Consider the following 50,775-nt stretch of genomic DNA (forward strand, 5'->3'; position numbering starts at 1 on the left):
TCTGTGACAGGCCGACCAACTTTCGGGTGGCTTTCCAGAGTTTTAATATGACTCCGAATTGTGCGAATCACCATGATGGCTACTTCGGGGCTTTTTTGATGCATGAAGTCTCGAGCTTCCTTCAATGTCTTTAAAGCCGTTGGTGTCCAGATCAGACGTGGCATGCAGGTGGCTCCACATCCCTGCCTTGTTCCAGCTGCTCCAGCCAGTCATCTGCTTCTTCAGAAGTAAGGTGGATACCCGTTAGTTCATAGTCCTCCCAGGCTGCAACAGCTTCAGCAAGAAATGCCTGGCGCTGCTCTTCACGCTCAACAAACTCGGTAACAGCCTGAATAATCAATTTGTGCGCAGAGCGATCTTTGACGCTGGAGAGACGACTGAGGCGCTCTTTAAGCTCAGTATCAAGCTTGATTGTGGTCGGTTTCAGTGCCTGGACGCCCATCGTTGACCTCACGAGTAAATGAAAGGTAGTGAAAAGTAGTATAGCAACAAGCTGCCGTGCAGAAAAATCCATGAAAAATGGATATCCATGGCACGGCACACTGGAACCCTGATATCCATACAGCTACAATGAGCTGTATAAAATCACAAGGGTTTGCATATGACCATTGATCAAACATTCAAAGCTCAGCAACGGCAACCCAGGGGTTATGAAGAAAGCCCGGTAGCCAGCGGCTTTCCCAGCCCTGCAGCAGGTTACGAGGGGGCTGTTTTATCCCTCGATCAGCATCTGGTGCCTCGCCCGTCTGCAACCTATTTTTGCAGGGTTGCCGGTGATGCCATGACTGCAGCCGGTATTCATGACGGTGATTTGCTGGTGGTGGATGCCTCGTTGACACCAACTCATGATCAGGTGGTGGTGGCGATACTCTTTGGTGAGTTTGTGGTGCGTCGCCTGCAAGTGCAAGGCCATAAACGCTGGCTGGTGGCTGAGTCTGTACAACAATCCCCGCCACCGATGGATGTCAGTCGCCATGAAACCGACAGCCTGTTCTGGGGTGTGGTGACCTGGGTCTTGCATCGCCCCTGAGACTGACCTAGAATGCCCTTCGTTCGGGGGAGTAGTTGCTTTGTAAATCCCTGATTCCGCAAAGATTGGTGTCAACATATTTGATCCTCAATGATCATGGCACCAATAGCCTTTCTCAAGGCCTGACGAGACCTGAACACAAGACACCAGCCGGGGCTGGCGGTGCTTTGTGTTCAGTTTTTGATCTTGTCGGCCAGCCCCGTTTCAGGGGATTTCATGGAATTTCTTCAGAACCTCATTGTTGCCGCCGAAGCCACAGGTGCCGGTGCGTTCCTCATCTCCACACTGATTGTGACCCTGGCAGAAATCGGGGATAAAACCCAGTTGCTGGCGTTGGTGTTGATTGCCCGCTATCGCCAACCCTGGCCGATCATCTGGGGCATCCTGCTGGCCACCCTGCTCAACCATGCCCTGGCTGCCTGGCTGGGCGCTCTGGCGGCACAATGGCTGGCCAGTGACTGGCTACCCTGGATACTGGGCATTTCATTCATTCTGATGGGTATCTGGGTGTTGATTCCAGATAAGCTGGATGACGAAGATACTGACCCACGCTGGATGAAAAAAGGGGCATTCATTGCCACGCTGGTGCTGTTCTTCATGGCTGAAATGGGTGACAAGACTCAGGTGGCAACCGTGGCGCTGGGCGCCCATTTTGACAGCCTGGTTGGCGTCATTCTGGGCACCACGCTGGGTATGCTGCTGGCCAATGTACCGGTGATTCTGGCCGGTCATCTGGTGATGGATCGCCTGCCGATCAAGGCCATTCACGGCGTCACGGCACTGCTGTTCATCCTGCTGGGGGTATGGACCCTCTGGTATTAAAAAACTGCTGCGCAGTTCGACCGCTGTAGGAAGCCCGCGCTCTGGCAAAACGCCGGGCTTCCTGCAACAAGGCTTCCCAGTCACCGGTGTAACCCTCAAAATAACTGCGCACCAGCTCCAGATAATCATCCAGATTGCCCTGATAAAACGACAGGCTCAGGCCAAAACGATCTGCCAGCGAAATCCGCTCTTCCACACTGTCACTCAGGTGCAGTTCTCCCCGCTCCCCCACCGTTGACTGCTGATTGTCACTCATGTACTCCGGCACCAGATGGCGGCGGTTACTGGTGGCATACACACAGATGTTTTCCGGCGGTGTTTCCAGTGAACCTTCCATGATGCTTTTTAAACCCTTGTAACCACTTTCACCGGCTTCAAAGCTCAGATCATCACAGAAAATGATGAACCGAAAGGGCTGCAGGCGTAGCTCATCCGACACTTCCGGCAGCCAGCTCAGGCTTTCGCGAGGAAACTCAACCACCCGCAATCCCGCTTTATAATAACGGTATAACAAAGCTCGGATCAGGCTGCTTTTACCAGTACCACGACTGCCCCACAACAACACATGGTTGGAAGGCTCTCCTTTCAGAAAGCGTTCGGTATTCTCAACCAGCGCCGCTTTCTGTCGATCCATGCCCAGCAGGCGTTCCAGAGGCAGGGCTGAAAACTCGATCACGGGTTTCAGGCACTGGGCATGGGTACGCCAGACAGCACCTTTTGCTTCGTGCCAATCAATACCAGATGCATACATGACCTGCCTCACTCTTCCAGATGTTGTCGAATCAGCTCATGCTGGGTGTGCAGGGTATAAATACCATCCAGATGCCCCCATGAGCCTTTGATTTCAGCATAATGACTGGATTTACCCAGCGACTGCAAGGTGTCATGCACCCGCCGCGCCAGTCCGGGACGCAGCAGCAGATCACCACTGGCCGGAAGAAACAGGCAGCGTGCCTGCACCCGTTGCAGTCCCTCTTCCAGTGAACCCCCATGCCCAGCCAGAAATAACTGATTGGCGCGAATCAGGTACAGCAGATGGTTGGCATCGGCCTGGCGTGCCCGGGCCAGGGTATCCTGGTGAAAGCGTCGCACCATCCGGTAATCTTCGCGGATATCCTGCAAAGGCCCCTGCTCCAGTGGATGGTGCATGTGAAAGGTGCGATTGATGATCTCCGGTGACATGGCCGTCTGGCCAATCTGCAGCAGGGTATGCAACACACCATCGAGGGGCGGTTCACTCAGGTAATAATCGCCGTCCCGCCAGCGCGGGTCATGACGTATCGGCCAGGCCCACTGTTGCAAGCCCAGGCAGGTCCAGGCATCACTTTCACCCATGCCAATCACTGAGATCATCCGTTCCACCTGCTCCGGCCAGGCGACCGCCCATTCCAGTGCCTGCAACGACCCCATGGATGGTCCCACCACAGCATGCAGGTGATGAATACCCAGCGATGCCAGCAATGCTTTTTGCACATTCACAAAGTCACGAATGGTCACCACCGGAAAATCCAGCCCCCAGTGCCGACCTGTTTCCGGATTGATGCTGGCCGGGCCAGTGGTCACCACCTGCGGATTAAAGGGCTCCTGGTTCACCAGAGTGTCACTGCTGATGACAAACCAGCGATTGGTGTCCAGTGGTTTGCCCGGTCCGATCAGGTCATCCCAGTAACCGGGCAGCGCATCATCCGGGTGATAACGCCCGGCAGCATGGCTGTTGCCGGAAAAATAATGGGTGACAAGAATGGCATTGTCTGCCCGTTCATTCAGTGTGCCCCAGCTTTCCCAGCCGACTTGCAACAGCGGTATCTCTTGCCCATTAAAAGTCCTAAACCCTTGCAATTCAAAGTGTTTTTTCTTGGTGATCATGCTGCTTCCCTGATGAAGGTTTTTTGCCTGCAAGCGCAAACAGGACTAATATGGTGCTGCAAACTCGTTGAGGAGAAACCAAGGTGACAAACGGCGTTAAGCATATTATTGCAGTTTCATCGGGTAAAGGTGGTGTCGGAAAATCCACGGTGACTGCCAATCTGGCACTGGCCATGGCTGCCCTCGGTCAGCGGGTAGGTGTGCTGGATGCTGATATTTATGGGCCCAGTCAGGCACAGATGTTCGCCGTTCCGGAAACCAGCAAACCCCGTTCAGACGATGGTCAGACTTTTGATCCCTTGCAAGCACACGGCATTCAGCTGATGTCGATGGCTTTTCTGGTCGACCAGAAAACACCGATGATCTGGCGGGGTCCGATGGCATCCGGTGCCTTTCAGCAATTACTGAACCAGACCCGCTGGGACAATCTGGATTACCTGTTCATTGATATGCCGCCGGGCACCGGTGACATCCAGCTGACCATGGCACAGAAGGTCAAGGTCAGTGGCGCAGTGATTGTCACCACCCCGCAGGACATTGCCCTGCTGGATGCCAAACGCGGCATTGAAATGTTCCGTCAGGTGAAAATTCCGGTGCTGGGCGTGGTTGAGAACATGAGTCTGCACACCTGTTCCCAGTGTGGCCACAGTGAACCGATTTTCGGCGAAGGCGGTGGTGAGCGCATTGCGCAGGAATACCAGACCGAACTGCTGGGTCAGCTGCCCTTGTCACTGCACATCCGTCAGCAGATGGATCAGGGGCATCCGGTAGTGCTCAGTGAACCGCAAGGCCAGGTGGCTGCTGTATTCGCTGCCATTGCACAGCAGGTGCGCGACAAGGTGGAAAACGCACCCGAAGAAGAGACGGTGCAGATTTCCTTTGGTGATTAAGGCAATAAACTGCAGAAACGAAAAAACCGGCACAAGGCCGGTTTTTTCTTGAATAAGTGGTGGAGATAAGCGGGATCGAACCGCTGACCTCTTGCATGCCATGCAAGCGCTCTCCCAGCTGAGCTATACCCCCACGAACTGGACAGGGCGCATTATAGGGATTCCATTTTCAGCGTCAAGCCCTTTTGCGAAAATCACCGATATTTCCATACGCCATAAGCACCTACGGCCAGTGCAATGCCGCCGGTGACATAATACTGCCAAACCTGTTCCGGGGTTTCGCCGGTAATCTGACGAATCAGCTGCATGTCCAGTTGCTGCTGCAGGTCATAACCCCAATAAAGCAACAACACCCCCATCAGGATTAATATCAGGCTGATGGCTCGCTTCATGATGTACGCTCCAGATCTTTTTTATCCGTATCCAGGTAATGGCTGACCGGTTTATCAAACAGACTACGTTCTTGCTGCTCCAGCGCCTGATGGCAGGCGCTGAGGTGTTGCAGCTGCTGCAGATTTTCAGGCCAACTGGCTACCGGGGGCAGTTTCCACGGCAAGGACTGCAACCAGTCAGCAAAGCGAATGCGGCTGTAATCCCGGCCGGGCAACCAGACCTGTCGATCCGCGTCAAAGGCAATCCACTGATGACTTTGCAGCCACTCCATGCGCTGCTGCCACAGTACCGGGTTCTGACTGCAGGACAGGCTCCGCAAGCGGTTTTCTTCCACCCCTTCACCCCGAGCAAAGGCTTGCCACAGCTCCACCAGTACCACCAGCATTTGTACGGCTGGCTCCAGATTCTCCTCGCCCACCTGCTCTTCCGGTAAACCGCGTACTGCCACCCACTCAGCACATAGCAGGATCAGCAGCCAGGAAACATAAATCCATAACAGAAACAGCGGGAAGGCAGCAAAAGCACCATACACCAGTTCATAACTGGGAAAACTGCTGACAAACCAGGTGAATCCCTTTTTGGCGGTCTCAAACAGCAGTGCCATGGCGGTGCCACCCATCGCAGCATCGCGCAGCCGGACCTTGCAGTGAGGCACTGCCCAGTAAAGCAGCGTGAACGCCAGAATACTCAGCACAAAAGGCATGTAACCCAGCAGGGTAGCCGTACCACCGGCAAAACCGGTGATCTGCTCCAGCAACGGCAAGGATGCCAGATAAGAGCTGAGCACCATGCCTGCTCCCAGCAGCAATGGCCCCAGGGTCAATACCGTCCAATAAATTAAAAAGGCCTGCAGGCCACGGCGAGGTTTTTCCACCCGCCAGATGGCATTAAAGGCTTTTTCGATGTTCACAATCATCATGCCGGCAGTGATGATCAGAAAAGCCACACCCACCAGGGTCAACTGGCGGGCCTGCTGGGCAAAGCTGCCCATATAATCCTGAATCACCACACCAGTGGCTGGCACCATGTGATCAAAAACCATACCCTGCAACTGCTCACCGACATCCCGGAAAGCAGGCAGTGCCGCCAGCATGGAGTAGGTGACGGTGAGTAGCGGCACTACGGCAAACAGTGAGGTGTAGGTCAGTGCAGCGGCATTGCGCGGGCTCTCATCACTGATGAAGCGACGAATCACCCGCAGTGCAAAGGCGATGCCACGAAGCTTTGCCAAGCTGCGGAGCTGCTGAAGTGGTTGTTGCATGTTCAAGGTTCCTTCCACTGGCCAGGCTGGTAGAATGTTCCATGATTCTAACACTGATCTGTTGCACAGAAGAGGTTTGCCAATGGCTTTTACCCTGTACCACAACCCGCGCTGTTCAAAATCCCGCCAGGCTCTGGAACTGCTGGAAACGCGCGATGTGTCCATCACGGTGAGGCGTTATCTGGACGAACCACTGGATCACCAGGAACTGACAGCCTTGCTGGCTGCGCTGGGCATGACACCCAGACAGTTGCTGCGTACCGGTGAGGATGCCTACAAGGAGCTTGAGCTGGCCAACCCTGCGCTGGATGATGCCACCCTGATTCAGGCCATGCTGGATCATCCGCGCCTGATGGAGCGCCCGATTCTTTCTGATGGCTCAAAAGCTGTGGTGGGTCGCCCACCCGAGCGGGTACTGGAACTGCTGTAAACCCCTTTGCAGACTCACAAGGAAACATCATGTCCCTGCCCTATGTACTCATTCTTTACTATTCGCGTCATGGCAGCATTGCCGGAATGGCGCGTGAACTGGCCCGCGGTGTTGAGCAGGTCGCCGGTATTGAAGCCCGGTTGCGCACCGTACCGCCTGTTTCCACCGTTTGTGAAACCACCGCGCCTGCCGTGCCGGAAACCGGTGCGGTTTACTGCACCGAAGAGGATCTGCGCGCTTGTGCCGGCCTGTTGCTGGGCAGCCCCACCCGTTTTGGCAACATGGCAGCCCCGATGAAGTATTTTCTGGATTCCACCAGCAGCCTGTGGCTATCCGGTGCCCTGATTGACAAACCTGCGGGCACCTTCACCTCCACCTCCAGCCAGCATGGCGGTCAGGAAACCACTTTAATGACCATGGCACTGCCACTCCTGCACCACGGCATGATCTGGGCCGGTATTCCTTATTCCAATGCAGCACTCAACACCACACGTGAAGGTGGCACCCCTTATGGTGCAACACACGTGGCGGGCATGCGTGGAAATTCGGATTTAACGCCTGATGAAATAACCCTTTGCCGTGCTCAGGGTGCTCGCATTGCACAACTGGCACTGAAACTGCTCTGACATCCCTTTAATCAACCGAGAAACGACCTTGAAAGCTGCCGCTCCCCTTCCCCTGAAGGAACTCAATCAAAAACTGCTGATCAGCCGCTGGTTAACGCTGGGCAGTTATTTTGCACTGCTGGCCATTCTGCTGGCCGGTATTGTGATTTATCCGCTGCCGGAAGGTGCCCGTTTATGGATCATCCTGCCCGTGCTGTGGTTACCCTTGCTGGTCTTTTTACCGGGAATCCTGAAACGCAACCCACGCACCCACGCCTGGCTGTGTTTTGTGTGCCTGGTGTATTTCATGCAGGGAGTCACAACGTTTATTGTGCCTGGCAAGGCGGGGATTGGTGCATTGCAGGCACTGATCACCGTGGTGCTGTTCAGCGCTGCAATGATGTATGGTCGCTGGCGGGGGATGGAGTTGCGTGGTGCCTGGACCAACTGATTTTAGAAACTCCTAACCGGACAGGGTCATATCCAGCAATAAACGCACCACCTCCAGCCAGGCGTCCTGCTCACTGCGCCCTGAGCGGGTCGCCGCAGTGAACGCACCGATCTGCAGATGGGCACTGGTGCCACGATTCAGAATCTTGGCACAGGTGTCCAGCTCCATCTCACAGCCCAGGGCTTCCGCATCTTCTGCCAGCATGGCAAGCATTTCCGGCAATAACTGCTTGTAGGGGCGTATCTCACCGGTTCCCAGATCCACCAGCCCGGCATCAGTACCGTAACACTGGGCCCGCCAGCGGTTTTCGTTGATCAGCATGCGGGCATAACTGCGCCAACGCTGATTTTTCTGCCGCAAGCGATAGAGGTAGCGCAGCAGGCAACGATACAGCGCCGCAATCGCAATGGAGTCCTCAATGCGCGTACAGGCATCCGCCACACGCATTTCCAGCGCATCATCACGGCTGGAAGGTCTTAAATCCCACCACAGGCTGGAAATATCCTCAATCAACCCGGCCTGAATCAGAACCGCAGTATGCGCTTCAAAATCAGCCCAGGAATCAAAAAGATCGGGTAATCCGGTACGCGGCAACTCTGAAAAAGCACTGATGCGATAACTTTTCAGGCCGGTATTGGCCGATAACCAGAAGGGTGAGCTGGTGGACAGTGCCAGAATGTGAGGCACAAAGTAGGACACCTGGTTCATCAGGTCGATGCGAAGGTCCGGTTCTTCCACCATCACCTTGACCTGCATGCCACAGGTCAGCAGACGGCGAGAAAGGTCGCGCAGCTCCAGTGCCATGGCATGCTGTCGCCCGTCACGGGTCTGGCGCTGGCGATGCCAGTCAGCAAAGGGGTGGGTTCCTGCTGCCATGGGGGCCAGATCAAAACGCCCGGCAATGCGAGCCAGGTGATGACGCAGCTCGGCGGTTTCTTCCCTCAGGCTTGCCATATCGTCGTGAAACGCTGTGGCAGTGCGAATCTGCGCTCCTAAAAACTCCGGGCGGATTTTTTCACCCAGCTCACGGCGCAACTGGGAAATCAACTCCGCAGGCTGCTCAACAATAACATCCAGGGACTGCAGATCCACCAGCAGAAATTCTTCCTGAACGGCTGTGGCGAGACTGGGGGGTGTCCGTTGGCGGACGACCTGACTGTGAAACATGGCAACTCCCTGAGTAATCTTCAGTTCATTCTAAAGACTCCGCAGCGGAATCCAAGACGGGAGTGAGCTCAGCAAGGAAAAACAGGATGGGCATTTTGTCGCAGTGCAGCAAAAAACAAAAACGCCGCAGAGCGCGGCGCTTGGATCAATCAGGGTAGCTGCAAACTCACCAGGCCCAGACGGTGTACCTCATGTGCCACATCAGCAGATTTCAGGTCACGCATACGGCTGATGACCTTTTCCAGCAGCAGCTCAGGCTCACCGGGTTCCGGCAGCTCTGCCACACCAATGCAGGAATGAATCCGCAGGGTCGGGAATTCGGCATACTTCACCTTGCCCAGTGCACGGCTGATTTTTTCAGCCAGCTGCAGACCATCATGCTGGCCTTTGCCAGGCATCAGAATGCAGAGTTTACGACCACTGAAACGAGCACAGATATCATCACGCCCAACACAGTGATTCAACAGGCTACCCATGTTGCGCAGCACCCGATCCCCCACACTCTGACCAAACTGGTCATTGATTTCATGCAGGTTTTTCATGTCGATGGCCACCAGACCAAGGCGCAAACCGTTCGGCCCGACCTGTTCCAGCAGTTCACGGAACACCTGTAAAAAGGCATCACGCTGGTAAAGCTGGGTGGTTTTGTCCTGGCGGGATTCAATCTGTGCATCAGCCAGAAGGTTATGCACCTGGTCCGTTACAGCAACCCGCTCGGCAATATCACGGCCACTGGCCAGAATAAAATGACGACCGTTAACATCAATCAGCTGCAGACGAAACTCAAAATCGTGGTCAATGCCCAGATGACGATGCACTGGTGTGACCAGCACACTGCCGTCACCTTCATCAAGGAATCGCAGATTTTCGATGATCACCTCAAGCTCAGCTTGAGTCAGTTCAGGCATGAATTGCAGCGGCGACTTACCGATCAGATCATCGGGTGAAAAGCCCAACCAATTGGCACCATGCTCGTTGACAAACAGCAGGGTCAGATCATCCGGGTCCAGAACCAGTACCAAGTCCAGTGACTGCTGGAGGATGTGTGCAATTTCCTGTTCAGAAATTTTCGCCAAGACTTTTTCCTTTAAACGCTGGGGGTGCGAACACCTAAAGTCGCCCTATTACTCATGCTTTATAGATTAACTCCATCCAACCTGCAAGCGGAAGCACAAACAACAAATATATGTAACATCGGGCAAAAATTACCAGCCCAAAGCCTTGCGAACAAACGGAATGGTCAGTTTTCGCTGGGCTGTCAGGCTGGCCTCATCCAGTCGCTCCAGAGTGGCAAACAGCTCACTCAAACGTCTGGGGCAGCGGTGCAGGATATAACGCGCCACTTCGTCCGGCATGTCCAGGCCACGCTGGCGGGCACGCATTTTCAGTGCTGCCAGCTTTTCATCATCCTGGAGGCGGTGCAGCTGATAGGTTAAGCCCCAGGACAGCCTTGAGCGCAAGTCTGCCAGTTGAATGGCCAAATGCATTGGTGGTGCATCCCCGGCCATCACCAACAAACCCTGCTGATCCCGCACCCGGTTAAACAGATGAAACAGTGCCTCTTCCCAATCCGGCTGACCGGCCACACTCTGGATGTTATCAATGCAGATTTTGGCGGCATTTTCAGCAGCCAGGGCTGCAAGCGAAACATCAACTGCGGCCAGATCATAAAAAGCCGTTTCCGGGCCGGGATGATGTTTGCAAGCCTGCAATAAATGGCTCTTGCCGGTGTCTTCCCCACCCCAGAGATAAACAAAACGAAAACCTGTGGCCTGCAACTGCTCCAATAGCAGCTGCACCACTGCAGCATTGGGCCCGGACAAAAAGTTTTCAAAGCGTAATGCCTCTTCCAACCCGACACCCAGAGTCAACTGCATGTGCTGTTGTTCCTTTTGTCCTGCCATGCAGGTTACTCCTGACGTGTCTGCCAGCGCAGATAAGCATCAACCTGACCGGTTGCACGCTCTTGCTGCTGGTTTTCACGGCCAGGATCAAAACTGCTGCTTAACTGCTGCAAACCCAGAAAAGATGCTTCTGTCAGTCGGCCATCCAGCGCTAAATTGGCACGCAGCTGATCCAGGCCGCCGCGCAAGGTCACTTCCAGCAACAGCTGCTGCCCATTCGCCTGAACCACCCGCACCTGACTGGTTAACGACAGTGCATTCAGGTAACGCATCAGCTCGGCATAATCACGTGCCTGTTTGACATCGGATACCAGAATACGATAACGACCCGCACCCTGCCCCGGTTGACTGGCGTAACGCCGTGACAATTCTTCGGCAGCAAAATCAACCCCGTCATTTAATACAGCACCCAGGGTTGCAGCACTGGAGCGATGCCAGACACTATCCATGCCGGTGAACAACTGCCATTGCACGGACCAGTTATTTCCTGCCGGTTGAATGCGAGCCACCACAACTGCATCGGGACGATAAGGCGCGGAGGATTCCAGAATCTGTTGCCCAAAACCGCCCCAGACATCAGACAGCAGGGTTGGTGGAAAAGGGTGCTGCTCCGAGTCGGGCAACACCATCGGAATACCACGACGAACTGCATGAGCCTTCAAGGCATCAGACAGGGGTTCGTTTGACTGGGGGCTGACCAGATAACGCCCCTGACGTCCTTCCAGCGCGATCCAGAACAGCGTGCGTGGCCGGTTGATGTCCCAGACGGGGGCTTCCATTCGGCGTAACAGCTGGTTCACACCAGCAGCATCAAACTCCAGCTCCAGTTGCTGGGCACGCACCTGATTGCCATTCTCCAGCATGATCAATTCATTGCTGCTGGAATAACTGAACTGGTTCACCAGTGTCTGTGCGTTGCTTAAAGCCTGCCATAACGCCCGCTGCGGATGATCACGAAAAGCACCGGGTTCAACCAGAAAATCTTCCGGTGGCATTTTCTCCAGCACTTTACGGGTGCCGGAAACACGCACCAGCAGTTCCTGCAGCATTTGATTGGCTGCTTTCGCTCGAGTGGCATCACTGGAGTCTGGCACCAGTCCACGCAGGGTGTAGAGTCCCTCTACCCGCTCGGCCAGTGCCGGTTGCAGGAGCAGCAGGGTCAACAGCAGGGTCTTGCCTGCCAGCAACAAGATTTGAGTCAGTTTCACCCGTTTCATCCATCTAATTCGAGTTGATCTGGGGGCGTTTGCAAAAATAAATTTGCGCCGGACTTCATGTGGAATGGAGCCAGCCTGTTCGGGGTGCTAGAATACGCAAGTTTTTTCATCTTGCCCAATATTACCCTTTTATTTTCAGACGCAGGACACCTCATGAGCCGTAGCCAAACCCCCATCACCTATAAAGACGCTGGTGTAGACATCGATGCAGGCAATGCCCTGGTAGAACGAATCAAGGGTGTTGCCCGCCGTACCAGTCGCCCCGAGGTCATGGGTGGCCTGGGTGGTTTTGGTGCCCTGTGCCAGATTCCGGCCGGTTACCGTGAGCCGGTACTGGTCTCCGGTACCGACGGTGTGGGCACCAAGCTGCGTCTGGCCATGAACCTCCAGCGCCACGATACCATTGGCATCGACCTGGTCGCCATGTGTGTCAACGACCTGCTGGTCTGTGGTGCCGAACCACTGTTCTTCCTTGATTATTACGCAACCGGCCACCTGAATGTCGATGTCGCTGCTCAGGTGGTCACCGGTATCGGTGAAGGTTGTGAGCAGGCTGGTTGTGCACTGGTCGGTGGTGAAACCGCCGAAATGCCCGGCATGTACGAAGGTGATGATTACGATCTGGCCGGTTTCTGTGTTGGCATCGTGGAAAAATCCGAAGTACTGGATGGCTCCAAGGTCAAAGCCGGTGACCTGCTGCTGGGCCTGGCCTCTTCCGGCCCGCACTCCAACGGTTATTCACTGATTCGCAAGCTGCTGGAAGTCTCCGGTGATTCACTGGACATGCAACTGCCTGATGGCAAAACCCTGGCGGATGCCCTGATGGCACCCACCCGCATTTACATCAAATCCCTGCTGCCGCTGATCCGTGCCAATGCCGGTATTCATGCCCTGTCCCACATCACCGGTGGTGGCCTGTATGAAAACATCCCGCGTGTACTGCCGGAAGACTGCAAAGCAGAACTGGATCTGACCCACTACCAGCGCCCGGCAGTATTCAACTGGATGCAGGACGTTGGCCAGGTGCCGGAAAAAGAAATGTACCGCACCCTCAACTGCGGTATCGGCATGGTACTGGCTGTGGATGCCGCACAAGCGGCCAGCCTGACTGAAAAACTTGAAGCGGCCGGTGAAACCGTGTTCCAGCTGGGCCAGATCAGCAGCCGTCAGGCCAGTGAAGAAGCCGTCATCATCAAGGGACTCAAGGCATGATGCATGGCGGTGAAGCACCCGCAGAACGCCGGGTGGTGGTGCTGATTTCCGGTAATGGCAGCAACCTGCAGGCCCTGATCGATGCACGCGGTACGGAAGAAGGCCTGGGTGGTGATATTGTGGCGGTGATCAGCGACAAGGCTGATGCTTATGGCCTGGAGCGTGCCCGTCAGGCAGACATTCCTGATCGGGTATTGTCACCGCGCGAATTCCCCAGCCGTGAAGAATACGACCTGCACCTGATTCGTCTGGTGGAAGAATATGAACCCGACCTGATAGTACTGGCCGGTTTCATGCGCATCCTTTCACCGGCGTTTGTGCTGCGTTTCCATGGCCGACTGATCAACATTCATCCATCGCTGCTACCGAAGTACAAAGGGCTGCACACCCACCGTCGGGCGCTGGAAGCTGGTGATAATGAACACGGCCTCAGCATCCACTTTGTCACTGAAGAACTGGATGGTGGCCCGGTGATCCTGCAAGCCACCGTGCCGGTGGAGCTTGATGATGATGAAAGCAGCCTGGCGCGGCGCGTGCAGGTGAAAGAACACCTCCTGTACCCGATTGTGGTGCGCTGGTTTCTGCAGGGTCGCCTGCAACTGCTGGGCAATCATCCGGTACTGGATGGCCAGCCACTGCCCAGACAGGGTGTTTTATACCAGGAAACCCCTGAAAATCAGTGACTCCCACTGGACAGGCCCGCCTCGGCCTGTCATGATTTTGCGCCGACCTGTATTCAGGTCGGTTTTTATTTGAATCACTCGAACACTGAACAGCACTGGACTGCAGCGGGAAAGTGTCACCTTCGTCCGGTGGCCGCCGCCTGACAGAAAAGTGTCTGCCTCATGAACCAAGTGTCCTCTCGTACGGGACACCACTGCTCAGGAAAACATCATGCCTGTAATCACCCTCCCCGACGGCAGCCAACGCGCGTTTGACCAGGCTGTCACTGTTCATCAGGTCGCCGAATCCATCGGTGCCGGACTGGCCAAGGCCGCACTGGCCGGCAAAGTGGATGGCAAACTGGTTGATACCAGCCACACCCTTGAACAGGATGCTCAGCTCTCCATCATCACCGGTCGCGATGCCGACGGCGTGGAAATCCTGCGTCACTCCTGCGCCCACCTGATGGCCATGGCAGTCAAGCAACTCTTCCCGAATTCCCAGGTCACCATTGGCCCGACCATTGAAGACGGCTTTTATTACGACTTTGATGTGGAAAGCGCCTTCACGCCCGAAGACCTGGCCGCCATCGAAAAGCGCATGGAAGAGCTGGTGAAACAGGACATCGCGGTTGAGCGTTTCCTGATGTCTCGTGATGAGGCCGTTGAGTTCTTCGAAAAGCAGGGTGAAATCTACAAGGCTGAAATCATCCGTGACATTCCTGCGCATGAGGAACTGTCACTCTATCGCCAGGGTGAATTCACCGACCTGTGCCGCGGCCCTCACGTGCCCAGCACCGGCAAGATCAAAGCGTTCAAGCTGATGCGGGTGTCCGGCGCCTACTGGCGCGGCGACTCCAAAAACAAGATGCTGCAGCGCATCTACGGCACCTGCTGGAATGACAAAAAAGACCTGAAAGACTACCTGCACCGCCTGGAAGAGGCCGAAAAGCGCGATCACCGCAAACTGGCCAAGCGCATGGACCTGTTCCACATCCAGGACGAAGCACCGGGCATGGTGTTCTGGCACCCCAATGGCTGGACCCTGTACCAGACCCTGGAAAACTACATGCGCGGTGTACTGCGCAACAACGGCTACCAGGAAGTCAGAACCCCTCAGGTGGTCGACAAGGTACTGTGGGAGCGTTCCGGCCACTGGGAACACTACCAGGCCAACATGTTCACCACTGTGTCTGAACACCGTGACTACGCCATCAAGCCGATGAACTGCCCCTGTCACCTGCAGATCTTCAATCAGGGCCTGAAAAGTTACCGTGACCTGCCGCTGCGCATGGCCGAATTCGGTTCCTGCCACCGCAACGAGCCTTCCGGTTCCCTGCACGGTCTGATGCGTGTGCGCGGCTTCACCCAGGATGATGCCCACATCTTCTGTACTGAAGACCAGATGGAAGAAGAGTCCGCCCGTTTCATTCAGCTGACCCTGGATGTTTACAAGGCTTTTGGTTTTGAAGATGTGGAACTGAAGCTCTCCACCCGCCCGGAAAGCCGGATCGGTGATGATGCCCTGTGGGACAAGGCCGAACACGCCCTGGAACACGCACTGAACAAGATCGGCAAAACCTGGGACCTGCAGCCCGGTGAAGGTGCCTTCTACGGCCCCAAAATCGAATTCTCGCTGCGCGATTGCCTCGGTCGTGTCTGGCAGTGCGGCACCCTGCAGCTTGACTTTGTATTGCCGGGTCGCCTGAATGCCCATTACGTTGCCGAAGATGGCAGCCGCAAGACTCCGGTCATGCTGCACCGTGCCATTCTGGGTTCTTTCGAACGCTTCATCGGCATTCTGATCGAACACTATGCCGGTGACCTGCCGACCTGGCTGGCTCCGATTCAGGCTGTGGTGCTGAACATCACCGATAAACAAGCCGATTACGCCACTGAATTGACCCGAAAACTGCATGATCTGGGCATTCGAGTGGAAAGCGACTTGAGAAATGAGAAAATAGGCTTTAAAATCCGCGAGCATACTTTAGCCAAGATTCCTTATCTGCTGGTTGTCGGTGATAAGGAAGTCGAGTCCGGTACCGTTTCGGTCCGTACCCGCCATGGCGAAGATCTCGGCTCGCAGGATCTGGAAACCCTGAAAGCCAGATTGCTGGAAAGACACTGACCTTCCTGCCATGGAAGGCGGCGTCAACCCGATAAAACAAAATGGAGATACACCAATCAAGCGCGCTAATCCAATCAGGCGGGATGCAAAAAAGAATCTGCCGCCGATCAATGAGAACATTCAGGCCACCGAAGTCCGCCTGATCGATCAAAACGGTGAACAGGTCGGGGTGGTTCCTCTTGAGGACGCTCTGGAACGTGCAGCTGCGGCTGAACTGGATCTGGTCAAGATTTCTGATGCCGATCCAATCGTCTGCAAGATCATGGACTACGGCAAGTTTCAGTTTGAGCAGAAAAAAGCAAAAAATGCTCAAAAGAAGAAACAGAAACAAATCCAGATCAAAGAACTCAAATTTCGCCCTGGCACCGAAGATGGCGACTACCAGATCAAACTGCGCAACATGGTTCGCTTTCTGGAAGACGGTGACAAGGTTAAAGTCACGCTTCGTTTCCGCGGTCGTGAGATGGCACACCAGGACATTGGTATGCGTCTCTTCCAACGAATCGAAGAAGATCTGGGTGACACCATCATTGTTGAATCACGCCCTCGTTTAGAGGGACGTCAAATGGTGATGATGCTGGCACCCAAGAAGAAATGATCCCCTGCCGCATCGGGTGATGCGGCCAGGTTCAGTTTTCGGGCCCGGATCATGCCCAATCCCTTGCAACGCATCTTTACTGATGCACTTGTGGAGTTAATGTAATGCCTAAAATCAAATCAAACAGTGGCGCGCGCAAGCGCTTCAAGGCGACTGCCAAAGGCTTCAAGCACAAGCAGTCTCACCGCAGCCACATCCTGACCAAGAAAAGCCCCAAGCGTAAGCGTCAACTGCGTGGCATGAAGCAAATTGCTGCATGTGACGTGCCGCTGATCAAGCGCATGCTGCCGACCGTTTAAGGCCTTTTCATCATTCAAGTCAGGAGTAAGTTTTCATGGCCCGTGTAAAACGTGGTGTTCAGGCGCGTCGTCGCCACAAAAAGATTCTGAAGCTGGCCAAGGGTTACTATGGTGCCCGCAGCCGTGTATTCCGTGTAGCCAAACAGGCCGTCATCAAGGCCGGTCAGTACGCTTACCGCGACCGTCGTGTACGCAAGCGTCAGTTCCGCGCCCTGTGGATTGCCCGTATCAACGCTGCAGCCCGTATCAACGGCATGTCTTACAGCCGTTTCATTTCCGGTCTGAAGAAGGCGGACATCGCCATCGACCGTAAAGTACTGGCTGATATCGCTGTACATGATCAGGCAACTTTTGCAGCCATTGTCGAGAAATCCAAAGCGGCCCTGGCCTGAGATTTTCTGACAACAGGCAAGAGATGAGGCCCCGGCTGTTCTGGGGCTTCAGAAATGGGGGAAGGGCTGCGCTCTTCCCCTTTTTTATTCTGAATTCGTAAACCACGCATTTTTCTGGAGTTGTGCAGATGGAAAACCTCTCCCCCCTGTCTCTGGATGGCCAGCCCATTCAGGAACGGGTGAATCAGGCACTGGAACAGATCACCCGCACCGGGGACAGCCAGACCCTCGACCAGCTCCGGGTTCAGTATCTGGGGAAAAAAGGCGAACTGACCAGCCTGCTGAAAAGCCTCGGTCAGCTGGCTCCGGAAGATCGTCCAAAGGCCGGTGAAATCATCAACCAGGCCAAACAACAGGTGCAAGACGCCCTGAATGCCCGCAAGCATGCCATCGACAGCGAAGCCCTGAATGCTCGCCTGGCTGCCGAATCAGTGGATGTCACCCTGCCCGGTCGCCACAGCGATACCGGCGGCATGCACCCTGTCACCCGTACCATTCAGCGCATTGAAGACTTTTTTGCCTCCATCGGTTTCAACGTGGCAGAAGGCCCGGAAATCGAAGATGACTACCATAACTTCGAAGCCCTGAACATTCCGGCGCACCACCCGGCGCGTGCCATGCACGACACCTTCTATTTTGATGCACACACCCTGCTGCGCACCCATACCTCACCGGTCCAGGTGCGGGTGATGGAAAACCAGCAACCACCGATCCGCATCATCTGCCCCGGTCGTGTGTATCGTTGCGACTCAGATCAGACCCACTCGCCCATGTTCCACCAGGTGGAAGGGCTGCTGATCGACGAAAACATCAGTTTTGCGGACCTGAAAGGCATCCTGCAGCAGTTCCTGCGTGCCTTCTTTGAACAGGATCTGCGCGTGCGTTTCCGCCCCTCCTACTTCCCCTTCACCGAACCCTCCATTGAAGTGGACGTGGATCGTGGTGACGGTCGCTGGCTGGAAGTACTGGGTTGTGGTGTTGTGCACCCCAAAGTACTGGAAATGTCCGGCATCGACCCGGAAAAATACACAGGTTTTGCGTTTGGTCTGGGCATTGAGCGTTTTGCCATGCTGCGCTACGGCGTTGACGACCTGCGGCTGTTTTTTGACAACGACATCAAATTCCTGAGCCAGCTGCGCTGATCACACCCTTATTGCCAACAGGATTCAGAAACCATGAAATTCAGTGAACAATGGCTGCGTGAATGGGTCAACCCGGCTCTGGATGCCGCTGCCCTTGACGAACAACTCTCTCTGGCCGGTCTGGAAGTGGACAGCCGTGAACCGGCTGCAGGCCAGTTCAGCGGCGTGGTGGTGGGTGAAATCATCAGTGCCGAACCCCACCCCAATGCCGACAAACTCCAGGTCTGCCAGGTCAGTGATGGTGTGGACACCCATCAGGTGGTCTGTGGTGCACCCAACGCCCGCGCCGGTTTAAAAACCGCCTTTGCCCGCGTTGGTGCCGTACTGCCCGGCGACTTTAAAATCAAACAGGCCAAACTGCGCCAGGTGGAATCCTGCGGCATGCTCAGCTCCGAACAAGAACTGGGCCTGTCCGACAACCACGACGGCATCATGGAACTGGCTGCGGATGCACCAGTGGGCCATGACCTGCGTGACTACCTGAAACTGGATGACCAGATTTTTGACGTGGACCTGACCCCCAACCGCAGCGACTGCCTGTCGATTGCCGGTCTGGCCCGTGAAGTGGGTGTACTCAACCGCATTGCCGTCACCCAGCCGGTACTCAACCGTGTTGCCCCGCAGATTGACGACCAGCCGCAGATCACCCTGGAAGCCCCGGTGGCCTGCCCGCGTTATCTGGGCCGCATCCTTCGCGGCATCAACATCAAGGCTGCCACTCCCCTGTGGATGCAGGAAAAACTGCGCCGCAGCGGCATTCGCAGCATTGACCCGGTGGTCGACGTCACCAACTACGTGATGCTGGAACTGGGCCAGCCGATGCACGCCTTTGATCTGGCCGAGATTGATGGCGTCATCCGGGTGCGCATGGCACAGCCAGAAGAAAAACTCACCCTGCTGGATGGCAGCGAACTGACCCTGAAACCGGAAACCCTGGTGATTGCTGACAACAGCAAAGCCCTGGCACTGGCCGGCATCATGGGGGGTGAACACAGCGGTTGCAGCCCGGAAACCCGGGACATCCTGCTGGAAGTGGCCTATTTTGATCCGCTGTCACTGGCTGGCAAAGCGCGTGAATACGGCCTGCACACCGACGCCTCTCACCGCTTTGAGCGGGGTGTCGACTTCCAGCTGCAACAACGCGCCATGGAGCGCGCCACCGAGCTGCTGCTGCAACTGGTGGGTGGTCAGCCCGGCCCGATCACCGAAGCCGTTGCCAATGAACACCTGCCAGTGCGTCAGCCGGTGAAACTGCGCAAGGACCGTCTGGAACAACTGCTGGCCATTCGCCTGCCGGATGCCGAAGTGGTGGACATCCTCACCCGTCTGGGCATGGTGATTGAAGACCAGGGTGATGCCTGGCTGGCCGCCGTGCCCAGCTACCGTTTTGACATCAGCATTGAAGTGGATCTGATCGAAGAAGTGGCCCGCGTGTATGGTTACGACAACCTGCCGGTGCGTGCACCTTCTGCTGCCATGCTGATCCAGAATCGCCCGGAATCCGAAGTCAGCCTGCGTCGCATCCGCAACCTGCTGACCAGCCGCGGTTACCAGGAAGCCATCACCTACAGCTTCATTGATCCGAAATGGTCCCAGGCCTTTGATCCTGAGCGTCAACCGATTGCCCTGGCCAACCCCATTTCCGCCGATCTGGCGGTGATGCGCACCAGCCTGCTGCCCGGCCTGGCCAAAGCCCTGTCTTACAATCAGAAGCGTCAGCAGCCGCGTGTGCGCCTGTTTGAAACCGGCCTGCGTTTCATCCGTGAGGGTGAAACCACCGTACAACAGCCGATGCTGGCAGGCCTGATCAGTGGCAGCCGTCACCCGGAAAGCTGGACCGGCAAAACAGAATCCGTTGACTTCTTTGACATCAAAGGTGATTTTGAAGCCCTGCTGAGCCTCACCGGTGACCTGGCCAACTGGCAATTCCGTACCGCCAGCCACCCTGCCCTGCACCCCGGCCAGAGCGCTGAAATCCTGCACCGTCAGCAGGATGGCAGCTGGCAGTCGGTAGGCTGGATCGGTGCCCTGCACCCACAGCTCTGCAAGGATCTGGACCTGCGCGGCCAGACGCTGGTGTTTGAAGTGGTGCAGGAAGCCGTGATGCAGGGCCGTGTTCCCCGCTTTGGCAGCCTGTCACGCTTCCCTGAAATGCGTCGTGACCTGGCCCTGCTGGTGGACGCCAGCCAGCCGGTTGGTGAACTGCTGCAGGAAGCCTGGAATCAGGGCGGAGAATGGCTGCAAAAGGTCACCTTGTTTGATGTTTATCAGGGTCAGGGCATCGCTGAAGGCAAAAAGAGTCTCGCGCTGGGCTTGACCTGGCAGCATCCTTCGCGCACTCTTACGGATGACGAGATTAATAGTCAGGTTAATCAGGTTGTTACGGCATTTTCTCAGGGGTTTGCAGCAGAGCTGCGCAGCTGATTGGCTCATCTGCGGTTAACCCTGACTGTCGAGGCTGATCTGCCCGGTGCAGATCAGCCTTGATCCAGCAGTTTTCATGCAACATCAGGAAGGAGCGGAAAACGTGGGTGCATTAACCAAAGCAGAAATGGCTGAAAAGCTGATCAGTGAACTCGGACTGAGCAAACGTGATGCAAAGGAGATGGTTGAACACTTCTTCGGCGAAATCAGGGAATGCCTCAGAGACAATGAGCAGGTCAAAATATCCGGCTTCGGCAATTTTGACCTGCGTGACAAGCGCGAACGCCCCGGTCGCAACCCCAAGACAGGCGAAGAGATACCCATCTCCGCACGTCGGGTGGTGACCTTCAAGGCAGGCCAGAAACTCAAGGCCCGCGTGGAAAGCTACAAGGGCGAATAAAACTTCTAAACTTTTGTTCCAAAAAGGGTTTTCAAAACCCGAAAAGCGCTCTATAATGCGCCTCGTTTTCAGGGCAAACCCCACTTGGCACTGAAAATTGTACCTGCAGTAGATGACGGAGTGTGGCGCAGCCTGGTAGCGCACTTGCATGGGGTGCAAGGGGTCGTAGGTTCGAATCCTATCACTCCGACCAAATCAAAAAGGGCTTACGTGAAAACGTAAGCCCTTTTTATTTACCTGGCAGCATCAAAACGGACCATATCGCGTATCCGACCACACTAGCTTCCAGACTCATTTCAAAGACTGTGTGCTTAGATGAAAGCCATATTGACTATTTTTTGGTTGCTGTATCAGTACCTCTAGTGCTGGCTGAGTGAACAGTGGCAAGCATATTATATGAGTTGATATTATAAAATCATGATCTAGGCTTTATACTTTCAAACTCAAGAGCGCTATGCGAAATTACCGCAAGGAATATAGTGGCGAGCCAATAAAGACACTTTTTGTTAACCACATAAAATAGATTGTCGATATCATTTATTTTTGATGTTTCAATATTTTTAGCCCCTCCATTCATGTAGTGAAAGAAGCGATTTCTAATCGTAATTATAAAGCTCCCCACCTCAATATATTTTATAGAGAGTAGCCTTGGGCTGTCAGTAGAATCAGCAATCATGTCGCCACTACACAAATCTTTTAACAGATTAAAAACTACCTTTTGCTCACTCTCAGTGTTTAGTAGCATTGGAAAATCTACTGACGACTCATATATTGCATCATCCGAATACACTGTCTTTATGAAACTTTTAAAAAAGCCAAGCTCACCTGCATTCTTATCACCATTCATAAGCTCCTTTAGAAATTTGAACGTCCTACCAAAATCATCGGTCTTTGATGCATATATCATTGGAAAAGCATATGACACATGCTCTAGTGCCCGGTACAGATAAACGAAAGAGCTAGAGTGAATATTTTTATTTTGATAGTAAAAATAATAAGATAGTTCGCTCAGTATGTTTTTGTAAAAAGTTTTGTTTTTTAACTTGTGTCCTTCAATATAATCGGCAAGATTCTCAGGGCCATAGTTCTCTGCAATTAGCTGAGGAAGCAATTCTCCCCATCGATGACCATAACCTTTTAAGCTTGAAGAAAAATAATTTTCTTTTTGAAAAAAAGTTTTTGATGATCCGATGTGCTCAACTTTAAGTGCCCCACTAAGCAGACGAAGTATTAGCAGAATCTCTGGATCAGAACCGCTAACTTTCAGTCTTTCAGGAAGCTTAGATAAGGCCTTATCCGTAAGGCACTCCGAATACTTAAATGGAGTTTTATGGAACATTTTATGAAGTAAACTCCACAAAGTATTCAGTTAGCTCACCTTCATCTAATATGGATAGTTCTGCATATTTTTTAATGAACTCACACGACAACTGCCTGCGGTATTTCCCGAGATTGACCTTTGACGCATTTATCGAATCGAATGCTTCATCAAAAAGTTCTACACCTAATGCAAAATCTTTAGGCTCTACACTTTTTAATTTCACATATGACTCTTTAACTCCCACGCAAAAACCAATTAAATTATTATTAACTTTAAACCAATTTCTTGTTGATGAGTCTTCACTAAGCCTATCAATCAAAGCCAAAACAGATTGAAACATTAGATCGTTGGATGAATCACGACTATCTAGCACCCTTGTTACTAAAATCTCATCCATCTTTTCATCTATGATTTTATTGTTTTCATTATTTACATTATTTGTAAGAAATGCCAAATATCCTCTAGAAATATCACCAAGATTAAATGCACCTCTCACAACTTTATCAGCTCTTTCTTTCTCTGTTTGTACTGACATGTTTTCCAAACCACTAAAATCAAACATCTCAGCAGTAAGAATTTCTATTTGGTGCCGAGGTGTCATTGGCTTTTGGCCATTATTTAGTGTAATCATTCGATACAACAGTTTATCCTGACTACTTGCTACTATTATATTTATATATGCTATTCGACCTTCATCAAACTCGCTTTCAACTGATGCTGAATTTAATGTGTTCAAGCGCTGCATGCCATCCAATATATAGCAGCTAGTAATATTTTTATTTACAAAACTCTCAAAGTCTGACACTTTAGTTAGATCGTTTTCTTCCTTATCTACAAATGCTATTGTTATTGGTGGCATAATGCACCCCTCAACAATATCCCTTTGTAATCTCTTGTAGAACTTCTTATCCTGGAGTTTACGCTGTGCTTCAAATTTATTTATAAGTGGATACAATTCATCCAATACCACCTTATAGGTAGCCTGTCCCATAGCCACATAGCTATCTATGACTTTATCCAGATCAGATGTAAATACTTCTATCTTTTTCATATTACTTCCTAAATGAAGAGTTCATGTTTACTGATCCTACGCTACATAAATAGTCGCCCCTGCAAAACGCCCTTTTTTCAGAAGCACTCTGATTTCTACTATACCACTTGAGCGTTCTGCTCAGCTGGCAACCGTCTGATGGCAATAACCAGGTTCCTCAAGGAATGTCGCTCTCCTTCAGGGATGCCCAGCAGAGCCTGCCATAAGCTCCAAGGGGTTAACTTTTTTCGGCCCAAAAGAAGCTCGGCCAGCTTCTTCAGGATTTTTCTCAGGTTCATACCCACACCACAGAGTACCGCGTGGATTTTGTCACCCAGCGCACCGTGCAAGTGGCAGCGATCCAGTAAACCTTCGCTTTTCATGTGTCCAATGATGGGTTCTATACTGTTTCGTCGATGCTGCTGCTCATGAGCTTTGCCTCGCCCTTTTTTTCTGCCGGTGATGTGAACCTGACAGAGGTACGTTTGATCACTGCCCTTGTAGCCTCGATCCACCAGCAGATGTTCGGGCAACTGTCCCAGATGACTTTTCAGGCGCCTTAACAGAGGCTCCACGGTATGACCGTCATAAGGATTGCCGTTCAGTGACTGGCAATCCAGTACCAGTCCTTCAGCAGCCGTGGTGACCACACTGACTTTAGCACCGAACTCGTGACGCTGACGTGCCTTGCCTTTGGTGATGCAGACCACCTGGGGTTCATGCAGGCTGTACAGGCGCTGCTTGATGGAGTGATCGCCATATTGGTCGAGCAGTCGCAGTGCTTGATGCAATTTATCACTGAGTGGCTGGCTGCGTTTTGACAGTGCCTTCTGATCAATGAGCGCTGCACAGATGTGAATCAGGTTGCTGTGCATTTTTCGCAAGTGCTTATGCATCCGTTGGAACTGGCACGCATGAGCGTAACGGCTGACATTCCAAACCAGTTTATCCAACACTTTGATGAAGGTTTGCTTGAAGCGAACCCCCTCGTTCTTGGCTAAGGCCACCAGTTGTCGATGGCAGCGGCTAACCAACCTGGCATCGGTTGGATGCGAAGTGGCCTTGGGCATCACCGTTGTATCAGCCACCACCACTTCGAAGCTTTCTGGAGCCACAGTACCGGTTTCTTCAGCCAGCTTGATGGTCATTTTCAAGAGTTCACGAGCACCCTCTTCACCAATTCGCTGACGAAACCGCAGCATGGTGGTTTCATCCATGGGTATTCGATGCTGAAAAGTGATCTCTCCACAGAAGTGTTGCCAGTAGGGGTTCTCAGTCCAACGCTTGAGCACTTCCAGGTCCGACAGCCCGTAGATGTGTTTGAGCAGTTGAAGGCCGACCTGCAAGCGGACCGGCATGGCAGGACGACCAGAGTTGGAGGCATACATGGGGCCGAAATAACCTTCACAGGCTGACCAGTCGATGCGCTTGCCCAGAATCACCAGCTCATGCCGAGTATCAATGATGTCATCCAGATAGGTTTCCAGAAGATCCCTTTGAGGTTTTTGGCGTGAATCTGGACGAAACATGGGCGATTTCTCTTGGTTTTTGAAAGAAAAGGCTGGATTTGGTCAGGAAATGATACCAGAAAAACAACTTAAGCTATTGATATTAATAGCCTTTGTTATTTTGCAGGATCGACTAAATATTCTTAAGCAATGCATGCCCAGGCACGCTACCGCCCCAGGGTGTGAAATGAGTCGCTTCGCATCCTGCGGGTGGGTGTTTCCTTTCTTGTTTCGTTTTACCAAAGATGTGTCTGACTGGCAACTCTGGGTGTTGCTTTGGTGTTCAGCGTTTTTGTTTCATGCTTCTGGCGGCCAGGGCGTAGCCACCATCACAGCCGTCAACAAAGTGGATGTGTTCAACACCGGTCTGGCTGACCAGGCAGGTGAGTTGGGCGGCGTCACTGATGTGCTGGCCGTAGATCAACTGGCCTTGTTGTTGTTGCTGGTCAAGCCACTGGTTGAATGCGTCCAGATCGTTGCGATCAGCGGCAAATACCATGCGAAGGGTGTCGTCCAGTTTGCGATAGTCGGAGCTGGCCACGGCATCACTGCGGTAACGCCCCCAGTGCGCCTTTCCAAGCCGGATATCAAACTTCATCAGCAGCAGGCCCAGCAGGTTGATGCAGCGCAGTTTCAGCAGTTGCAGCCACTGGCTGCGCCTTTCTTTGAAATTGCGCACCGATGCTTCCGCAGACAGCTTGTCCGCATCAAAGGCCAGTTGCAGGCGTTCTGCGGTCAGGGGCTGAAGTTGTGCTTCATTGCCCAGCAGTTGCTGCATGGTCTGTATCACGCCTTCATAACACTGAAGCTGCTGGTCCACACTGCCACTGGCCTGCACCAGCAGGCTGACGGTCACTTCCCTGGGGCTGTTGATGCGCTTCCAGCGGCATTCAAAACCGGAAAAATCGGCTTCTGGCTGGCCTTGTTCCGGCAGCAGATGAAAGTCCTTGCTCGCTTTGGTCAGTCGATCCGCCACCTGCAGGCCACCACCGGTGAAAAAAGCCTGTTGCAGGTTGGCCGAGTGCCGGTAACGGGCCACCAGCACCGGTGCCTGGCTGCGGATCCGGGCATAGGGCATCAGGCTGCAACGCAGGCTCAGCTGAAAAGCATCCCTGGCCAGTTCCATGCAACCCAGCAGGGCATTACGCACTGCCTGAACCTTGCTCGGCGGAATGCAAAAGGTGGCACCATCACCACCAAACACATAGGGCAACTGCAGCGGCTGGGTGGCGTTCAGTACCGCCGCCACGGTGCAACCGCCCAGCGCGTTCACATCGCGGTAACGCCCTGCTTCAATGGCCTGGGTGGAGCCTTCCAGATCGGTGACCACCACCCACCAGTCATCGGGCAGTTCCTGGTAGTGGTGCAGTTGCAGAGTGTCAGAGAAGGCTTCAACAGCCGGGAGATCGGTGAAAAAAGTGTCCTGAGCGGGCATGCAGTGTATCCGGTTAACGAGCCTGACAGGCCGGATCAGGGTGTCCCTGGTCCAGCAGGTGTTGAATGTAGGATTGCGCCGGTCGATTCGGTGCTTCACCGATGTGCACACCGGACCAGTGGCCACGGGCCTGACTGCGGGCTTCCAGATGCGCTTCACGCGCGGCAGCGGCAAATTCAGTCATCTTTTCGCGGCTTTCATGCTGGTAGCTGTCCGGCCAGGCATAACCGGAGCGGATCAGTGCCAGATGCCCGGCTTCATCCCGGTCCTGACTGCGAACATTGCCGACCCAGAGCTGGCTGTGCAGCACCGCATCCACTTCAACCAGCACCTTGCCCCGAAAACGCCCCTGTGCCAGATCAATCAATCCCAGCACGGAACGTCGGTAACCGGGCTGGTCTTTCAGCGGGGTGTTCACGCCGTTCAGCACCAGGCAGACCTGATCGTTGTTCTGCAGTTTCAGCACCAGCGTCTGGCCATCCACCACGCCCTGCACGGAAGCCGGGATCGGGCGACCGGCACCCTTGATCAATACCAGGCTGCCAGTGATTGCCGGAAGGGTGTAAAACAGCATTGCAGCGGCTGTCAGCAGTATTACCAGGCTAATCCAGTGGGTTGGTTTCATCCGGCCTCCCTGATCGTTGATCTTCATTTCTAGCAGCTTGATGTCAGTTTTGCCACAAGGATTCCATTTGCATGATGGCACAATTCCGATGCCAGAGTTATACTTTACATATACAAATCTGTACAACTCCTGCGGAGATCGGATGATGAGCCCCTTGAAACCCTTGCGTTTACTGCTGCTTATTCTTGTTATGCTGGTGTTGACTGCCTGCGGCCACGTCAGGGTACAGCACTTTGATGGCCGTGAACCTGAGTTTTCTGTAGCGGAATATTTCCAGGGTGAAACCTGGGGCTGGGGCATGGTGCAGGACTATCGTGGCCGAATCACCCGCCAGTTCACCGTCTATATTCAGGGGTACATGGATGGTGATGTGCTGGTGCTGGATGAGGATTTCCTGTTCAGTGACGGCGAGGAATCCAAACGCGTGTGGCGTCTGAAACCGGTGGATCAGCACTGTTATGTCGGCACCGCGCATGATGTGGTGGGTGAAGGCCGCGCCTGCAATTACGGTGATGCCTTTCATCTGACTTATCGCCTGAAAGTGCCGATTGGTGAGCGGGAATGGGTGTTCAGCATGGATGACTGGATGTACCTGCAGGACAATCAGGTGGTGTTTAATCGCACCCGAATGAGAAAATGGGGTCTGACTCTAGGAAACATCACGCTGACCTTCACCAAACAGCCCCTTGCCAACAACAACCAGGATGAAGCTGAAGGCTTCCAACGGAGCGCACAATGAAAAAGCTGCTACTGTTGTTTTTGATTCCGCTGGCATTCAGCCTGCCGGCCCAGGCGGAAACAACCCAGTGCCCGACCCTGCTGAACACCACGCAACCCCTGCTGCACTCAACCGAATCCATTGATCTCTGCCAGTTTGCCGGTAAACCCCTGCTGATAGTGAACACCGCCAGTTATTGCGGTTACACCCGTCAGTTCGGTGGTCTGGAGGCCTTGCACCAGCAGTATGCTGATCGGGGGCTGGTGGTGCTGGGTTTTCCATCCAATGATTTCATGCAGGAAGCCCGCGATGAAAGCCGCACGGCTGAAGTCTGCTTTATCAATTACGGCGTCACCTTCAACATGCTGAGCCCCAGCCGGGTCAGCCGTGGTGAACTCAATCCGGTGTTTGCCGAGCTGCAACGCCAGGGAGCGAGCCTGCCACGCTGGAACTTCCACAAGTACCTGGTCAACGAAGAGGGCCAGCTGGTGGGCTTTTTCGGCAGTCGTGTTGAACCGGATGCCCCGCAGCTGGTGGGTGCGATTGAGGCCATGCTTAACTGAGTTAACGGTATAACTTGATTTGCGGGGCGGTTGCAGCAGGCTTATTTCACTTGCCGCACCTGGCCCCTCACCTGATCAGACAGCGCCTTGTAAAAGCCTTCCAGTGCTGCCTTTTCACCTTCCAGCATGGCCTGCACCTGTTGCTGGTATTCAACCGTGAGTTGCAGATTCCATTCCTGCGCCAGTCGCCGCAGCAGGGATTCATGTTCAAAAGCCAGTTCCACCTGCAGTTGATCCATCACCCGCAGGGTGACAAAACTCACCTGCTGCAGCGGTTCACTGATGGCCTGGCTGTAGGCCCGCACCAGCCCACCGGCACCGAGTTTCACACCGCCGAAATAACGCACCACGGTGGCCAGCACCTGGTCCAGGTGTTTGTGTTGCAGCACGTTCTGCATGGGGGCTGCGGCAGTGCCGGAAGGCTCACCATCATCCGACTGGCGCACCTGACCGTTGACCAGCAGGCACCAGCAGACATGAGCGGCATCCGGGTGCTGATTACGCAGCGTATGCACCCGCTCCAACCCCTGCTCCAGACTCGTCACCGGCTCCACACAGCCGATGAAACGCGACTTCTTGATTTCCAGCAGACTGGTGACCGGTTCCGACAGGGTCTGGCGCATCAGTTTTCCCCTTTCCTTTCAGAGCGGTCTGCCATGCATCGGCAGCAAATTCCAGGCGTTCACTGTCGCGCCGCCAGATCACGGCATCCTGCTGCACGGCCAGCCACCAGGTTTGTTTCACCGGGTCCGGTCTGGGTGATGAGAAGGCAGCAGGATCAAGCACCGCAACGCACCAACCTGACTCAGGGTCGCGCACCGACTGATAGATGATGCCACCCATGCCGGCTTCACGAGCCACGCGTGCAAAATGCTGGGTGGCGCTGTAGTCCGTGGGGTGTTGCCATGCACCGAGGTCAGCACTAAAGGGTGGCTTGCGCAGATCCACCACGCGGGTGGCAAGGCTCACTTTGAAGGCGGTGTGTGCCACCGGTTCAATGCGTTCCAGATCCACGGCATCCTGAAGGAATTTCCAGCGCCAGTAGCCCAGTTCAGCACAGACAGTGCGTACCGTTTCGGCACCGTAAAAGACGCCGGGGTCGGTGACACTTCTGAAACGGGAACCACTTCTGTGCGGGTTATAACGAAAGGGTGTCGCCAGCAGATAATCCAGACCGGCAACACCGGCTGGTTGAGGTGGCTTGCTGCTTTCCAGCAGCATCTCCAGCAGATCCTGCTCCGCTGCATCATCAACAATTTTCATGGTTGAGGCCAGGTGCTGAACTTCAACCATGCGCCATGCAGGCGCAGACCACTCACGTGCTTCAGACGAGACCGCGAGAGGCGTCCAGGTAGTGGACAACACGAACAAGTCCTTCTGTCTGGTTGATGAGTTCAATGGGGCGACCATTGAGTCCCTGGTTATTGCTGTTCAGCCACTGGCGAGCGGTAAGCTCTTCACCGACAAGGGAGTCGAGTGAACGAAACAACCGAACAAACAGCAGGGCGAACTCCCACTCTTTGCGATGGGATTCAAGCTGATAATGACCGGCATAAAGCCGAGTGATGGTGGCCGGACTGACCCCCAGAATTCTGGCCAGCTGCCCCCGCGGAATGTTCAACCGCTCGGCGGCACGGGCGACGGCCTTGGATAATACGGCACCGGCATCAGCCGACAGGGATGCGTCACTGGTTGTTACTGTCATGGCTCACCTCCTTTCCATGGAAATTTTAGGATCAATTTATTGCTATTGCAAATAAAGCCAGCTGCGCATCCGCATGTGAATCTTGTTAAAATTGAACATTCAGTCAGATGACTCAGACAGGACAAGACTTTTGCTCAGACGCCATTACACCGGCAGGGATGTGACCCGCGCCCAGAACATTGATGAACTCCGCGGCATGGCAGCCCAGCGCCTGCCGAACTTCTGCATGGAATACCTCGAAGGTGGCTCGGATGATGAGTACACCTTGCAACGCAATCGCAGTGCGTATGACGAGATCATTTTCCGCCCGCGCACGCTGGTGGACATTTCACAGCGGGATCTTGCCACTGAACTCTATGGTGAATCGATCAGCATGCCGCTGATGATTGCTCCCACCGGTTTTAATGGCCTGCTGACCCATGAGGGGGATCGGGTGCTGGCAGAAGCCGCTGCCCGTGCCGGGGTGCCCTTCTGCCAGAGCATGGTGTCCACGGTTTCGATGGAGCGGATTGCGGCCACCGGGGTGCGCCACTGGTTGCAGCTTTATCTGTTCAAGAACCGTGACAACCTGAAAGGCATCATTGAACGTGCGGAAGCCGCCGGTTGTGAAGCGCTGGTGCTGACCACCGATACCTCGGTATTCGGCAACCGGGAATGGGATCGACGCAATTACCTCGCCCCGATGCAGCTGGATCTGCGCAACACCCTGCATGTGGCCAGCCGACTGCGCTGGATTTTTGATGTGCTGGTGCCGCATGGCATACCGCGCTTCTGCAATCTGGGTGATTTTTTACCCCCGGAAAAAGCCAGTGCCCGCAATGCCGCCACTTTTCTGACGCAGGAAATGGATCCGTCTCTGAACTGGGAGGATGTCAGCTGGCTGCGGGATCTCTGGCCGCGCAAGCTGCTGTTGAAGGGGGTGTTGTGCGGTGAGGATGCCCGTGAAGCCCAGCGGCGCGGTGTGGATGGTCTGGTGATTTCCAATCACGGGGGCCGCCAGCTGGATACCTGCCCCAGCCCGATCGACGTGCTGCCGGAAATCCGTCAGGCAGTGGGGCCGGATTTTCTGTTGATTGTGGACAGCGGCCTGCGCCGCGGCAGTGATTTCATCAAGGCGCGTTGCCTGGGTGCGGATCTGGCAATGAGTGGCCGGGCGACCCTCTACGGCCTGGCAGCCGGTGGTGCTGCCGGAGCTGATCGTGCGCTGGCGATTCTGCGCAGTGAAATGGATCGCACTCTGGGGTTACTGGGGTGCACCCGCATTGAACAGCTCAATGCGGATTACCTGATGCCGCGCTGATCCAGCCGATCAGACAGACAGGTCGATCTGCCGCAACAGACCGGCCTGGCCGTCTTCCTTCAGGTAGATGCCGGTTTCCCGCAACTGCCCCAGGGTATTGTTCTGCGCATCGGTGTAACGGAAGGGCGACTCAATGCTGCCCAGATACAGGGCACCTATGCCCAGATCAGCCAGCCCCAGCAACTGCCCCTTGCCGCTTTCATCCGGCATCCACACATAAAGCTGGCTGAAAGCACTGTCACCACGGTCAATCCAGCCGTTCTGGTCTTCATCCAGTGCAGCCAGCTCGGCAAAACCCTTACCGGTCTGGGCACCAAACAGCTCACTGCCATCATTGATGACACCATCACCGTTGCGATCCCAGGCCAGAAACCCCCGACCCTGCCCAAGCGTCGGCAGGGATTCCAGCTGACCGTCCAGCGTCAGATCAAAGGCAAAACGGGTGGAACCCAGTTGTGCCGCAGTGCCACCAAATTCAATCACCAGCGGGTCTTGCAGGTTGCCAACACTGAAACTGAGGCTTTCAGAAGTGAAAAACTCACGGGACAGCCCCACCTGCACATTAAAGTCCAGTTGCTGACCATCAGCCGTCAGTACCTGACCGCGCACTTCCACATAACTGAATTCGGCTTCGTAATACTGCTGCTCATAGTGGTAATCCAGCCGGAAACCATCACCGCCACCCTGCACTCCTTGAAAGGCTGACTGGATTGCAGCTGCCTGCTGTTCACCCCGCTCGATGGCTTTTTTGACCTGCTCAGCACCGGAATCCTGTTCTTCAAGGCTGATGCCAAACAGGCGATAGAGGGTTTCTTTCAGCACCGCCACCCGAAACTCTTCCGGGGTCATGGGCTTGAGTTCATCCCGCTCGGCGGCTTCCACTTCTCCAACCGGGCGTCGGTTGATGCCATTGTCATCCACCGCTTCACCCATACGCGTCCAGGGTGTCAGACGCGGGCGTCGAGCCTGGTCCAGCAGCGCATTGGCCGCTTCATCGGTGTTGCTCCGTGGCTGTTGCAGAAACAGGCTGATTTCACGGTTTTCATAGGTCATTTCACGCCGGGCAGACAACTGGGTGACCTGATCACCGCGTCTTTCGATGTAATTGAGCTGTTCAGTGACGGACAGGCGTTGCTCCTGCTTGTGGGCAGCAGCAAAACTGATCTGGGACGATTGGATAAGCATGGCAGCATTCCGCTTTGGTCTGGTCAAAAAATGATCGGCACTAAAGCGGAAAACTTGAGGGATGCTTTGTATGTCTTGAAGATGGTTTTTATGAGTAAGAGGCGTTTTCTGTGATGCGTTTAATACCGGCAATCAGGTAGTTAAAGCTCTGTGATTGATTTTGATCCAGTGACAGTGCCTGACCTATCGCTCGTGAACCCGCCAGTTTTTGATATGTTCTGGCAATGCGCTTCAGTTCCTGAGCAGCATTATTCAGACGATCAGGATCACGAAATTTTGCATTCTGCTGTTGCTTTGCAAGCGTTTTGGGGCCGATGGTTGCAGCAACAGCATTGAGATCGCCCAGATAAAAACTCTCCAACTCATGGCAAGCAATACGAACCAAGGTGTCTGGACGACCAGCAGCTTCACATATTCCCGTCAGCCTACGCTTGATTTCATAACAATCACCAGAGTCCTGATCGCGCATCACAACAAAACGGGCACCTGGATTCTGCCAGGCACGCAATCTGCGAGGCAAACGTTTCTCCAGATCTTGTTTTCCTTCAAACACCACATACCGCACCGATATGCTGTCATCCAGTAATCTGGGTAATAACCCTTCCAGCATCGCTTTTGCAGAAGGCTCTTCAAGGAAAAAGACCAGCTCAGTCATCGTGGATCAGCCCCGGGAAAAAAACCTTCCTTCCAGAGGTAGCCCATCTGATCACCTTCTGCGATGAATGCTTTTAATTGTGCGTCATCCTCAGCCCGACGAATCTGTGTATAACCTTGCTCTTTCACCAGCCAGTACACTTCACTTAATCCAACCGCATTCAGAAAGTCGGGCGAATGACTGGACACAAACACCTGGCCACCTCGCTCAGCATAAGCACGAAACTCTTCTGCAAGCTCCCACAGCAAAGTCGGGTAAAGCTGGTTTTCCGGTTCTTCAATACATAACAAAGGATGGGGTTCAGGGTCGTATAACAGCACCAGATAGGCAAACATCTTGATTGTCCCATCTGAAACATACTTATCGATGAAGGGGTCTTTGAACGTATCATCCTTAAAGTTCAGGATCAATCGACCATCCTGAGTCAGAATCGGCTCAACCTGGCTTACACCCGGAACCCTATGCTTCATGGCGGTGACAATTTGCTGGAAAATATCCGGGTGATTTTCAAATATATTCCGCGCTACAAGCTGCAGGTTATCGCCTGAAACTGACAGATGCTCGTACTCACCAATCGATTCCTTGCTACCCCTGGCCAGGTTGATGTGAAAGTCGGATACATGCCAGTTCTCGATCAGTTGTCGAAATGCATTGGCAGCCTTAAAGCGTTCAAATTGACCAAGTCCCTTGATGGCCAGCACATCTTTTCCGAGATTCTGCGGCTCGCGCTCGAGCTCTTCATCCTGCTTGTCAAAATCTTCTTCGTTGGTTATTGCGTAACCACTTCCTTTGGTAAAATCAAGAAAATGGTATGGAGAGCCATAGCGTCCACGCTTGTAGCGTAAAACTTCACGATTCACTACCACCTGACGGTTATCCAGGCCAATTTCGATCAAATAGGTCACCAGGCGTTCAACACCGGCAATATCCATACGAAACTTGATTTCCAGTTCAATCGACTCCGTGTCCTCTACACCACGGCTAAGTACCTCACGAAACCCCCCCCTGACCTGAAGTGCTTGTTTCACATTAAAAGTCAGGCAGTCTTTCAGAAACCCAAACAGATCAAAAAGCGTTGATTTACCGCTGCCATTGGCACCCACCACCACACAGAAACGTGGCAGATTTTTCATCTCAGCATTTCGAAAGCTTTTAAAGTTTTTAATGCGCAGGCTTTCTATCAGCATGACGGTTTCCTTTGAAAACTCAGCATGATTCGATCATATCAGAAAATCCGGTAACCCATCTGCGGCAGCAGCTCAGCCACTGCCTCCAACGGCAGACCCACCACATTGGTGTAACTGCCGCGAATGCTGGCCACCAGTGCAGCTCCTCGCCCCTGTATGCCATAACCGCCGGCCTTGTCGGCGGATTCTCCGGTGGCAACATAGGCACGCACTTCTTCAACGGAAAGCTGCCGAAAGGTCACTTCGGTGGTGACCAGGCGTTGCAGCCGCTGCGGACCTTGCTGCAGCACCAGTGCCGTTTTGACCTGATGGCTCTGGCCGGACAGGCGCAACAGCAGCTCCACCGCGTGTTCCGGGGACTGGGGTTTACCCAGCGGCTGACCGTTCTGCACCACCTCGGTATCAGCGGTCAGTACCAACGACCCTTGCAGCTTCTGTGGCAGGCTGGCGATGACTGCTGCAGCCTTGGCGGCCGCCAGACGCAGCACCAGCGCTTCTCCGCTTTCCTGCCCAAGCAGGGATTCATCGATGTCTGCCGGATGCACCTGAATGGCCAGATCCGGCATCAGTTGCAGCAGCAAGTCCCGACGACGCGGGGATGCCGAGCCCAGCACCAGTGATTCCAGTCTTGGCAAACTTGCATAGTGTTGATTGTGGTTCATGGTTTTAACAACTTCTGGTAAAAGGCCAGATCCAGCCAGCGATCAAATTTGTGCGCCACCTGTTGCAGGGTTCCGGCCAGCTCAAAACCAGCGGATTCATGCAGATGGATGCTGGCCAGGTTTTCGGTATCAATGGCGGCAATCAGGGTATGGTAACCCGCGTCAGTGGCCCGTTGTATCAACGCCTGCAGCAACAACCGCCCGACGCCCTGCCCGCGTGCCGCCTCTGCCACATAAATGGCGTGCTCCAGTGTGAAACGATTGGCAGGCTTGTCACGAAATGGCCCATAACTGGCAAACCCCAGCAACTGGCCTGCAGCATCCACACAACCCAGCACCGGATGCCCGCCCTGTGCCTTGCCGGCAAACCAGCGCTGCATGTCAGCCTCGGTGCGGGGCTGGTATTCATAAAGTGCCGTGGAATGCAGGATCACCTGATTAAAAATGGCCTGAATGGCCTGACCCTGTTGTGCTGCTGTGCACTCGATCAACTGCCGTTCAGTCACCTGCCACCCAGCCTTCACGGCGAGGATCAGCGCCACCCAGCAGCCCCTGAGGCGTCAGCAGCAGCATCTGGATGCCACTGGTCAGGTCCTGTTCCCGCAATTCATGACCACGGGCTTCCAGGCTGCGTTTCACATGCTCGGAAAAGCCGTCCGTTTCCAGCAGTGTGAAGGGTGTATTGAAGTTGGCCAGGTTTGGCAGCTCAATGGCCTGTTGCGGCGACAACTGCCAGCCCAGTGAGCCTAACAGCGTTTTGGTGGTGTAATGAATGATGGCTGCACCACCCGGTGAACCCAGGGTTGCCACCAGTTCACGCGACTGGGGATCAAACACCAGCGTCGGGCTCATGCTGGAACGCGGGCGCTTACCGGCTTCCACACGGTTGGCGATGGGTTTGCCCTGTTCATCCGCAGGACGGAAGGAAAAATCGGTCAACTGGTTATTGAGCAGAAAACCACCCGGCAGACCGGTGCCCCCGTCCGTCAGGATACGGGCACCAAAAGCCTGTTCAATGCTGGTGGTCATCGCCACGCCACGCCCCTCGGCATCCATGATGCTGATGTGGGTGGTGCCGTATTCCGGCTGCGGCCACTGGCTGGCATAGGCGGATGCCACACCATGCGGTTGACCGGGAGCCGCCACCCCCTGGCTGGTGGATTGAATCAGTTGGGCACGCTGATGCAGGTACTCAGGATCAATCAGGCTCATCCAGTTGCCTGCCGGAGCCTCTGCAAAATCAGGATCGGCCAGATACTGCGCCCGATCTGCAAAAGCCAGCTTGCTGGCTTCAATGTACTGGTGCAGGCCTTCGGGGGTGTAAAAACTTTCTTCGCTCAGGCTTTCCGGGCTTTTCGGGTCACTGGACAGCTGCTCCAGAATGCCCAGTTGCTGCATCAGGGTGATCTGGCCGGAAGACGGTGGCGGAAAACCACAGACCAGATAATCCAGCCAGCCACCACACAGGGCTTCACGTGCCACCGGTTGATAAGCCTGCAGGTCTTCAGAGGTCAGCAGACCACCCTGCTGCTGCACAGCCTGACTGATGGACTCCGCCAGAATACCGGTATAAAAAGCATCACTGCCGACTTCGGCCACCTGACGCAGAATGGCTGCCATGGCTGGATTTTTTAATGCATGCCCCACCGGCAGGGGTGAGCCATCCGGCAGGTAAAAATAATCCCGTGCCGCAGGATTCTCCCGCAACACCGGGTCATGCGCCAACAGGTGATGCAGGCGCGGGCTGACTTCAAAACCGGTTTCAGCCAGGGTGATGGCCGGTTCAAACAACTGTGACCAGAGTAACTGCCCCTGTTGCTGATGGGCCGCTTCCAGCATTTTCAGCAAGCCGGGCACACCCACTGCTCGACCACTGGTCACCGCCTGCATGAATGGCAGGGGTTGACCGGCTGCATCAAGAAACAACGCCGGTGTTGCTGCTGCCGGTGCGGTTTCACGGCCATCCCAGGCAATCAGCAATTCACCATCCCAGCTCAGCAGAAAACCGCCACCACCGATGCCACTGGACTGAGGTTCAACCAGATTCAGCACCAGTTGTGCAGCGATGGCAGCATCCACGGCATTGCCACCGGCCAGCAGTATCTGATGACCAGCCTCTGCCGCCAGTGGATTGGCCGCAGCCACGGCCTGACGCTCAAACTGCCAGCCACTGCGCTGCTGCAAACCGCTGGACAGCTCCGGTTGCAGGGCATCCGCAGCGTTCTTGTCTGCAGCCTTGCCTGCATCTGGCGAAGGCTTGCAACCAGTCAGCAGCAAGGCGGCTGCCAGCGGCAACAGCATCAGGCGAGTGGCAGCAGTCATGAGACTTATTCCGGCATGCTGAGGGGTTCAGGCGACACAATGATGCCGTTGTTGTCGGCATACACGTAATCACCGGGAACAAAGGTCACGCCACCGAAGGACACGGCCACCTGATACTCACCGATGCCTTTTTTCTCGGACTTCTTCGGATGGGTGCCCAGCGCCTGTACGCCCAGATCCAGCTCGGTGATCACGTCCACATCACGGATGCAGCCGTACATGATCACGCCTTCCCAGCCATTTTTGACCGCTTTTTCAGCCAGCATGTCGCCCAGCATGGCACAACGGAAAGAACCACCGGCATCCACCACCATCACTTTACCGGCGCCGGGCTTTTCAACTTCTTCCTTGACCAGGGAGTTGTCTTCAAAGCACTTGATGGTGACGATTTCGCCACCAAAGGAATCACGGCCACCGTAGTTGTTGAACATCGGCTCAACCACTTCGATCAGGTCCGGGTAGGCATCACACAGGTCGGGGGTAACGTATTGCATCTTTTGCTCCAGGTTGTGTTGAACTTCGCTGAAAGTGAGTAAAGCGGGAGGGTGTACAAGGTGGTTCTTTTCAGGCCGTCCGCAACAGGACGTTGCGGACGGAGCTTACATGGATGTATTCACGCGTCCTGAAAAGGATACCTTGTGCACCAGCTCCGGATGATCACTGATCACCAGGTGTTTCATTCGCCAGCATAAACCAGGTGTCGAGCACCGCATCCGGGTTCAGGGAAACAGAATCGATGCCCTGCTCCATCAGCCAGCGTGCCAGATCCGGGTGATCCGAAGGTCCCTGACCACAGATGCCAACGTACTTGCCTTGCTTCTTGCAAGCCTGAATCGCCATGAACAGCAGCTTCTTGATTGCCGGATTCCGTTCGTCAAACAGGTGCGCCACAATGCCGGAGTCGCGGTCCAGTCCCAGGGTGAGCTGGGTCAGGTCGTTGGAGCCAATGGAGAAACCATCAAAGTATTCCAGGAATTCTTCAGCCAGCAGGGCGTTGGCAGGCAACTCACACATCATGATGAGTTTCAGGCCGTTCTGGCCGCGCACCAGGCCGTTGGCTTCCAGCAGTTCGGAAACGCCCTTGGCTTCACCCACGGTGCGGACAAAAGGCACCATGATTTCAACGTTGTTGAGTCCCATCACATCGCGCACTTTTTTCAGGGCGCGGCATTCCAGTTCAAAACAGTCACGGAATTTCTGGGAAATGTAGCGGGATGCACCCCGGAAACCCAGCATCGGGTTTTCTTCAGCCGGTTCATACAGCTTGCCGCCGATCAGGTTTTCGTATTCGTTGGACTTGAAGTCAGACAGACGCACGATCACCCGCTTGGGCCAGAAGGCCGCCGCCAGGCTGGCAATGCCTTCCACCAGTTTTTCGACGTAAAAATCAACCGGATCAGCATAACCCATGGTGCGGGTACGAATGCTCTTCTGCAGGTCGGCTGGCAGGCTGTCAAATTCCAGCAAGGCCTTGGGGTGCACACCAATCATGCGATTGATGATGAATTCCAGACGGGCCAGGCCCACCCCTTCATTGGGCAGGGCAGCAAAACCAAAGGCACGATCCGGGTTGCCGATGTTCATCATGATCTTGAACGGCAGTTTCGGCATGGCATCAATGCTGTTGGTCAGCAGTTCGTAGTCCAGACGCCCTTCATAAATAAAACCTGTGTCACCTTCGGCGCAGGACACCGTCACCATCTGACCGTCGTCCAGCAATTCGGTGGCATCACCACAGCCTACTACGGCTGGAATACCCAGTTCACGGGCAATGATGGCGGCGTGACAGGTACGGCCACCACGGTTGGTGACAATCGCTGAAGCCTTTTTCATCACCGGTTCCCAGTCCGGGTCGGTCATGTCGGTGACCAGTACATCACCCACTTCCACCTTGTCCATTTCATGCGGGCCGCTCACGATGCGAACCTTACCGGCACCAATGCGCTGGCCGATGGCACGGCCTTCCACCAGGATTTCACCCTGCTCCTTGAGCAGGAAGCGTTCCATGATGTTGCTGGCATCACGACTTTTCACGGTTTCCGGACGAGCCTGCACGATGTACAACTGGCCGTCATCACCATCTTTGGCCCATTCAATGTCCATCGGGCGCTGGTAATGTTTTTCAATGATCATCGCCTGACGCGCCAGGTTCATGATTTCATCGTCACTCAACGAGAAACGCTGACGATCTGCTGCGCTGACTTCCACGGTACGCACGGATTTACCGGCTGCCGCTTCATCACCGTAAACCATCTTGATCAGTTTGCTGCCGAGGTTGCGACGCAAAACAGCGGGACGTCCGGCTTCCAGCGTGGGTTTGTGCACATAGAACTCATCCGGGTTAACCGCCCCCTGCACCACCGTCTCACCCAGGCCATAAGCACTGGTGATGAACACGGCATCACGGAAGCCGGATTCGGTGTCCAGGGTGAACATTACACCGGCAACACCGGTTTCGGAGCGAACCATCTTCTGAATACCGGCCGACAACGCCACCTGGGCATGATCAAAGCCCTGATGCACCCGGTAAGAAATGGCGCGGTCATTGAACAGCGAGGCAAACACCTCATGCACGGCCTGTTTAACCTGGACAAAGCCCTGAATATTGAGGAAGGTTTCCTGCTGGCCGGCAAAGGAGGCATCCGGCAGGTCTTCAGCGGTGGCAGAAGAACGCACCGCCACTTTCAGTCCCGGGTGGGCTTTTTCCAGTTGCTGGTAGGCTTCTGCCAGGGCTTTTTCAAGGGATGCCGGGAAAGGAGTATCAATGATCCAGCTGCGGATCTGTGCGCCGGTGGTGGCCAAAGCCTTCACATCATCAGCATCCAGGGCTGCCAGCGCCTGGTTGATGCGATCGGCCAGTCCATCATGAGCGAGGAACTCGCGGTAAGCCTGTGCTGTGGTGGCAAAACCACCGGGCACCTGTACACCGGCAGATGCCAGGTTGCTGATCATTTCACCCAGTGAGGCGTTCTTGCCGCCGACCCGCTCCACATCCTGCATACCTAGCTGGTCAAACCAGACAATGTATTCACCCGCCGCTGCTTTGCTCAAGACATGCCTCCGCTTCTGAATAGATCACGCATGGAATCGATCATGCATGGCGCTGGCAACCAAAAGCAGGCAAAATTGCCTGCAACGGGTGCAAGCCACTCATTTTTCAACAGATGATAACATGAATCAGCCGAACAGAAGGATCAAATGAAACGCACCGCCTTTTTCATCTCCGACGGTACCGGTATTACAGCGGAAGCCCTTGGCCGCAGCCTGCTGGCCCAGTTTGAAGGCATTCAGTTCGAGCTGATCACCAAACCCTACATCAACACCCCGGAAAAGGCTGAAGCCCTGGTGGAGCGCATCAACCAGACCGGCGAAAAGGATGGTGCCCGCCCGCTGCTGATCGACACCATTGTGGATCAGTCGATTCGTGCCATCATCAGCCGCAGTGAAGCCATGAACATTGATGTTTTCTCAACCTTCCTGGCACCACTGGAAGAGGAACTGAACACCCATTCCAGCTATTCAGTCGGCAAGACCCATGCACTGACCAAGGCCAAGGAAGACGTTTACAAGGCAAGGATTGATTCGGTTCATTACGCACTGGACAACGATGACGGTGCCCGCACCCATCATTATGATACCGCTGACATCATCCTGATCGGGGTCTCCCGCTGCGGCAAAACGCCGACCTGCATCTACATGGCACTGCAGTTTGGCATTCGTGCCGCCAACTACCCGATCACCGAAGACGACCTGCTGGACACCGAGCTGCCCAAGGCGCTGCGTCCTTATCGTCACAAGATTTTTGGCTTGACCATCGAGCCGGAGCGACTGGCGTCCATTCGTAATGAACGCCGCGCCAATAGCACCTATGCTTCATTGAAACAGTGTCAGAAAGAAGTGGAAGAAGTGGAAAACCTCTATCGGCGTCATCGCATCGACTTCATCGATTCGACCCACTACTCCATTGAAGAGATTTCCACCAGAATCATGGCTCAGGCTGGTATTGAGCGGCGTTTTTCACCTCGGTAAGGCTTCCTTTACTCAGGCCAGTACCCAACCGGCACTGATCAGGGTTTCGTGGTGTTCGAAGTATTTCGGGGGTTCGTGGCAATCACTGCGATTCAGCAGGATCAGCCCATCCTGTACATCAGCCAGCTCCAGATAGGCTTCAATGCCGTTGATATGTCGCAGGCGTATCTGTTGACCGGAAGCCACCGGGAAGAGTTGTTTTTCAAAGGCATGGCGGGTGGCCTGCTGTAACTCAACCGGCCAGGTGGCCAGTGTGGGGGTCAGGGGAAAACTGGGCTGATGAAAGCTGCTCATGTTTGGCATCTCCTGCTTTGTTTTTATCGTTCTTTGATGCTTTATAGCGACTGAGGTTCAAGGAGTCCCGCTGCAGCGCAACAACCAGGCAGTATAAATACAGCTTTATTGATCCAGGTCTATTTTGCTGGCCATTGCAGCTAATTCGTGACAATTCAGTAGCGTAATTAAACGCCCTTGATATAAGGCCAGCGCCTGAATGGGTGAAAAAAGACGTCGCTCATGCAGCAGTGGGGGCAGGATGGAAATGCAAGAGGCTGGCAGCTCCAACAGGTCAACTTCTCCTGCCAGTCCCAACAGCCAGTCGCCACCAGCACCGGTACCAATCTTGGCAGCAGATAGCTGTAACCACTCTTTGGGTTCAAGCGGTTTTTTGTCTGACTCGACCTCTGGCAACAAAGCGGAAAAAGGCACCAGCGGGAGGTTACGGCGATGCAGGCTACACAAGCCCCTGGCACGTACAAAAGAAGACTCCAGGCCAAACCAATGCTGCTGATGGCTGAACACCACCACTGCCAGGCTGCTGATCATCCCTTGCCTCTTAACCAGGCAGCAAAAATGGCATCCAGATCCAGCAGTGTCACGGCTAAACCGTCAAAGTCCAGCAAACCCGTCACATAGGGTCGCAGATGATCCGGCAGGCTTTCCGGGGCAGGTTGAATCTGGCTTTCCGGCACATCCACCACATCCAGCAATTGATCCACTCGCAGCCCGGAGTGCATGCCTGCACCCTGCCCCAGCAGGATGGAAGCCGTTGCTTTTTTGTCTGGCATCCCGGCAGCAGTGGAAAGCTGCAGCAGATCATGCAGGCGAATGACCGAAACGATATCGCCTCGAACATTCATGACCCCTTCCACAGAAGCAGGCATACCCGGTACCAGATGCACCGGTTCACTGCCTGGCAAGACTTCTTGCACACTGTGCCCGGCAAAAGCAAAGTGACGCTGCCCCAGGTCAAAAATCACCAGCTTGATCACCGGTTCATCAACGTCAACGATGTCCTGATCCTGTTGCTGGCGTTCTTCCAGCAATTGCTGCAACTGGCTATCAGTCATGGTTTAGATCCACCACCACACGATTACGGCCTTCCTTTTTCGCCTGGTAAAGCGCCCTGTCAGCTGCCATGCGCAGGTCTTCAGCGCGACGATAGCCTGGATAATGGCTGATACCGGCACTGAAAGTACACTTGAAGCGCTCGGAACCTGCAGTGAATACAATGCGGGAAAAATCTTCCCGCAAGTCATTCACCAGTTTTTCAGCCGTATCACGGGTAACATTCTTTAATAACAGGGCAAACTCTTCTCCACCGTAACGACCAATGACATCCGTGGTACGCAAGCGGTGTTTTAACACCCTGGCAAGCGCCAACAGCACCTGGTCTCCAGCCATATGGCCATGGGTGTCATTGACTTGCTTGAAATGATCCAGGTCCAGCATCACCACGGCCAGGGTTTCCTGCTGGCGGATGGCATGAGCCAGGGATGCATCCAGCATTTCTGTGGTGGTGGTGTGATTGAACAAGCCAGTCAGGCTGTCTTTGGCCATCAGGCTACGCAGGGTACGCATCCGTTCGGCACGCAAGGCAACAGCAGCGACCAACTCTTCAGGAATGACCGGTTTGGTAATAAAGCCTTCCACCCCGACCTGCATGGCAGAAAACTGCTTCTGGCGGTTGGTTTCACTGGAGAGGTAAACAATGGGTAAGCCCAGGTATTCCGGTAACTGGCGAATGATGGCTGCCAGTTCGACACCACTGCAAACCGGCATGTACATATCAGCCAGCACCAGATCCGGATTGAAGTTACGCAAGGCTTCCAGAATCAATCCCGGATTATGGATCTGATAGACCAGCATACCGGCTTCTTCCAGAATCAGGCTGTGGTATGCCGCCACTTCAGGTTCATCGTCAACAATCAGAATGCGGTAAGGCTCTTCGTGCTGATCACCGATCAGTTCATCCAGCGCCGAGGCAAGATCCAGTGGGCGCGCCGGTTTGGTGAAGTAGGCCTTGCAACCGGCCTGTACCGCACTCAGGCGGGCTTCAAAATCATCCCGACCCGACAACACCACAGCCGGTAGCTCACTACCCGTCAACTCTCGCAGCCTGGCCAGTGCTTCAGTCCCTGCGGTACGACCATGAGGAAAATGGACGTCCATCACTACTGCATCAGGGCGCTGCTGCAACACCGCATCGTGAAAATCTGCTGTTTCCGTGAAGTGTTCGACTCGGTAGCCAAAACAACGCAATTGATAACCCAGATGATCGACCTGATCCGGTTCATCATCACAGATATAAATCAGCGGACTTTGTACACCACTGCGCGGACGATCACCGTGGCCCATTTCAAAGAAGGGAGCATCGGCTGGGTGATCATTCTGCATATCGGTATAAATCAGGATTTGCACCTGAGATGCCAGTTGATGCAGCAGGTTTTCCAGGGTTTCAGGCCAGCCACCGGGTGTGCGATTGTCGGGCAGATCCAGTAATTGCTGGGCGTAATCTTCAGCCTCACCCGCAATCGCAGCCAACTCCACAAAACCAAATGAATTACCGGTGCCCTTTAAGCTGTGAAAAGCCCGGTGCAGATCAACAGCCAGCACCCGGTTCATTTCCGGGTCTGATTTAAGCAGTTTCACCTGCTGCTGTACTTCATCCAATCGCCCGGGCAACTGACTGATAAAACTCTCCCTTAAACGGGCGATTTTTTCTTGCAGCGAAGGTTTGTTAACGTTCATGGGTGAAAGCTTCCCCCGATCAAGGGTTTTCAGTTATATCCAGCCAGGACCTGAGCAATGGCTTGAGGTAAGGTTTCGTCCAGGCTGAAGTCTTTCATGATGCATGCATCCAGTGCCGGCTCCTGTGCACTTGCTACTGCTGGGTCATCGCCGGTCAGCAGGATAAAAGGCAGCTTTTTACCTTGCTCCCGCAACTCACGAAACAACTCCACACCACTGACCAACGGCATGTTCATGTCACTGACAATCAATTCGATACCTGGATGCTCATTTAACTGCTCCATCGCTGATACGGCATCCTCGGCCTGAATCACTTGATGCCCTTGGTCTTCCAGCACCGCAGCGGTCATTTCTCCGGCCAGGGCGTCATCATCAACAACCAGTATCAACATCTTGATCTCCTGATTTTCAGTATTCGGTGTTTAATCCAGCAGTACCCTGAGGGTATCCACCAGGCTGTTCTGGTCAAAGCTGCCTTTCACGATATAGGCATCGGCTCCAACCTCGATACCACGCCTGCGGTCACTCTCTTTTTCACGCGAGGTGATGATCACGATGGGACGATTGCTGTAACGCTCATCCTGTCGCAGGCGTGCAGTCAGGGTGAAACCATCCATCACCGGCATTTCAACATCAGTGAGCACCGCATCAAAATCATCAGCCAGCGCTTTATCAAGGCCATCCTGGCCGTTTTCGGCCAGCGTCACCTGATAACCCCAGGCTTCCAGCACATCCCGCTCAATTTCACGGGTATTCAACGAGTCATCAACCACGAGAATGCGGCGCTGCTTTTCGGTTTTCGCCGTTGTGGCGCTGACGGCAGATGGCTGACGCGAACGACGTGCCATGTCCATCAGGCAGGGAACGTGCAATAGACTCACCAGCCTATTGTGTCCGGTTGTAACCATGCCGGCAATCATTGGACGATCACGCAGGTGTTCTGGTAGCTGTTTAATCACCAGATCCCGTTCATCCAGCAGCTCATCAACCACCAGTGCCAGCTTTTCGTGATGCACGCGTGTCACCAGTAATAACAGATCTTTTTCAGTCCGCGGAAGCAACCGGCGTTCCTCGGGCAAAGCCGGTAAGCCAATCAGTTCTGCCAGATTAACCACCGGCACAAACTCATTGCGAATGATGACTGCATTACGGTCTGCCACGTTAATCAGTGCCGTTTCCGGCATGCTGATCAACTCAGCCACATACTGGGCGGTGAAACCAACCTGATGCCCGGCAGACTGCACCAGCAAGACTCGCATCATAGCCAGCGACAGCGGCAACCGCAGCACGAAACGACTGCCTTCACCCGGTGTGCTGTGCATGCTGATCACACCCTGCAGACCATCAACAATGGAGCGTTTTACCACATCCATGCCCACACCGCGGCCAGACAGCTCGGTGATCATGGCGCTGGTGGAGAAACCCGGAAGGAAAATCAGGTCCATGACTTCCTGATCACTCATGGTTTCCAGCTGCTCAGGTGTGACCAATTCTTTTTTTAATGCTTTGCTGCGAATCGCTTCCAGGGAGATACCGGCACCGTCATCACTGATTTCCAGCTCTACCCAGCCGCCATCCTGACGCGCAGAAAGGCTGACCAGTCCCTGAGAAGGCTTGCCTTTGGCCTGTCTTGCTTCCGGTGTTTCAATGCCATGATCCAGGGCATTACGCAACAGGTGAATCACCGGGTCTGCCAATTGATCAATCATCTGGCGATCCAGCTCAATTTCTGCCCCACGAATGCGGCATTCCACCTGTTTGCCCAGTGAACGAGCCAGGTCCCTGACCAGTCTGGAAGCAGGTTCAAACACAATATTCAGAGGCAGCATGCGCATTTGCAGCGCCTTGTCATGCAGCTCCTGCATCAAGTCTTCCTGGGCAATGACCGTTTCCCGCAGATTTCGGGTGAACTGGTGCCAGGCAGCCGGTAACTCGCCGCGCCCTTCCAGTTGTCCACGGCGATCCAGTTGTCGAGCAGTATCAACCAGTTCACGGAATCCCGCATGACTGGATACCACTTCACCCATCAACTTGATCAACTCTTCCAGTTTGGATAGGCGAATACGGACCGTATCCGAGGTGCGCAGCGCCGGGTTGCTTGCTTCCTGTACCACTTCTGGAGCCACAATAACCTCTGGCACTGAAGCAGACGCAGCCGGTTCAACTGAAAGCAGCTGCTGTTCTTCAGCCGCCGCTTTCAACGCCTGACAAAGCTGGCTATTGACTGGAGTCAAGGCCGCAGGATCGGGATTATTGGTGAGCTGCTCCACCAAATCAGTCAGCGCATCAACCCCCTGGTACAACAGACTGCATACCCCTGGGCTGGCACTGACTCGTTGTTCACGCAGCGCACTCAGCAGGTCTTCAAGGCTATGGGCGGTTTCAGTCACCGGCACCAGCTTCAGCATGCGTGAAGATCCCTTGATGGTATGCGCCGAGCGGAACAAACCATTAATCAGCTCCGCATCACCACCGCCCTGCTCCAGCGCTGCCAGGCCTTCCCCCATGTTACTGAGGTGGTCTCTGGCTTCTTCAATGAAGCGCTGTATGAATTTTCGGATATCCAGTGCCATGGTTATACGTCCTTACCACCTGGAGCTGATGAATGGCCAGCAAGCATTCCGGTTTCTTTCAGTTTCAGCAATTGTCGCTCCGCCAGAAACAAGGTGTCACCCGGTGGCAGCAAGCGGGGAATCCAGGCGCTACCATCACCAGCAGCCCGATCACTTGAGAGAATACGTCGCACCGCTTGATAAGCTCGCATGGCTGCAGCAGTGTTATCCATCTGACGATAAATTTCCGCCAGATTGTAATGAGCAGTCCAACATTCCGGGCAGGTGTAACTGGCCTTTTTAAACCACTCCAGGGCCTGTTCTTGCTGCAGCTGCCATTTACAGGACATGCCTTTCATTAACAAGGCATCCACCGACCAGGGATCCTGTTCCAGCACCAGGTTCAGCAATTGATCGGCTTCCGGAAAGGCCTTGCGACTGAGTAAGATCCAGCTTTTCAGCAGCAAGGCGGCACTGCGCTCGTAACTGGCGCTGAGTAAACGATCCAGTTGCTGCAAAGCCTTTTCATACTGCTCATCCAGCACCAGTTGTCGCACCTTCTGCAAGTCTGGCAAAGGTGGTGAAAAAACAGGTTTTGCTGTCACGGGCATTTCAGTCACAGTGGGTGCCTTGACCACCGGAGCAGCAACAACAGGCTGCTGTACTTCACGGCTGGCAGGACGCCAACTGACCGCCTGACTATTGACCGGGCGTAACACATCACCCTTGATGAAGTAATACTGCCCCTGCTCTTCCACCAGCTCAAACACCCCCAGATCATTACCCAGGGTTTCAGAGCTGCCCAGTAACAGGATGCCCTGAGGTTTCAGCAGATCAAAAAACTTGCGATGAATCAGCTTGCGAGTTTCAAGATCAAAATAGATCGATACATTTCTGAAGAAGATCAGATCATAGTTTCGCAACATTGCCGGAAAAACCGGTGCCAGCAGGTTCAGCTCATGGAAGTGCACCAGGCGACGGATGTCAGCCGAAAGCTGATAACCCCGCTCCACGGGCTGGAAATAACGATTGCGCAGGCTTTCTTCCACACCCCGAAAGGAAAAGGGTGAATAGATGCCCATGCGTGCCTTTTCCAGGATCTGTCGATCCAGATCACCGGCATCCACATGAAATAACTGACTGGCCCGCTCCCCAAACTTTTCTCGCAGTGCCATCACCAGGCTGTAGGGTTCTTCACCGGATGAACACCCGGCACTGAGAATGCGCAGGGGGCCATTACGCCCCGGCAAGGCCAGCAAGCGTGGCACCAATTCCCGAATGCACAGCTGAATCTGTTCCGGTTCACGGAAAAAATAGGTTTCGTTGACGGTCAGCAGGCTGATCAGCCGATCGAACTGCTCCGCATCCCGTCGAATCAGCTTTTCATAATCAACCAACCCGGTACATCCGGCCTGCTGAGCACTTTTCTGCAGGGCTTTGCGCAGGCGCTCTTCAGCGATCCCTTCCAGCAGCAGGCCACAGTGTTCATGAATCAGCTTTTTGAAGGATGCCAGTTCCTGACTCATGGCGTGCCTCGCTGCTGAGATGCCCGCCAACCCTCTGGCTTCAGATCAATGATGTGCTGCATCTCCATTGCCAGTTCAGCCAGGGGCAAAACCTTATCAACCACACCTGCATTCACGGCTTCCTGATTCATGCCATAAATCACCGAGCTGGCTTCATCCTGCGCCAGGGTGATTCCACCCTGCTGATGAATGGCGGCCATACCCTTGCTGCCATCACGCCCCATGCCGGTCATGATGATGCCGATGGCGTTTTTTCCATAGGCTTCTGCCACAGAGGTTAACAAGGCATCACAACTGGGACGATAGATGTCCTTTTCAGTACGTTTTGCCAGCACCACCCGGTGGGAACGGCTAATGGTCAAATGCTGCTCGGAGGGTGAAACATACACCTGCCCCGGCTGTAAAACCTCACCCTCTTCAGCCACTTTCACCGGCATCAGACACAAGGTGGACAACCAGTGCGCCATGCCTTCCACAAAACCATCACTCATGTGCTGGGCAATCAACACCGGAGCAGGAAAATGAGCGCCCAGTGCCGGTAACAAGCTGGCCAGTGCCTGCGGGCCGCCGGTTGATGAGGCAATGGCAAAGACCTGACGATAATTGGGCAGGGTTGCCAGCGGTTCCACGGGACGAATCACCGGGGTGACAAAATCAGCCATACGACGGCGCAGATGCGTGATCACCGGTACACCCGCCAGCAAACGCACCTTGGCAACAAATTCTGCTGCTTCTTCAGGGCTGTAATCGGGCTTGCTCATGACTTCCAGTGCCCCCAGACGCAAGGCTTCATAAGCCTTTTCAGCATCTGACTCACTGCTGACTACCAGAATGGGTACCGCCTTGGTATGCATGATTTCTTCGATTGCCTGCATGCCGGTCATGACGGGCATATTCAGGTCCATGGTGATCAGATCCGGGCGCAAGCTGGCTGCCAGGGTTACAGCTTCACTACCATTACACGCTTCACCAACCACCTCAATACCTGGCTCGTCCTCCAGAATGGCACGCAATAACCCACGTGCCATACCGCTATCATCAGTGATGAGTACACGAATCGTCTGGCGCGTCATCATCATTGCTGCTCTCCATCAACCCCATCCACCAGTTGGAAAGCACGAACCACCTCATCAAGGCGAGCAGCCATGTTGATCATTTCTTCACTGATCGCCGTGATATTCCGTACCGACTGGGCATTGTGGGCACTGGCATTGGCAATATCCCGCAGTGCAATCACCACCTGGCTGCTGGCGGTTTTCTGCTGTTTGGTCGACATCGAAATCTGCTGTGCTGCACTGCTGGTCTGACTGGCGGCACGCACCAGTGCACTCAGGTCTTCTGCCGTTGCTGAACTGACCTGCATGCCCGCCTGAATTGAGGACGATCCCTTCTCCGAAGTGATCACCAAGCGACTGATCGAGTCCTGGATTTCCTGAATCCGGTCTTCAATCTCGCGGGTGGAGTCGGTGACACTGTCGGCCAGACGGCGGATTTCACCGGCCACCACAGAAAAGCGTTTACCAGATTCACCGGCACTGGATGCTTCCAGTGCGGCGTTAAAGGCGATCAGCTTGGTCTGGTCCGCCAGGGTGTTGATCAGGTCCATCACCTTGCTGATCTGTCTGGATTTGGCACCCAGCTCCATGATCTCGTGCAGGCTCTGCTCGTTATCCCGGTGAATTTCCGTCATCTGCTGCTGCAACTGCTGCATGGCATCAGCACCCTTGCGACTGTTGTCCAGCGTCAGGTTGGCCACATCCACCACGGACTGGGAGTGGTCAGCAATCTGGGTGGAAGAAGCGGACAGCTCTTCCATGGTGGAGGTGATTTCCGCCACCGAAGAAGACATCTGCTCCACTGCAGCCGCCATCGACTGGCTGACTTCCTGCTGCAGGTTGTTGTTGCGATTGACCAGGCCAGCGGTATAAGCCAGCCGGTTGGCTGATTCGGTTAAACGGCCGGAACTGCGGAAGACTTCATGGATGGCCTTGGACAGGCGCTCCAGCAGGCTGTTGGTCTGGCGAGCCAGCTCACCCAGTTCAGCCTGATCATGGGTTTCCAGCCGCTGGGACAGATCCAGGGTTTCGGTGATATGACCCAGTTGCTGCTGAAAACGCACCAAAGGGCGA

General features: G+C 54.4%; 53 protein-coding genes, 2 tRNA genes, 1 pseudogene and 1 riboswitch (1 of these 57 only partly in view). Of the genes and pseudogenes, 20 read left to right on the plus strand and 36 right to left on the minus strand.

All coding sequences use genetic code 11. The features are described from left to right. Positions 1-164, minus strand: the 5' portion of a protein-coding gene (locus BT114_RS09645) for a type II toxin-antitoxin system RelE/ParE family toxin (protein ID WP_072326242.1). 142 nt of this gene lie to the left of the window's left edge; 164 of the gene's 306 nt are visible here — the first part of the coding sequence; its start codon is at positions 162-164; its stop codon lies off the left edge, out of view. Beyond that, a complete protein-coding gene (locus BT114_RS09650) occupies positions 152-514 on the minus strand; it encodes a CopG family ribbon-helix-helix protein (RefSeq protein ID WP_245770422.1) in 363 nt (120 codons plus the stop codon). The genes BT114_RS09645 and BT114_RS09650 overlap by 13 nt, the downstream gene beginning before the upstream one ends. Positions 515-601: 87 nt before the next feature. Between BT114_RS09650 and BT114_RS09655 the strand changes: the two genes are divergently transcribed. Together BT114_RS09655 and BT114_RS09660 are read left to right on the plus strand one after the other, a co-directional pair. Beyond that, positions 602-1,030: a LexA family protein gene (locus tag BT114_RS09655; RefSeq protein ID WP_072326244.1), complete on the plus strand. Its 429-nt coding sequence runs from the start codon at positions 602-604 to the stop codon at positions 1,028-1,030. A gap of 26 nt (positions 1,031-1,056) precedes the next feature. Then, positions 1,057-1,228, plus strand: a riboswitch (yybP-ykoY riboswitch). A gap of 18 nt (positions 1,229-1,246) precedes the next feature. After that, complete coding sequence (locus BT114_RS09660) at positions 1,247-1,852, plus strand: TMEM165/GDT1 family protein (protein ID WP_072326245.1); 606 nt, start codon at positions 1,247-1,249, stop codon at positions 1,850-1,852. Here the strand turns inward: BT114_RS09660 and BT114_RS09665 are convergent. Together BT114_RS09665 and BT114_RS09670 are read right to left on the minus strand one after the other, a co-directional pair. Next, positions 1,818-2,603, minus strand: coding sequence for an ATP-binding protein (locus BT114_RS09665; protein WP_072326246.1), 786 nt, complete (start codon positions 2,601-2,603; stop codon positions 1,818-1,820). The genes BT114_RS09660 and BT114_RS09665 overlap by 35 nt on opposite strands. 8 nt (positions 2,604-2,611) lie before the next feature. Beyond that, complete coding sequence (locus BT114_RS09670) at positions 2,612-3,718, minus strand: E22 family MetX-like putative esterase (protein ID WP_084662112.1); 1,107 nt, start codon at positions 3,716-3,718, stop codon at positions 2,612-2,614. An 83-nt stretch (positions 3,719-3,801) separates the two neighbouring features. On the opposite strand from BT114_RS09670, the gene apbC reads away from it, so the two are divergent. Next, positions 3,802-4,608, plus strand: coding sequence for an iron-sulfur cluster carrier protein ApbC (apbC, locus tag BT114_RS09675; protein WP_072326248.1), 807 nt, complete (start codon positions 3,802-3,804; stop codon positions 4,606-4,608). A 57-nt stretch (positions 4,609-4,665) separates the two neighbouring features. Here the strand turns inward: apbC and BT114_RS09680 are convergent. The 3 genes from BT114_RS09680 to BT114_RS09690 all read right to left on the minus strand — a co-directional run bounded on the left by BT114_RS09680 (position 4,666) and on the right by BT114_RS09690 (position 6,262). After that, positions 4,666-4,741 (minus strand) — tRNA-Ala (locus BT114_RS09680). Positions 4,742-4,802: 61 nt separating this feature from the next. Beyond that, entirely contained in the window at positions 4,803-5,000 is a 198-nt protein-coding gene (locus BT114_RS09685; protein ID WP_072326249.1) for a DUF3185 family protein, read from the minus strand. After that, positions 4,997-6,262, minus strand: a complete 1,266-nt coding sequence (locus BT114_RS09690) for a YihY family inner membrane protein (protein ID WP_177247076.1) — start codon at positions 6,260-6,262, stop codon at positions 4,997-4,999. The genes BT114_RS09685 and BT114_RS09690 overlap by 4 nt, the downstream gene beginning before the upstream one ends. A gap of 82 nt (positions 6,263-6,344) precedes the next feature. Here BT114_RS09690 and arsC point away from each other — a divergent pair, with 82 nt between their 5' ends. The 3 genes from arsC to BT114_RS09705 are packed head-to-tail and all read left to right on the plus strand — an operon-like array spanning position 6,345 to position 7,748. Continuing rightward, positions 6,345-6,692 (plus strand): arsenate reductase (glutaredoxin), encoded by a 348-nt coding sequence (gene arsC / locus BT114_RS09695; RefSeq protein ID WP_072326250.1) that lies wholly within the window; start codon positions 6,345-6,347, stop codon positions 6,690-6,692. A gap of 29 nt (positions 6,693-6,721) precedes the next feature. Then, positions 6,722-7,318 carry an NAD(P)H:quinone oxidoreductase gene (gene wrbA, locus BT114_RS09700; RefSeq protein ID WP_072326251.1) on the plus strand — a complete coding sequence of 199 codons (597 nt, stop codon included), beginning with the start codon at positions 6,722-6,724 and terminating at the stop codon, positions 7,316-7,318. A 28-nt stretch (positions 7,319-7,346) separates the two neighbouring features. Continuing rightward, on the plus strand, positions 7,347-7,748 hold the full coding sequence (locus BT114_RS09705) for a DUF2069 domain-containing protein (RefSeq protein ID WP_072326252.1): 402 nt from the start codon (positions 7,347-7,349) through the stop codon (positions 7,746-7,748). Positions 7,749-7,760: 12 nt separating this feature from the next. Here BT114_RS09705 and BT114_RS09710 read toward each other — a convergent pair whose 3' ends face one another. The 4 genes from BT114_RS09710 to BT114_RS09725 form a co-directional block, all read right to left on the minus strand. Continuing rightward, positions 7,761-8,915 (minus strand): carboxylate-amine ligase, encoded by a 1,155-nt coding sequence (locus BT114_RS09710; RefSeq protein WP_072326253.1) that lies wholly within the window; start codon positions 8,913-8,915, stop codon positions 7,761-7,763. Positions 8,916-9,064: 149 nt separating this feature from the next. Then, the gene (locus BT114_RS09715; protein WP_072326254.1) at positions 9,065-9,991 is read right to left on the minus strand and encodes a GGDEF domain-containing protein; all 927 of its coding nucleotides are present in this window, start codon (positions 9,989-9,991) and stop codon (positions 9,065-9,067) included. 129 nt (positions 9,992-10,120) lie between these two features. Next, entirely contained in the window at positions 10,121-10,819 is a 699-nt protein-coding gene (gene hda / locus BT114_RS09720) for a DnaA regulatory inactivator Hda (RefSeq protein WP_245770423.1), read from the minus strand. 5 nt (positions 10,820-10,824) lie between these two features. Continuing rightward, positions 10,825-12,027, minus strand: a complete 1,203-nt coding sequence (locus tag BT114_RS09725) for a DUF2066 domain-containing protein (RefSeq protein WP_072326255.1) — start codon at positions 12,025-12,027, stop codon at positions 10,825-10,827. Positions 12,028-12,189: 162 nt separating this feature from the next. Between BT114_RS09725 and purM the strand changes: the two genes are divergently transcribed. From purM to BT114_RS09775, 10 genes are all read left to right on the plus strand, one after another. Beyond that, the gene (gene purM / locus BT114_RS09730; RefSeq protein WP_072326256.1) at positions 12,190-13,248 is read left to right on the plus strand and encodes a phosphoribosylformylglycinamidine cyclo-ligase; all 1,059 of its coding nucleotides are present in this window, start codon (positions 12,190-12,192) and stop codon (positions 13,246-13,248) included. After that, positions 13,245-13,931: a phosphoribosylglycinamide formyltransferase gene (gene purN / locus BT114_RS09735; RefSeq protein ID WP_218163490.1), complete on the plus strand. Its 687-nt coding sequence runs from the start codon at positions 13,245-13,247 to the stop codon at positions 13,929-13,931. The genes purM and purN overlap by 4 nt, the downstream gene beginning before the upstream one ends. Before the next feature lie 211 nt (positions 13,932-14,142). Further along, positions 14,143-16,038, plus strand: coding sequence for a threonine--tRNA ligase (gene thrS, locus BT114_RS09740; protein ID WP_072326257.1), 1,896 nt, complete (start codon positions 14,143-14,145; stop codon positions 16,036-16,038). 10 nt (positions 16,039-16,048) lie between these two features. Then, positions 16,049-16,636 carry a translation initiation factor IF-3 gene (gene infC / locus BT114_RS09745; RefSeq protein WP_084662120.1) on the plus strand — a complete coding sequence of 196 codons (588 nt, stop codon included), beginning with the start codon at positions 16,049-16,051 and terminating at the stop codon, positions 16,634-16,636. A 104-nt stretch (positions 16,637-16,740) separates the two neighbouring features. Then, positions 16,741-16,935: a 50S ribosomal protein L35 gene (gene rpmI / locus BT114_RS09750; protein ID WP_072326258.1), complete on the plus strand. Its 195-nt coding sequence runs from the start codon at positions 16,741-16,743 to the stop codon at positions 16,933-16,935. Between the two features lie 35 nt (positions 16,936-16,970). Continuing rightward, positions 16,971-17,327 carry a 50S ribosomal protein L20 gene (gene rplT / locus BT114_RS09755; RefSeq protein WP_072326259.1) on the plus strand — a complete coding sequence of 119 codons (357 nt, stop codon included), beginning with the start codon at positions 16,971-16,973 and terminating at the stop codon, positions 17,325-17,327. 128 nt (positions 17,328-17,455) lie between these two features. Continuing rightward, on the plus strand, positions 17,456-18,469 hold the full coding sequence (gene pheS, locus BT114_RS09760; RefSeq protein ID WP_072326260.1) for a phenylalanine--tRNA ligase subunit alpha: 1,014 nt from the start codon (positions 17,456-17,458) through the stop codon (positions 18,467-18,469). A 33-nt stretch (positions 18,470-18,502) separates the two neighbouring features. Further along, positions 18,503-20,893 carry a phenylalanine--tRNA ligase subunit beta gene (pheT, locus tag BT114_RS09765; protein ID WP_072326261.1) on the plus strand — a complete coding sequence of 797 codons (2,391 nt, stop codon included), beginning with the start codon at positions 18,503-18,505 and terminating at the stop codon, positions 20,891-20,893. 103 nt (positions 20,894-20,996) lie between these two features. After that, positions 20,997-21,293: an integration host factor subunit alpha gene (locus tag BT114_RS09770; RefSeq protein WP_072326309.1), complete on the plus strand. Its 297-nt coding sequence runs from the start codon at positions 20,997-20,999 to the stop codon at positions 21,291-21,293. A 116-nt stretch (positions 21,294-21,409) separates the two neighbouring features. Beyond that, a tRNA-Pro gene (locus tag BT114_RS09775) sits at positions 21,410-21,486 on the plus strand. 222 nt (positions 21,487-21,708) lie between these two features. Here BT114_RS09775 and BT114_RS09780 read toward each other — a convergent pair. The 5 genes and pseudogenes from BT114_RS09780 to BT114_RS09800 form a co-directional block, all read right to left on the minus strand. Beyond that, the gene (locus tag BT114_RS09780; RefSeq protein ID WP_072326262.1) at positions 21,709-22,632 is read right to left on the minus strand and encodes a hypothetical protein; all 924 of its coding nucleotides are present in this window, start codon (positions 22,630-22,632) and stop codon (positions 21,709-21,711) included. Position 22,633: 1 nt separating this feature from the next. Next, complete coding sequence (locus BT114_RS09785) at positions 22,634-23,665, minus strand: hypothetical protein (protein WP_218163491.1); 1,032 nt, start codon at positions 23,663-23,665, stop codon at positions 22,634-22,636. Positions 23,666-23,901: 236 nt separating this feature from the next. Continuing rightward, positions 23,902-25,173: pseudogene (locus BT114_RS09790) on the minus strand (IS5 family transposase); the annotation flags it as partial. 262 nt (positions 25,174-25,435) lie between these two features. Further along, entirely contained in the window at positions 25,436-26,587 is a 1,152-nt protein-coding gene (locus BT114_RS09795; protein WP_072326264.1) for a DUF3095 family protein, read from the minus strand. Positions 26,588-26,600: 13 nt separating this feature from the next. Further along, entirely contained in the window at positions 26,601-27,212 is a 612-nt protein-coding gene (locus tag BT114_RS09800) for a thermonuclease family protein (protein WP_072326265.1), read from the minus strand. A gap of 142 nt (positions 27,213-27,354) precedes the next feature. Between BT114_RS09800 and BT114_RS09805 the strand changes: the two genes are divergently transcribed. Together BT114_RS09805 and BT114_RS09810 are read left to right on the plus strand one after the other, a co-directional pair. After that, positions 27,355-27,951 (plus strand): DUF3833 domain-containing protein, encoded by a 597-nt coding sequence (locus tag BT114_RS09805; protein WP_218163492.1) that lies wholly within the window; start codon positions 27,355-27,357, stop codon positions 27,949-27,951. Next, on the plus strand, positions 27,948-28,493 hold the full coding sequence (locus BT114_RS09810) for a glutathione peroxidase (RefSeq protein ID WP_072326267.1): 546 nt from the start codon (positions 27,948-27,950) through the stop codon (positions 28,491-28,493). The genes BT114_RS09805 and BT114_RS09810 overlap by 4 nt, the downstream gene beginning before the upstream one ends. 41 nt (positions 28,494-28,534) lie before the next feature. On the opposite strand, the gene BT114_RS15175 is transcribed toward BT114_RS09810, so the two are convergent. From BT114_RS15175 to BT114_RS09825, 3 genes are read right to left on the minus strand one after another with little or no spacing between them, the layout of a single operon-like run. Further along, complete coding sequence (locus tag BT114_RS15175; protein ID WP_245770430.1) at positions 28,535-29,047, minus strand: IMPACT family protein; 513 nt, start codon at positions 29,045-29,047, stop codon at positions 28,535-28,537. Further along, entirely contained in the window at positions 28,992-29,858 is an 867-nt protein-coding gene (locus tag BT114_RS09820; protein ID WP_218163493.1) for an RES family NAD+ phosphorylase, read from the minus strand. The genes BT114_RS15175 and BT114_RS09820 overlap by 56 nt, the downstream gene beginning before the upstream one ends. After that, positions 29,818-30,198 (minus strand): antitoxin Xre-like helix-turn-helix domain-containing protein, encoded by a 381-nt coding sequence (locus BT114_RS09825; RefSeq protein ID WP_072326270.1) that lies wholly within the window; start codon positions 30,196-30,198, stop codon positions 29,818-29,820. Before BT114_RS09825 ends, BT114_RS09820 begins: the two co-directional genes overlap by 41 nt. Positions 30,199-30,328: 130 nt before the next feature. Here BT114_RS09825 and BT114_RS09830 point away from each other — a divergent pair, with 130 nt between their 5' ends. Next, entirely contained in the window at positions 30,329-31,498 is a 1,170-nt protein-coding gene (locus BT114_RS09830; protein ID WP_245770424.1) for an alpha-hydroxy acid oxidase, read from the plus strand. A gap of 9 nt (positions 31,499-31,507) precedes the next feature. On the opposite strand, the gene BT114_RS09835 is transcribed toward BT114_RS09830, so the two are convergent. The 8 genes from BT114_RS09835 to ppsA form a co-directional block, all read right to left on the minus strand. Beyond that, positions 31,508-32,683 carry a hypothetical protein gene (locus BT114_RS09835; protein WP_072326271.1) on the minus strand — a complete coding sequence of 392 codons (1,176 nt, stop codon included), beginning with the start codon at positions 32,681-32,683 and terminating at the stop codon, positions 31,508-31,510. Between the two features lie 88 nt (positions 32,684-32,771). Further along, positions 32,772-33,338, minus strand: coding sequence for a DUF4276 family protein (locus BT114_RS09840; RefSeq protein ID WP_072326272.1), 567 nt, complete (start codon positions 33,336-33,338; stop codon positions 32,772-32,774). Beyond that, complete coding sequence (locus BT114_RS09845; protein ID WP_072326273.1) at positions 33,335-34,525, minus strand: AAA family ATPase; 1,191 nt, start codon at positions 34,523-34,525, stop codon at positions 33,335-33,337. Before BT114_RS09845 ends, BT114_RS09840 begins: the two co-directional genes overlap by 4 nt. A gap of 38 nt (positions 34,526-34,563) precedes the next feature. Further along, a complete protein-coding gene (locus BT114_RS09850; RefSeq protein ID WP_218163494.1) occupies positions 34,564-35,187 on the minus strand; it encodes a Maf family protein in 624 nt (207 codons plus the stop codon). After that, the gene (locus BT114_RS09855; protein ID WP_218163495.1) at positions 35,184-35,729 is read right to left on the minus strand and encodes a GNAT family N-acetyltransferase; all 546 of its coding nucleotides are present in this window, start codon (positions 35,727-35,729) and stop codon (positions 35,184-35,186) included. The genes BT114_RS09850 and BT114_RS09855 overlap by 4 nt, the downstream gene beginning before the upstream one ends. Further along, on the minus strand, positions 35,686-37,509 hold the full coding sequence (gene ggt, locus BT114_RS09860) for a gamma-glutamyltransferase (protein WP_177247077.1): 1,824 nt from the start codon (positions 37,507-37,509) through the stop codon (positions 35,686-35,688). Before ggt ends, BT114_RS09855 begins: the two co-directional genes overlap by 44 nt. A 5-nt stretch (positions 37,510-37,514) precedes the next feature. Next, positions 37,515-38,003, minus strand: a complete 489-nt coding sequence (rraA, locus tag BT114_RS09865) for a ribonuclease E activity regulator RraA (RefSeq protein ID WP_072326274.1) — start codon at positions 38,001-38,003, stop codon at positions 37,515-37,517. Positions 38,004-38,166: 163 nt separating this feature from the next. After that, positions 38,167-40,560, minus strand: coding sequence for a phosphoenolpyruvate synthase (gene ppsA / locus BT114_RS09870; protein ID WP_281249031.1), 2,394 nt, complete (start codon positions 40,558-40,560; stop codon positions 38,167-38,169). A 147-nt stretch (positions 40,561-40,707) separates the two neighbouring features. On the opposite strand from ppsA, the gene ppsR reads away from it, so the two are divergent. Continuing rightward, a complete protein-coding gene (ppsR, locus tag BT114_RS09875) occupies positions 40,708-41,538 on the plus strand; it encodes a posphoenolpyruvate synthetase regulatory kinase/phosphorylase PpsR (RefSeq protein ID WP_072326275.1) in 831 nt (276 codons plus the stop codon). A gap of 12 nt (positions 41,539-41,550) precedes the next feature. Here ppsR and BT114_RS09880 read toward each other — a convergent pair whose 3' ends face one another. From BT114_RS09880 to BT114_RS09920, 9 genes are all read right to left on the minus strand, one after another. Then, a complete protein-coding gene (locus tag BT114_RS09880) occupies positions 41,551-41,832 on the minus strand; it encodes a hypothetical protein (protein ID WP_072326276.1) in 282 nt (93 codons plus the stop codon). 105 nt (positions 41,833-41,937) lie between these two features. Beyond that, on the minus strand, positions 41,938-42,363 hold the full coding sequence (locus BT114_RS09885; RefSeq protein ID WP_072326277.1) for a hypothetical protein: 426 nt from the start codon (positions 42,361-42,363) through the stop codon (positions 41,938-41,940). After that, complete coding sequence (locus BT114_RS09890; protein WP_072326278.1) at positions 42,360-42,887, minus strand: chemotaxis protein CheW; 528 nt, start codon at positions 42,885-42,887, stop codon at positions 42,360-42,362. The genes BT114_RS09885 and BT114_RS09890 overlap by 4 nt, the downstream gene beginning before the upstream one ends. Then, positions 42,880-44,568: a diguanylate cyclase gene (locus tag BT114_RS09895; protein ID WP_072326279.1), complete on the minus strand. Its 1,689-nt coding sequence runs from the start codon at positions 44,566-44,568 to the stop codon at positions 42,880-42,882. The genes BT114_RS09890 and BT114_RS09895 overlap by 8 nt, the downstream gene beginning before the upstream one ends. 29 nt (positions 44,569-44,597) lie before the next feature. Further along, complete coding sequence (locus tag BT114_RS09900) at positions 44,598-44,960, minus strand: response regulator (protein ID WP_072326280.1); 363 nt, start codon at positions 44,958-44,960, stop codon at positions 44,598-44,600. Between the two features lie 30 nt (positions 44,961-44,990). Continuing rightward, a complete protein-coding gene (locus BT114_RS09905) occupies positions 44,991-47,141 on the minus strand; it encodes a hybrid sensor histidine kinase/response regulator (RefSeq protein ID WP_072326281.1) in 2,151 nt (716 codons plus the stop codon). Between the two features lie 2 nt (positions 47,142-47,143). Continuing rightward, positions 47,144-48,646 (minus strand): CheR family methyltransferase, encoded by a 1,503-nt coding sequence (locus BT114_RS09910; RefSeq protein WP_072326282.1) that lies wholly within the window; start codon positions 48,644-48,646, stop codon positions 47,144-47,146. Further along, positions 48,643-49,725, minus strand: a complete 1,083-nt coding sequence (gene cheB, locus BT114_RS09915; RefSeq protein WP_245770425.1) for a chemotaxis-specific protein-glutamate methyltransferase CheB — start codon at positions 49,723-49,725, stop codon at positions 48,643-48,645. Before cheB ends, BT114_RS09910 begins: the two co-directional genes overlap by 4 nt. Next, positions 49,722-50,775 (minus strand): methyl-accepting chemotaxis protein (locus BT114_RS09920; RefSeq protein WP_245770426.1); only part of this gene is annotated, 1,054 nt, incomplete at its 5' end. The genes BT114_RS09920 and cheB, both read right to left, overlap by 4 nt.

It is taken from the genome of Marinospirillum alkaliphilum DSM 21637, from assembly GCF_900119735.1.
GTDB classification, from domain to species: Bacteria; Pseudomonadota; Gammaproteobacteria; order Pseudomonadales; family Halomonadaceae; genus Marinospirillum; species Marinospirillum alkaliphilum.

Coding starts and splice junctions, on each gene's coding strand:
- BT114_RS09650 (WP_245770422.1), bottom strand. CDS start 514: ATGGATTTTTCTGCACGGCAGCTTGTTGCTATACTACTTTTCACTACC.
- BT114_RS09655 (WP_072326244.1), top strand. CDS start 602: ATGACCATTGATCAAACATTCAAAGCTCAGCAACGGCAACCCAGGGGT.
- BT114_RS09660 (WP_072326245.1), top strand. CDS start 1,247: ATGGAATTTCTTCAGAACCTCATTGTTGCCGCCGAAGCCACAGGTGCC.
- BT114_RS09665 (WP_072326246.1), bottom strand. CDS start 2,603: ATGTATGCATCTGGTATTGATTGGCACGAAGCAAAAGGTGCTGTCTGG.
- BT114_RS09670 (WP_084662112.1), bottom strand. CDS start 3,718: ATGATCACCAAGAAAAAACACTTTGAATTGCAAGGGTTTAGGACTTTT.
- BT114_RS09685 (WP_072326249.1), bottom strand. CDS start 5,000: ATGAAGCGAGCCATCAGCCTGATATTAATCCTGATGGGGGTGTTGTTG.
- BT114_RS09690 (WP_177247076.1), bottom strand. CDS start 6,262: ATGCAACAACCACTTCAGCAGCTCCGCAGCTTGGCAAAGCTTCGTGGC.
- arsC (WP_072326250.1), top strand. CDS start 6,345: ATGGCTTTTACCCTGTACCACAACCCGCGCTGTTCAAAATCCCGCCAG.
- wrbA (WP_072326251.1), top strand. CDS start 6,722: ATGTCCCTGCCCTATGTACTCATTCTTTACTATTCGCGTCATGGCAGC.
- BT114_RS09710 (WP_072326253.1), bottom strand. CDS start 8,915: ATGTTTCACAGTCAGGTCGTCCGCCAACGGACACCCCCCAGTCTCGCC.
- hda (WP_245770423.1), bottom strand. CDS start 10,819: ATGGCAGGACAAAAGGAACAACAGCACATGCAGTTGACTCTGGGTGTC.
- purM (WP_072326256.1), top strand. CDS start 12,190: ATGAGCCGTAGCCAAACCCCCATCACCTATAAAGACGCTGGTGTAGAC.
- purN (WP_218163490.1), top strand. CDS start 13,245: ATGATGCATGGCGGTGAAGCACCCGCAGAACGCCGGGTGGTGGTGCTG.
- thrS (WP_072326257.1), top strand. CDS start 14,143: ATGCCTGTAATCACCCTCCCCGACGGCAGCCAACGCGCGTTTGACCAG.
- infC (WP_084662120.1), top strand. CDS start 16,049: ATGGAAGGCGGCGTCAACCCGATAAAACAAAATGGAGATACACCAATC.
- rpmI (WP_072326258.1), top strand. CDS start 16,741: ATGCCTAAAATCAAATCAAACAGTGGCGCGCGCAAGCGCTTCAAGGCG.
- rplT (WP_072326259.1), top strand. CDS start 16,971: ATGGCCCGTGTAAAACGTGGTGTTCAGGCGCGTCGTCGCCACAAAAAG.
- pheS (WP_072326260.1), top strand. CDS start 17,456: ATGGAAAACCTCTCCCCCCTGTCTCTGGATGGCCAGCCCATTCAGGAA.
- pheT (WP_072326261.1), top strand. CDS start 18,503: ATGAAATTCAGTGAACAATGGCTGCGTGAATGGGTCAACCCGGCTCTG.
- BT114_RS09780 (WP_072326262.1), bottom strand. CDS start 22,632: ATGTTCCATAAAACTCCATTTAAGTATTCGGAGTGCCTTACGGATAAG.
- BT114_RS09785 (WP_218163491.1), bottom strand. CDS start 23,665: ATGAAAAAGATAGAAGTATTTACATCTGATCTGGATAAAGTCATAGAT.
- BT114_RS09795 (WP_072326264.1), bottom strand. CDS start 26,587: ATGCCCGCTCAGGACACTTTTTTCACCGATCTCCCGGCTGTTGAAGCC.
- BT114_RS09800 (WP_072326265.1), bottom strand. CDS start 27,212: ATGAAACCAACCCACTGGATTAGCCTGGTAATACTGCTGACAGCCGCT.
- BT114_RS09805 (WP_218163492.1), top strand. CDS start 27,355: ATGATGAGCCCCTTGAAACCCTTGCGTTTACTGCTGCTTATTCTTGTT.
- BT114_RS09810 (WP_072326267.1), top strand. CDS start 27,948: ATGAAAAAGCTGCTACTGTTGTTTTTGATTCCGCTGGCATTCAGCCTG.
- BT114_RS09825 (WP_072326270.1), bottom strand. CDS start 30,198: ATGACAGTAACAACCAGTGACGCATCCCTGTCGGCTGATGCCGGTGCC.
- BT114_RS09835 (WP_072326271.1), bottom strand. CDS start 32,683: ATGCTTATCCAATCGTCCCAGATCAGTTTTGCTGCTGCCCACAAGCAG.
- BT114_RS09840 (WP_072326272.1), bottom strand. CDS start 33,338: ATGACTGAGCTGGTCTTTTTCCTTGAAGAGCCTTCTGCAAAAGCGATG.
- BT114_RS09845 (WP_072326273.1), bottom strand. CDS start 34,525: ATGCTGATAGAAAGCCTGCGCATTAAAAACTTTAAAAGCTTTCGAAAT.
- BT114_RS09850 (WP_218163494.1), bottom strand. CDS start 35,187: ATGAACCACAATCAACACTATGCAAGTTTGCCAAGACTGGAATCACTG.
- ggt (WP_177247077.1), bottom strand. CDS start 37,509: ATGACTGCTGCCACTCGCCTGATGCTGTTGCCGCTGGCAGCCGCCTTG.
- rraA (WP_072326274.1), bottom strand. CDS start 38,003: ATGCAATACGTTACCCCCGACCTGTGTGATGCCTACCCGGACCTGATC.
- ppsR (WP_072326275.1), top strand. CDS start 40,708: ATGAAACGCACCGCCTTTTTCATCTCCGACGGTACCGGTATTACAGCG.
- BT114_RS09880 (WP_072326276.1), bottom strand. CDS start 41,832: ATGAGCAGCTTTCATCAGCCCAGTTTTCCCCTGACCCCCACACTGGCC.
- BT114_RS09885 (WP_072326277.1), bottom strand. CDS start 42,363: ATGATCAGCAGCCTGGCAGTGGTGGTGTTCAGCCATCAGCAGCATTGG.
- BT114_RS09890 (WP_072326278.1), bottom strand. CDS start 42,887: ATGACTGATAGCCAGTTGCAGCAATTGCTGGAAGAACGCCAGCAACAG.
- BT114_RS09895 (WP_072326279.1), bottom strand. CDS start 44,568: ATGAACGTTAACAAACCTTCGCTGCAAGAAAAAATCGCCCGTTTAAGG.
- BT114_RS09900 (WP_072326280.1), bottom strand. CDS start 44,960: ATGTTGATACTGGTTGTTGATGATGACGCCCTGGCCGGAGAAATGACC.
- BT114_RS09905 (WP_072326281.1), bottom strand. CDS start 47,141: ATGGCACTGGATATCCGAAAATTCATACAGCGCTTCATTGAAGAAGCC.
- BT114_RS09910 (WP_072326282.1), bottom strand. CDS start 48,646: ATGAGTCAGGAACTGGCATCCTTCAAAAAGCTGATTCATGAACACTGT.
- cheB (WP_245770425.1), bottom strand. CDS start 49,725: ATGATGATGACGCGCCAGACGATTCGTGTACTCATCACTGATGATAGC.